Source organism: Streptococcus sp. 27098_8_69 (genome assembly GCF_041432445.1).
Lineage (GTDB): Bacteria > Bacillota > Bacilli > Lactobacillales > Streptococcaceae > Streptococcus.
Genome location: NZ_JAPVZO010000016.1, coordinates 1 through 48,922 on the forward strand (window position 1 = coordinate 1; position 48,922 = coordinate 48,922).

The following is a 48,922-nucleotide window of genomic DNA, read 5'->3' on the forward strand; positions in this document are numbered from 1 at the left end:
TTAGCGGGTGTAGTTTAGTGGTAAAACTACAGCCTTCCAAGCTGTTGTCGCGAGTTCGATTCTCGTCACCCGCTTTGAACATTTAGTTCATTTACCAAGTTTTTTTAACTTGGGCGCGTAGCTCAGGTGGTTAGAGCGCACGCCTGATAAGCGTGAGGTCGGTGGTTCGAGTCCACTCGTGCCCATTGAAATATGGTCCGTTGGTCAAGGGGTTAAGACACCGCCTTTTCACGGCGGTAACACGGGTTCGAATCCCGTACGGACTATTTATTGGAGGATTACCCAAGTCCGGCTGAAGGGAACGGTCTTGAAAACCGTCAGGCGTGTAAAAGCGTGCGTGGGTTCGAATCCCACATCCTCCTTTATTATTAACGCGGGATGGAGCAGCTCGGTAGCTCGTCGGGCTCATAACCCGAAGGTCGTAGGTTCAAATCCTGCTCCCGCAATAAGGCTCGGTAGCTCAGTTGGTAGAGCAATGGATTGAAGCTCCATGTGTCGGCGGTTCGATTCCGTCTCGCGCCATTTAAATATTTTGGAAGGGTAGCGAAGAGGCTAAACGCGGCGGACTGTAAATCCGCTCCTTCGGGTTCGGGGGTTCGAATCCCTCCCCTTCCATAACCTTAACTACGGGCATAGTTTAAAGGTAGAACTAAGGTCTCCAAAACCTTCAGTGTGGGTTCAATTCCTACTGCCCGTGTTTTAAAATTATGGCGGGTGTGGTGAAGTGGTTAACACACCAGATTGTGGCTCTGGCATGCGTGGGTTCGATCCCCATCACTCGCCTATTTTATATTATTGGGGTATAGCCAAGCGGTAAGGCAAGGGACTTTGACTCCCTCATGCGTTGGTTCGAATCCAGCTACCCCAGTTACTATTTGCCGGCGTGGCGGAATTGGCAGACGCGCTGGACTCAAAATCCAGTGTCCGCAAGGACGTGCCGGTTCGACCCCGGCCGCCGGTATAGTAATAACGACAAGGTTTTCGGACCTTGTCTTTTTTGTTGAATAATTTATTAAAATTTCACTAAAAAAGGTCTATACCATTTACAAATCGTTTTGAAAGGTTTATAATGTAATTGACATAATAAATAGTAGATTATTTCTTAAGGAGGTTATCATTATGCCTAAGTATATTAAAGCTGATCAATTTTTCTATCCACATGGTATTCGTCGTGGAGGTTATTTGGAACTTATTGATGGCAAGTTTGGTAAGCATGTTGAAGAGATTTCTGGGGATGCTGAAATTTTAGATTATTCTGGTTATAGCATCGCACCTGGTCTCGTTGATACACACATTCACGGTTTTGGTGGTGTGGATGTCATGGATAATAATATTGAAGGAACTCTTCATACGATGAGTGAAGGTCTTCTTAGCACAGGTGTTACTAGTTTCCTACCAACTACACTAACTTCATCATACGAACAATTGCTGGCTGTTACTGAAAACATTGGTGCACGCTATCAAGAAGCATCTGGTGCTAAGATTCGTGGTATCTATTTTGAAGGGCCATATTTTACTGAGGAATTTAAAGGAGCTCAAAACCCTGCTTACATGAAAGATCCTCGTATGGATGAGTTTCGTGCATGGCAGAAGGCTGCTAATGGTCTTCTTAATAAAATTGCTCTTGCACCTGAACGTGATGGGGTTGAGGACTTTGTACGTACTATTACTGGTGAAGGTGTAACTGTTGCTCTTGGTCACTCTAATGCTACATTTGATGAAGCTAAAAAAGCTGTTGATGCCGGGGCTAGTGTTTGGGTTCATGCCTATAATGGAATGCGTGGTTTAACACACCGCGAACTTGGTATGGTTGGTGCGATGTATGAGTTACCACACACTTATGCAGAATTGATTTGTGATGGTCATCACGTGGATCCTAAGGCTTGCGAAATTCTTCTTAAACAAAAAGGAACTGAAAATATTGCCCTTATCACTGACTGTATGACAGCAGGTGGTTTGCAAGATGGCGATTATATGTTAGGTGAATTTCCAGTTGTAGTTGCAAATGGGACTGCTCGTCTTAAATCTACAGGTAACTTGGCAGGTTCCATTCTCAAACTTAAAGATGGTTTGAAAAATGTTGTTGAGTGGGGAATTGCAAATCCTCATGAAGCAGTCATGATGGCTAGTCTGAACCCAGCTAAATCAGTTCATATCGATGACGTCTGTGGACAAATTCGTGAAGGCTACGATGCAGACTTTATCGTGTTAGATAAAGATTTGGAATTAGTAGCAACTTATCTAGATGGTGAAAAACGTTATCAAGCATAATCTAAAAAGTAGAAACGATTTTCGTTTCTTCTTTTTTAAAATAAATTTGTTATTTCTTTCACAAATTACTTGATTTTTGTATTGGAAAGGCTTACAATTATGATATAAATAACACAAATAAAAAAGCGGAGGATTGCTTATGAAAGCTTATACTTACGTTAAACCAGGCCTTGCGTCATTTGTTGATGTAGACAAACCAGTTATTCGCAAGCCAACAGATGCTATTGTGCGTATCGTTAAGACTACTATTTGTGGTACTGACCTTCATATTATTAAAGGGGATGTTCCCGCTTGTAAGAGTGGAACAATCCTAGGACATGAAGGAATTGGTATTGTAGAGGAAGTTGGAGCAGGAGTTTCAAACTTCAAAAAAGGTGATAAGGTTTTGATTTCTTGCGTTTGTGCATGTGGCAAGTGTTACTATTGTAAAAAAGGAATCTATGCCCACTGTGAAGACGAAGGTGGATGGATTTTTGGACATTTGATTGACGGTATGCAAGCAGAATATCTTCGTGTGCCTCATGCTGATAATACTCTTTATCATACTCCAGCTGATTTGTCTGATGAAGCTTTGGTTATGTTATCTGATATCTTGCCAACTGGCTATGAAATTGGTGTCTTAAAAGGGAAAGTTGAGCCTGGTTGTAGTGTAGCTATCGTTGGTTCAGGGCCAGTTGGATTGGCAGCTCTCTTGACGGCACAATTCTATTCTCCAGCTAAATTGATTATGGTGGACCTAGACGATAATCGCTTGGATACTGCAGTTTCTTTCGGTGCTACTCATAAGATTAATTCTTCAGACCCTGAAAAAGCAATTCAAGAAATTTATGATTTGACAGATGGTCGAGGTGTAGATGTCGCTATTGAGGCGGTAGGAATTCCTGCAACGTTTGATCTCTGTCAAAAGATTATCGGTGTAGACGGAACAGTAGCCAACTGTGGTGTGCATGGTAAACCAGTTCAGTTTGATTTGGACACTCTTTGGATTCGTAACATTAATGTTACTACTGGATTGGTTTCTACCAATACAACTCCTCAGCTTTTGAAAGCCTTAGAAAGTCATAAAATTGAACCTGAAAAATTGGTAACTCATTATTTCAAACTTAGTGAAATAGAAAAGGCCTATGAAGTATTTAGTAAGGCCGCCGATCATCATGCGATTAAAGTGATTATTGAAAACGATATTTCAGAAGGTTAATCTTGTTTTTAAATCTAGTTATTCGTTTTTAAATAGCTGGATTTTTGAAAATGTTATATAATTCGTGAAAATGAGCAAAATTCTTTCATTGTTCTCAAAATTTCGCTATAATATACGGTACAAAGGAAGTTAAACTATGTATCGAGTTATAAAAATGTACGGAGATTTTGAACCGTGGTGGTTTATAGAAGGCTGGGAAGACGACGTCATTGCGAGCAAAAAATTTGATAACTATTATGACGCCTTGAAATATTATAAGTCTTGTTGGTTTGAGTTAGAAAAGGAAATTCCCCTTTACAAAAGTAGAGGAGATTTGATGACTATTTTTTGGGATCCTGAAGATAAACGCTGGTGTGAAGAATGCGATGAATTTCTTCAGCAATATCATTCCTTGGCTTTGTTGGAAGATGGTCAAGTCATTCCTGATGAAAAATTTAGACCTGGTTACGAAAAGCAGACTGGTTTAGAAATCCACCGTACTTGTCGCATAAAAAAAGAAGAAACAACTTTTTAATGAAGTTGTTTCTTCTTTTTTTATATTTTCTTCGAATAATAAGAATGAGGAGGAAGATATGGTACAAACACTTGCACAAGAATTGATTACACTGGCCAAAAAACAGGGAGCTCAGGACATCTATTTTGTTCCTAAAGAAAAGATTTATGAGCTACATATGCGAGTTGGAGATGAGAGACATTTGATTAACACCTATGACTTTGAAAAGTTGGGGGCTGTCATTAGTCATTTTAAGTTTATTGCGGGGATGAACGTTGGAGAAAAACGCCGTAGTCAGCTTGGTTCCTGTGATTATCAGCATGGAGACAAGGTTTCTTCATTACGTTTATCGACGGTGGGAGATTATCGTGGCCATGAGAGTCTAGTTATTCGCCTTTTGCATGATCAAGAACAAGAGTTGCGCTTCTGGTTTCAGGACCTTATAGAACTGGAAAAGGGCTTTAGGCAACGCGGGCTTTATCTTTTTGCAGGCCCCGTAGGAAGTGGCAAAACTACTTTGATGCATGAATTAGCCAAGTCATTGTTTAAGGGACAACAGGTCATGTCCATTGAAGATCCGGTCGAGATTAAGCAAGAAGAAATGCTACAATTACAGCTCAATGAAGCTATCGGACTTAGCTATGAGAACTTGATCAAACTTTCCCTACGACATCGTCCAGATCTTTTAATCATTGGAGAAATTCGAGATAGCGAAACAGCCCGTGCCGTTGTACGAGCTAGTCTGACAGGTGCCACGGTATTCTCGACAATCCATGCCAAGAGTGTTCGTGGGGTTTATGAGCGCCTCTTAGAACTTGGTGTTAGTGAAGATGAACTTGCAGTTGTTTTACAAGGTGTTTGTTACCAGAGACTAATCGGGGGAGGAGGAATTATTGATTTTGCAAACAAAAATTACCAAGAACACCAGGCAGAAAAGTGGAATGGACAAATTGACCAGCTTCTTAAAGACGGACATATCACTGCCCTCCAAGCTGAAACGGAGAAAATTAGCTACCAGTAAGCAGAAGAAAATCATCACTCTCTTTAACAATTTATTTTCTAGTGGTTTTCATCTGGTAGAAATCATTTCCTTTCTAGATAGAAGTCTCTTGTTGGAAAAGGAATATGTATCGCAGATGCGACTAGGACTCTCGCAGGGAAAATCCTTCTCGGAAATGATGGGGACTTTAGGTTTTTCAAGTTCAATTGTCACGCAACTTTCCTTGGCTGAAGTTCATGGGAATCTTCATTTGAGTTTAGGGAAAATTGAAGAGTATCTAGATAATCTTGCTAAGGTCAAGAAAAAGTTAATCGAAGTTGCGACCTATCCAATCATTTTGTTAGCTTTCTTACTGCTCATTATGTTGGGGTTGCGAAATTATCTCTTGCCCCAACTGGATAGTAGTAACATAGCTACCTTAGTGATTAGTAATCTACCACAAATTTTTCTTGGGATTGTTCTAGCGTTAGGTCTAGCATCTTTAACGGGATTGGTCTTCTACAGAAAATCTAGGAAGATACAAGTCTTTTCTTTTCTAGCTAGAATCCCCTTTCTAGGTGTGTTTATTCAATATTATCTGACGGCCTATTATGCTCGGGAATGGGGCAATATGATTGGTCAAGGTCTGGAGCTATCACAGATTTTTCAAATGATGCAGGAGCAAGGAAATCCTCTTTTTAAGGAAATCGGACATGATTTATCCCTGTCCTTGCAAAATGGGCATGAATTTTCTATGGTTGTTCGAACCTATCCTTTCTTTAGAAGAGAGTTGGGTTTAATCATTGAATATGGAGAAGTCAAATCCAAGTTGGGAAGCGAATTGGAAATCTATGCGGAAAAAACTTGGGAATCATTCTTTACCCGAGTCAATCGGACCATGAACCTCGTTCAACCACTGGTCTTTATTTTTGTAGCTCTGCTAATCGTTTTATTGTACGCAGCTATGTTGCTGCCTATGTATCAAAATATGGAGGTAAATTTTTAGATGAAAAAAATGATGATAAAATTAAAAGAAGCTAAGGTAAAAGGGTTCACACTGGTAGAAATGCTAGTCGTATTGCTCATCATTAGTGTCCTACTCTTACTGTTTGTGCCAAACCTAACTAAGCAAAAGGATGCAGTGAATGACAAGGGGAAAGCAGCAGTCGTCAAGGTGGTAGAAAGCCAAGCTGAACTCTATACTCTAGATAAAAATGAGGATGCTAGTCTAAGTAAACTAGAGGCAGATGGACGCATCACTGCTGAGCAAGCAAAAGCCTATAAGGAATACCATGCAAAACAAAAGACAAGTCAAACAGTTGCGGATTAGGGCTTTTACTATGTTAGAAAGTTTATTGGTCTTAGGGATAGTCAGTCTGTTAGCCTTGGGTTTGTCAAGTTCAGTTCAATCAACTTTTGCGGCTGTGGAAGAACAAATTTTCTTTATGGAGTTTGAGGAACTTTATCGGGAAACTCAGAAGCGAAGTCTGGCTAGTCAGCAGAAGATCAACTTGATTTTGGAAGAGAGAAGTATTGGAAATGGCTATCAGAAATTAGCCATTCCAAAAGGAATTCAACTACAGTCCAATCAGTCAATCACCTTTGATAAGGCTGGAGGAAATTCGTCTCTTGCAAGTGTGAGATTTCAAACAAGGAAAGAAGTAGTTCGCTACCAACTATATCTAGGAAATGGAAAGATTAAACGTATTCAAGAAGCAAAAAATTAAGGCGGTTATTTTACTGGAGACAGTGATTTCACTAGCTATTTTTGCCAGTATTGCAACCCTCTTGTTAGGGCAGATTCAAGAAAGTAGACGACAGGAAGCAAGACTATTAGAACAGGAAGAAGTTTTGCGAGTGGCTCGTATGGCTTTGCAGACTGGACAAAAGCAGTTGACTGTCAATGGGCTTACAGTTCATGTTGTCTCGAATGAGCGAGGTTTGGAGGTGTATCATGGAACTGAAAAATTACTGGCGATTCAAGATAAGTAGAGTCAGAGCTTTTACACTTTTAGAATCCCTGGTTGCTCTTATTGTGATTAGTGGGAGTTTACTTCTTTTTCAATCTATGAGCCAACTCTTGGTTTCAGAAGTTCGCTACCAGCAGAAAAGTGAGCAAAAAGAATGGCTTTTATTTGTGGATCAGCTGGAAGCAGAGCTGAATCGAGCCCAATTTGAAAAAGTGGAGAATGATAGACTTTACCTCAAACAGGATGGGAACCCCATTTCCATGGGAAAATCAAAGTCAAATGATTTTAGAAAAACAGATGCCAGTGGACGTGGTTATCAACCCATGGTTTATGGCCTTAAATCAGCACATATTTACCAAAAAGGGCAAAATGTTCATTTCAATTTTCAGTTTGAAAAGGGACTAGAGAGGGAGTTTATCTATCGTGTTGAAAAAGAAAAAAGTTAGAGCTGGAGTTCTCCTTTACGCCGTTACTATTGCTGGAATTTTTAGTCTCGTATTGCAGTTTTATCTGAATCGACAAGTGGCTCATCATCAGGATTATGCCTTAAATAAAGAAAAACTTCTTGCATTTGCAATGGCTAAGAGAGCCTATGAGAAAGCTAATTCTGAAAGTGGAGTCCAGTCATTTGATGTCGGAAAAGCAACTTATCATACTGATGAAAAGAGCTTCATAACAACTGTTAACACTGGGAAAAATCAGTTTGAATTTCACTTTTCTCCTTTGAAAAAGACCGGCCAAAAGTCTGAGAAAACAGAAGACAAGTCCAAAGAAGGAAATGAGGAGAAAAAAGAAGAACAGGTAAAAAAAGAAACTGCAAAGTCTTCTGAAGTTACTCCTTCAAAGAAAGATATAGAATAGCTTGGATTTTTGCTTCAGTTGTGAGATTGAAGGCTAGTAAGTTAGGATAAGGCTTTTGCACGAAATCATGCTATAATAGATACATATGGAGGACAGAATATGTCAAGTGTAAAATTGTATCTAGTGCGTCATGGGAAAACAATGTTTAATACGATTGGGCGTGCTCAAGGCTGGAGTGATACTCCTTTAACAGCTGAAGGTGAGCGAGGTATTCATGAATTGGGAATTGGCTTGCGTGAGTCAGGCTTAAAGTTTGAGCGTGCTTATTCAAGTGACTCAGGACGTACCATCCAGACTATGGGAATTATCCTTGAGGAGCTTGGTTTGACAGGGCAAATTCCTTATCGCATGGATAAGCGAATTCGTGAATGGTGCTTTGGTAGTTTTGATGGTGCTTATGATGGGGACTTATTTATGGGGATTATTCCTCGTATCTTTAATGTCGACCATGTGCATCGTTTGTCCTATGCGGAGCTGGCTGAAGGTCTGGTAGAAGTAGACACAGCAGGTTGGGCTGAGGGCTGGGAAAAACTAAGTGGTCGTATCTGGGAAGGTTTTGAAGCCATTGCCAAGGAAATGGAAACTAATGGGGGAGGAAATGCTCTCGTAGTCAGCCATGGAATGACTATTGGAACCATTGTTTATTTAATTAACGGCATGCATCCACATGGTCTTGATAACGGAAGTGTGACGATTCTTGAGTACCAAGATGGTCAGTTTTCAGTCAAGATTGTTGGGGACCGTAGCTACCGTGAAATTGGACGAGTTAAGCTAGAGGAGCAAGCTAGTTCAGAACAATAAAAATTCTGTTCTCAATTAGAAGATTTTTAAAGGATTGATAGAATGCTAATGTCGTGCTTGCACAAGCTTCTGAGAGCTGAGTGCTTTGACAATAGCATTCTTTTTTGTTAGAATAGTATCAACATGAAAGCATAAGAAGGGACTGACAGGACTGTCGTCCCCTTTTGTCTATCTTATAAGGGGGAAATATGCTGTTTCAGAAAATAAAAACCTATAAATGGCAGGCCCTGGCTTCCTTGGTTATGACAGGTCTAATGGTTACTAGTTCGCTCTTGCAACCACGTTATCTACAGGAAGTTTTAGAGGCACTGCTAACAGGTGATAATGAAGCTATTTATAGTATCGGTTTTTGGTTAATTCTTGTTGCCTTGATTGGTTTGGTTGCAGGTGGGATCAATGTAGTGTTAGCAGCTTACATTGCTCAAGGAGTTTCGTCTGACTTACGTGAAGATGCCTTTCGTAAGATTCAAACTTTTTCATACGCCAATATTGAGAAGTTTAATGCAGGGAACCTCGTTGTGCGTATGACCAACGATATCAATCAAATTCAAAACGTCGTTATGATGACCTTCCAAATCCTCTTTCGACTACCGATTTTATTTATTGGTTCCTTTATATTAGCCGTTGTCACTCTGCCTTCGCTGTGGTGGGTGCTGGTTCTTATGGTCGTTTTGATCGTCGCCATGACAGGTCTTATGATGGGAATGATGGGGCCTCGATTTGCAAAATTCCAGACCTTATTGGAGCGTATCAATGCCATTGCCAAAGAAAATTTACGTGGTGTGCGCGTGGTTAAGTCTTTTGTTCGAGAAAAAGACCAGTTTGCTAAGTTTACGCAGGTATCAGATGAATTGCTGGGTGAAAACCTTTATATCGGCTACGCCTTTTCTATCGTTCAACCTGTAATGATGATGATTTCATACGGGGCTGTCTTTCTTTCAATCTGGCTTGTAGCAGGTATGGCAGAGTCAGATCCGTCAGTAGTTGGTTCCATTGCTTCCTTTGTAAACTACCTGAGTCAGATTATCTTTACCATCGTTATGGTTGGATTTTTGGGGAACTCAGTTACTCGTGCCATGATTTCCCTTCGTCGTATTCGTGAAATCCTTGATACAGAACCAGCTATGACTTTCAATGATGTGGAAGATGAAGAATTGGAAGGAAGTCTCAGTTTTGAAAATGTGACCTTTACCTATCCAAATGATGAAGAACCTATCCTAAAAGATGTATCCTTTAATATCGCAGCTGGTGAAATGGTTGGGGTTGTCGGAGCAACTGGTGCAGGGAAATCAACCTTGGCTCAGTTGATTCCACGATTATTTGATCCTCAGCAAGGTTCGATCAAGATTGGTGGAAAGGACATTCGAACAGTTAGTGAAGGGACGCTTCGTAAGACAGTTTCTATCGTCCTACAAAAAGCCATTCTCTTTAGTGGGACCATCGCAGATAATCTCAGACAAGGTAAGGGAGATGCGACAGTTTCAGAAATGGAACGCGCAGCTCGTATCGCACAAGCTAGTGAATTTATCAGTCGCATGGACTTGGCTTTTGAAAGTCCGGTTGAGGAACGTGGAACTAACTTTTCTGGTGGACAAAAACAAAGAATGTCGATTGCGCGTGGGATTGTCAGCAATCCTAAGATATTGATTTTTGATGATTCAACCTCCGCCCTTGATGCCAAATCAGAACGTTTAGTCCAAGAAGCCCTCAACAAGGATTTAAAGGGGACGACTACGATTATCATCGCGCAAAAGATTAGCTCTGTTGTGCATGCGGATAAAATTTTAGTGCTTGACCAAGGTCGTTTGATTGGTCAAGGTAAGCATGCTGAGTTGGTTGCAACAAACTCAGTCTATCGTGAAATTTACGAAACGCAAAAAGGAAAGGAGGAGTAGGATGAAGACATTTGAATTTTTTTGGAACTATTTTAAGGTTTACAAGATATCCTTTGTCGTTGTTATTGCTATGATTATCATTGCAACGGTAGCACAAGCCCTCTTTCCAGTTTTTGCAGGTCAAACAGTTACAGAACTGGCTAATTTGGTTATAGCCTATCAAAATGGAAATTCAGATATGGTTTGGCAAAGTCTTTTTGGACTCCTGGTCAATCTTGCCTATATTTTGATTGTGCTCGTGGTGTCGAGTCTTATCTATATGGTTTTGATGAGCCGCATTATTGCCGAATCGACAAATGAAATGCGTAAGGGGCTTTTTGGCAAGCTTTCTCGCTTGACCGTTTCCTTCTTTGACCGCCATCAAGATGGTGATATCCTGTCACGTTTTACTAGTGATTTGGATAATATTCTCCAAGCTTTTAATGAAAGCCTTGTGTCTGTCATGACCAATATTGCCCTTTACATTGGCTTGCTGATTGTCATGTTCGCAAAAAATGTGACCTTGGCTTTGATTACGATTGCTAGCACTCCGATAGCTGTCATCATGTTGATTGTCATTTTGAAATTGGCAAGAAAATATACCAACCTCCAACAAAAGGAAGTTGGGAAGCTCAATGCTTATATGGATGAGAGTATCTCTGGACAAAAAGCAGTTATCGTTCAGGGTATTCAAGATGATGTGATCGCAGGTTTTGTTGAGCAAAACGAGCGTGTCCGTAAGGCAACCTTTAAGGGTAGAATGTTTTCAGGGATTCTCTTTCCTGTCATGAACGGGATGAGCTTGGTCAATACAGCTATTGTTATTTTTGTCGGTTCAGCTGTGTTATTGAATGATAAGAACATCGAGACAGCAACTGCTCTGGGTTTGATTGTCATGTTTACCCAGTTTTCTCAGCAATATTACCAGCCCATTATCCAGTTAGCGGCGAGCTGGGGAAGTTTACAACTGGCCTTTACAGGTGCAGACCGTATCCAAGAAATGTTTGATGCCGAAGAAGAAATTCGTCCTCAAGATGCTCCAGTTTTCACAGAATTGCGAGAGGGTGTGGAGATTCAGAACGTAGACTTCTCCTACCTTCCGGGTAAACCGATTCTGAAAGATGTCAGCATTTCAGCTCCAAAAGGGAAAATGATTGCGGTAGTTGGTCCGACAGGTTCAGGGAAAACGACCATCATGAACTTGATCAATCGTTTTTATGATGTGGATGCAGGTGGTATCAGCTTTGATGGAACAGATATTCGCGAGTTTGATTTAGACAGTTTGCGAAGTAAGGTAGGAATTGTTCTACAGGATTCTGTTTTGTTTAGCGGAACTATTCGTGACAATATTCGATTTGGAGTACCAGATGCCAGTCAGGAAATGGTCGAAGCAGCAGCTAAGGCTACGCATATCCATGAATATATCGAAAGTCTACCAGATAAGTACGATACTCTGATTAATGATGATCAGAGCGTATTCTCAACCGGTCAGAAGCAGTTGATTTCCATCGCCCGTACCTTGATGACAGATCCGCAGGTCTTAATTTTGGATGAGGCAACATCAAACGTGGATACTGTAACAGAGAGCAAGATTCAAAATGCCATGGAGGCAATTGTAGCAGGAAGAACTAGTTTTGTGATTGCTCACCGCTTAAAAACCATTCTCAATGCCGATCAGATTATTGTCCTTAAGGATGGTGAGGTTATCGAACAAGGAAATCATCACGAATTACTCAAGCTTGGAGGCTTTTACTCCGAACTGTATCACAATCAATTTGTCTTTGAATAAACAGAAGGTTGTCCTAGACTAGGGCAACTTTTTCTGATAAAAGAAACCTATCACAGTCTTTTAAAATACATATTAGACAGGAAGGAGTTGGAGTGATAAGATAGATTTATCAAAGGAAATTGAAAGGAAAACAGTATGGCAAGAACGGTTGTTGGAGTAGCTGCGAATCTATGTCCTGTGGACGCAGAAGGAAAAAATATTCATTCATCAGTCTCTTGTAAATTTGCTGAGAGTATTCGTCAGGTTGGCGGACTTCCTTTGGTCATTCCGGTTGGTGATGAGTCGGTGGTCCATGACTATGTAGAAATGATTGATAAGCTCATCTTGACTGGGGGACAAAATGTTCATCCTCAGTTTTATGGTGAGGAAAAAACAATTGATAGCGACGACTATAACCTAACTCGCGACGAGTTTGAGCTAGCTCTTCTACAAGAAGCCTTGCGTCAAAACAAGCCAATCTTAGCCATTTGCCGTGGCGTTCAGCTTGTCAACGTTGCCTTTGGTGGAACGCTCAATCAGGATATTGAAGGTCATTGGCAAGGTCTACCTTTTGGGACTTCACATTCTATTGAGACAGTGGATGGCAGTGTAGTGTCTAAATTATTTGGTAAAGAAAGTCAGGTTAATTCAGTGCATCGTCAGAGCATTAAAGATCTGGCACCAAATTTCCGTGTGACAGCTGTGGATCCACGTGATCAAACTGTTGAAGCAATTGAATCCATTGATGAGCACCGTATTATTGGTCTCCAGTGGCATCCAGAATTCTTGGTCAATGAAGAAGATGGCAACTTAGAATTATTTGAGTATTTATTGAATGAATTGTAACGACTAGAAATTTAGTCGTTTTTTTATTCATTGTTTACGAATTTTTATAGAGTTGTATTTTTACGCAAACGTTTGAATTGTGATAAAAATTGGAAATTTTTAGTATAAAAACTTGAAAAAATTGTTAGTAAGCGTTATGATAGAAAAGAAGAAATTTTGGAGGAATACTATGTCACATATTAAATTTGATTATTCAAAAGTATTAGACAAATTTGTTGCACCACATGAAGTGGAATACATGCAAGCACAAGTTACAGCAGCAGACGAATTGATCCGTAAAGGAACTGGTGCTGGGAGCGACTTCTTGGGTTGGTTGGACCTTCCTGAAAACTACGACCGCGAAGAATTTGACCGCATCTTGAAAGCTGCTGAACAAATCAAATCAGACAGCGACGTTTTGGTGGTTATCGGTATCGGTGGATCATACCTTGGAGCGAAAGCTGCGATTGATTTCTTGAACCACCACTTTGCGAACTTGCAAACAAAAGAAGAACGCAAAGCGCCACAAATCCTTTACGCTGGAAACTCAATCTCATCTACTTACCTTGCTGACTTGGTAGAGTACGTTGCAGATAAAGACTTCTCAGTAAACGTGATTTCTAAATCAGGTACAACAACTGAACCAGCCATCGCTTTCCGTGTCTTTAAAGAACTTTTGGTTAAGAAATACGGTCAAGAAGAAGCTAACAAACGTATCTACGCAACTACTGACCGCCAAAAAGGTGCTGTTAAGGTTGAAGCAGATGCTAACGGTTGGGAAACATTTGTGGTTCCAGATGATATCGGTGGACGCTTCTCAGTATTGACAGCAGTTGGATTGCTTCCAATCGCTGCGTCAGGTGCAGACATCAAAGCCCTTATGGAAGGTGCTAATGCTGCTCGTAAAGACTACACTTCAGACAAACTTTCAGAAAACGAAGCTTACCAATATGCTGCAGTGCGTAACATCCTTTACCGTAAAGGCTATGCAACTGAAATCTTGGTAAACTACGAGCCATCACTTCAATACTTCTCAGAATGGTGGAAACAATTGGCTGGTGAGTCAGAAGGGAAAGACCAAAAAGGTATCTACCCAACTTCAGCTAACTTCTCAACAGACTTGCACTCATTGGGTCAATTTATCCAAGAAGGAACTCGTATCATGTTTGAAACAGTTGTCCGTGTTGACAAACCACGTAAGAACGTGATTATCCCTACTTTGGAAGAAGATCTTGACGGACTTGGTTACCTTCAAGGAAAAGACGTTGACTTCGTTAACAAAAAAGCAACTGACGGTGTTCTTCTTGCCCACACTGACGGTGACGTGCCAAACATGTACGTGACTCTTCCTGAGCAAGACGCCTTCACTCTTGGTTACACAATCTACTTCTTCGAATTGGCTATCGCCCTTTCAGGTTACTTGAATGCCATCAACCCATTTGACCAACCAGGTGTTGAAGCCTACAAACGTAATATGTTTGCCCTTCTTGGTAAACCAGGATTTGAAGAATTGAGCAAAGAACTCAACGCTCGTCTATAATAGAGCTGAAAAGAGTGGTTTTACCACTCTTTTTGCTTTTTCTCGAAAAGAGAAATTGGACTCTGGCAAGACTTGTGATATAATATAGAGAGCAAAAAGGCAGACGCCTAGAGACTTTATAGGAGAAGCTATGTCAAAAGATATCCGCGTACGTTACGCACCAAGTCCAACAGGACTACTACACATCGGAAATGCCCGTACAGCATTGTTTAACTACTTGTATGCACGCCATCATGGTGGAACTTTTATTATCCGTATCGAAGATACTGACCGTAAGCGCCACGTCGAAGATGGAGAACGTTCACAGCTTGAAAACCTTCGTTGGTTGGGTATGGATTGGGATGAAAGTCCAGAAACTCATGAAAACTACCGCCAGTCTGAGCGTTTGGAACTCTATCAAAAATACATTGACCAACTCTTAACTGAAGGAAAAGCCTACAAATCTTACGTTACAGAAGAAGAATTAGCAGCAGAACGTGAACGTCAAGAAGCAGCAGGTGAAACGCCTCGCTACATCAACGAATACCTTGGCATGAGCGAAGAAGAAAAAGCAGCTTACGTTGCAGAACGTGAAGCAGCGGGGATTATCCCGACTGTTCGTTTGGCAGTGAATGAGTCTGGTATCTACAAGTGGCATGACATGGTCAAAGGTGATATCGAGTTTGAAGGTGGTAATATCGGTGGGGACTGGGTTATCCAAAAGAAAGATGGTTACCCAACATACAACTTTGCCGTTGTCATTGATGACCACGATATGCAAATCTCTCACGTTATCCGTGGAGATGACCACATTGCCAACACACCAAAACAGCTCATGGTTTATGAAGCGCTTGGTTGGGAAGCTCCAGAGTTCGGTCACATGACTTTGATTATTAACTCTGAAACTGGTAAGAAGTTGTCTAAACGTGACACCAATACACTTCAGTTCATCGAAGATTACCGTAAGAAGGGCTACCTTCCAGAAGCAGTCTTTAACTTTATCGCTCTTCTTGGCTGGAACCCTGGCGGGGAAGATGAAATCTTCTCTCGTGAAGAACTCATCAAGCTCTTTGATGAAAACCGCCTCAGCAAATCTCCAGCGGCTTTCGACCAGAAGAAACTAGACTGGATGAGTAATGACTACATCAAGAGAGCTGACTTGGCAACTATCTTTGAAATGGCCAAACCATTCCTTGAAGAAGCAGGACGATTGACTGATAAGGCTGAGAAATTAGTAGAACTCTACAAACCACAAATGAAGTCAGTGGACGAAATCGTTCCATTGACAGACCTTTTCTTCTCAGACTTCCCAGAATTGACAGAAGCTGAACGAGAAGTGATGGCTGGTGAAACGGTTCCGACTGTACTTGAGGCCTTTAAGGCGAAACTTGAGTCTATGTCAGACGACGAGTTTGTGGTGGAAAACATCTTCCCACAAATCAAAGCAGTTCAAAAAGAAACAGGTATCAAAGGGAAGAACCTCTTCATGCCAATCCGTATCGCCGTTTCAGGTGAGATGCATGGGCCAGAACTACCAGAAACCATCTACTTGCTTGGCCGCGAAAAATCAATCCAACATATCGAAAAAATGTTGGCAGAGATTGCAAAATAAGCTAAGTTTCGACTACTTTTGGCTCTAGTAATTGTAGGACTTAGTTCAGAGAGAATCACATGGTTCTCTCTTTTTTGTTGCCAAAGTAGAATCATATTCAATTAATACTCTTCGAAAATCTCTTCAAACCACGTCAGCTTTATCTGCAACCTCAAAGCCATGCTTTGAGCAACCTGCGGCTAGCTTCCTAGTTTGCTCTTTGATTTTCATTGAGTATAAATTTTTAAGTGACGCTTTAAAAAGAGTTCTTTTTATATGTACTTATTTGAAAATGCAAAAGTTTTAGTGTATAATACTAAGTGACAGGGCAAGGGAAAGAAGTCAGTGATATGGTAAAATTCTTTACAAACAGACTCGAATTAGCCCAGACATCGTCTATGTTGTTTGTTGAGTCGACTTATTTTTTCTTTGCGTTTTGCTGGACACAGGAAGAAATTCATGAGTTCATGCAACTATCACCCATAACGATGCCTTCGTTTTCGATTCGAAGTTTATATGCGAGACTTTAGATTTAGACGTATATCTTACTAGAGGTGCATATTTTTCTCTTTCTTCTCCCAAAAATAGAAAGAAATCGACCTTGCTCTGTTCACCTTGCGTTAAGCAAGGTTTTTTTGTGGAATAGTACTAGGCGATTTACGATTTTTCTATCAAGTGGTATAATATTAACTATCCTGATGAATTGAGGAACTCAAATGAAAGAATTTAACAAATCAATCAAATTGGAGCATGTGGCTTATGATATTCGTGGACCAGTCCTTGAGGAAGCCATGCGTATGCGAGCAAATGGGGAAAAAATCCTCCGCTTGAATACAGGGAACCCAGCTGAGTTTGGTTTTACCGCACCAGATGAGGTTATCCATGATTTGATTATGAATGCGCGTGATAGTGAAGGTTATTCAGATTCAAAAGGTATCTTTTCAGCCCGCAAAGCTATTATGCAGTACTGTCAGCTCAAAAAATTCCCAAATGTAGGTATTGATGATATCTATCTTGGAAATGGTGTTAGTGAGTTAATTGTTATGTCCATGCAAGGTCTCTTGGATAATGGCGATGAAGTCTTGGTTCCAATGCCTGACTACCCACTTTGGACAGCTGCAGTTAGCTTGGCTGGAGGAAATGCCGTTCACTACGTCTGTGATGAAGAAGCTGAATGGTATCCAGACCTAGATGACATTAAGTCTAAGATTAGTTCAAATACTAAGGCTATCGTTTTAATCAATCCAAATAATCCAACGGGAGCCCTCTATCCCAAAGAACTCTTGTTAGATATTATCGAGATTGCTCGTCAAAATGACTTGATTATCTTTGCGGATGAAATCTACGACCGTATGGTTATGGATGGCAATGTCCACACACCAGTAGCTAGTTTGGCTCCAGACCTTTTCTGTGTTAGCATGAATGGTCTGTCTAAATCTCACCGTATCGCTGGTTTCCGTGTGGGTTGGATGGTCTTGTCTGGACCTAAACATCATGTAAAAGGCTATATTGAAGGTCTCAACATGCTTTCAAACATGCGCCTTTGTTCCAACGTCTTGGCTCAACAGGTTGTTCAAACTTCACTAGGTGGTCACCAATCGGTGGACGAATTGCTCTTGCCAGGTGGTCGTATCTACGAGCAAAGAAACTTCATTTATAATGCCATTCAAGATATTCCTGGTTTGTCAGCAGTTAAACCTAAAGCGGGTCTTTATATCTTCCCTAAAATTGATCGCAATATGTATCGTATCGATGATGATGAACAGTTTGTCCTTGATTTCTTGAAGCAAGAGAAGGTGCTTTTGGTCCATGGACGAGGCTTTAACTGGAAAGAACCAGATCACTTCCGTATCGTTTATCTGCCACGCGTAGATGAGTTAGCCCAAATCCAAGAAAAGATGACTCGTTTCTTGAAGCAGTATCGTAGATAAGAACGAACTAGGTTTCGAGTACAATCAGCAAATTTTATCTCAGAGAAATCAAATGTTTTGATGATTTTAACATTGTTTCTCTGAGTTTTTTCATGTTTAAAAAAATGTATTGATTATCTGCAATATCCTGAGAAGTTTGAATTTGTTGATTTAGATAATGAAGTATCTGCGATTGAACTTCTTTAATGTTGTGCATATAAATAAAAATGAGCAAGAGTGTAAAATTGAATGGGATAGGGTAGACGAATAAAATGTTAACTACGAAAAAGATTATTGCAGAATTTGATAAAAGTTCTAATGATATTAAATTCCTTGAATTTAACAAAAAACTAACGGATAGTATAGAAAGACCACAAGAACTGAAGTTTATCTTAGAACATTTTTCTTATGTAACTGTGAATGGTTATTTAAAAATTTTGGGGAATGATTCAGAGAATGGCCTCAGTTACTGTAATAAATTGTTTTCAAAATGTTATAATTCGAATCGTTGTTTGATAGCTTATGATATCTTGTGTGGTCTATTTGCAATAAATATTGAAAAATTAAATGTAATAGAATATTTCGCTCCCGATACATTAGAATGGGAGGATTTGGAGATAGATTATAAGGACTTTTTGTATTGGGTGACGACAAATCAGTTAGACACATTTTATCAAGAACTGATAGTACCAGATTTGTTCACATTAGATTTATCGCTTGAAAAAAATGAAGTTGTTTTGACCTATCCTTTTATTTGGTCAATGGAGTACACTCCATCAGGTGCAGTTAGAAAAATAGTCCCTTTTAAAGAATTGTTAGAAATGAATGCTGATTTTTATAGACAGTTAAGGATGTGATAAATAAAGGGTACAATGCATGAAAAAGATATTTGAAATTAGTACGCACAGTAAAATAGTATTAAATGGGAAATAATCATTAATGTAAACTGTTATTATTAAAGGATTCCAAAGCAAAAAGCTTTTTTGTATAAATGTGTATTACGAATGTGTGACTGATAGACAAACATTAAAATATATGATAAACAAAAATAGAAAAAAATTAAAAGGAGAATCCTTTTGTCAGCAATTTCATCAGCAGGCCTCACATATTGGTTGGCAAAAGAAAAAGTCAAATAGTGTAGATAATAAATCTCACAATGAAATAAGGTCGGGCAAAAAGTCTTTAAAATAAAAGAAAAGCATATTATTAGATGTTTAAAAACCTTGATTTAACGCGATTCTTGAATTTTAAAATTTCGATGTATTGCAATAAAAATTAACCGAAAAACTACATTCTTTGTGAAATAAATTAGATGTTCGGATATATAGAGAAACGCTCTAGACAATATGACTAGAGCGTTTTTATCTTGTTTTGAAATTACATATTAATTTTATCAACTTGTCATTTATTTGATCAATGTACATTTTGGCAGAAGAAAAGAATACAGGACAAACAAATTCCTGTATTCTTAAAATAACTTAGAACAGATATGATAATGAAACGAATAATAAGATTATAGTGCAAATTATTTTTACGATTTTTACATATTGTTGTTTGAACAATTTATCAGAGAAAAGACTCAATCCAAGCACAATAAAAAACAAAGTAGTTCTTAAAATAAAAATAGTCATGGCTCATACTCCTTTCGTTATTTTATAAATCCAATAATTGATTTAAATAGTCATTATTTAAACTGCAAATATGTTTACCTTTTCTGAAAACTCCTTTGGTCATTGATCGGTATCTCTATCTCTATCTATCTTTATTATAGTACAAATAACATTATTAAACAATTATATTTATCCTTTATAAACTAACATTTGGCCATTTGACAAGGATGGATACCTGCTCCGAACTTGCTTCTAAAAGGTAGCAGGTTCAACTCTCGCTGCCTTTTCTCTCCTCCTATTTTTGAGAGCGCTTGAAATATGTTATAATAGTTCTAGATTATTTTTTTGGAGGCAAACCGTGGGAAATTTTATTGAGCTAGTCTTTCATCGTTTCTTTTTGGGGATGATTGCAACGGCTTATTTTTGGTTATTGACACTAGCAGGAGGTGTGGTTTTTGGTATAGCACCAGCTAGTGCGACTATCATGAGTTTATTCGCAGAACATGGTTATTCTTACCGTGCCTATGGTTTTAAAGAGGCTTGGACTCTTTATAAGAGCAATTTTGTAAAAAGCAATCTCAGTTTCTACACCTTTATGGGACTTGACTTGATCTTGATTTATGGTTTGTATCTCATGATCCAATTGCCGCATCAGACCATTATCCACTTGGCAGCAACCTTTCTAAATATCTTTTTGGTAGCCTTGGTATTTTTGGCTTATACAGTTTCTCTAAAATTACAAGTTTATTTTGACTTATCCTATCAAAATACCTTAAAGCTTGCCTTTATCGGAATTTTTATGAGCTTATCAGCAGTGGCTAAAGTTCTTCTTGGTAGCGTCTTGTTAGCCATTATTGGGTTTTATATGCCTGCCCTCATTATTTTTGTAGGGATTGGTATGTGGCATTTCTTTATTAGTGATTTATTGGAGCCTGTTTATGAAAGCATTCATGAAAAATTGGCGTCCAAATAGAATGAAACAATTTTGGCTTCATTCACTCCTTCGAACCTATACTTGGGTGATGATTGTCATCATTGCTAGTTTTGCCCTGTTGATTTCCTATGTGAACTGGGATAGTCGAGAAAAAGAAGCAAGACAGGTTTCCCAGCGGGTTTTGACTCGGACAGTGAGTGAGGTTGAGTATTATTATCGAGAATCAGCGCGTTCAGCCCAAAGTTTAGTAGAGAATCAAGCGCGAATCGAGGGAATTTATAAGTATTTTAGCCTCAGTACACCAGATTATTTCTATTGGCAACTGGAGCGTAAAGCATCGCCCTATATATCTGTATCCATTTATGAAAATATCGATGACCTTTATGTGCGCAATGATTTTGTAACGGGCGTAGCCATTGTCTTGCAAGACTCGACAGAAGTTTATGTTTCGAAGAGGGACAATCGTAGTGGTTACAAGGTTTCTGCAGATGCCTTTAAGCCAGATGCCAATAGTTTCGCCATTCCCGTATCCGATCCAGTATCGGATCAAGCTCTTGGTGTTATTTATGTCTCTGTATCTTCCGATGTTTTTTATAAGGCTATTGACAATACCAGAGGAAATATCCCAATTGCTGTGAGCATCACCTCTCCTTTTGAAACGGATATGTTTCACCAAGGTGAAAAAAGTAATCGAGAGGAATGGTTGCAAGATGAGACAGCTCATGGTTATCAGGTTCAGGTTGCAGTTCCGAGGGATTATGTCCTTAGTGGGAGTATCTCTAGTTCGGTTTTTATTCTTGCTTTGAGTCTCCTCTTTATCGTTATTTTATATGTAACCTTGAAAAAAACATTTTCGAAGTATCAAACCCAGGTTGTTGACCTAGTGGAAACAATCCATGATATTGCGCAAGGGGAGCAAGGTAAAAGAATTGATCTCACGAAAAAAGACCAGGAATTGCTTGTAATCGCTGAGACAACAAATGATATGTTGGATCGATTGGAGAGAAATATCCATGATATTTACCAACTTGAACTGAGTCAAAAAGATGCCAATATGCGCGCCCTACAAGCTCAGATAAATCCACATTTTATGTACAATACTCTGGAGTTTTTACGGATGTACGCGGTCATGGAAAATCAAAATGAACTAGCGGATATTATCTATGAGTTCAGTAGTCTCCTGCGCAACAACATCTCTGATGAGCGAGAAACAACATTGAAGCAAGAAGTGGAATTTTGTCGGAAGTACAGTTATCTCTGTATGGTGCGTTATCCAAAATCCATTGCTTACGGATTTAAAATCGACCCTGGATTGGAAGAAATGCGCATTCCAAAATTTACCCTCCAACCCTTGGTGGAGAATTATTTTGCCCACGGAGTTGATCATCGACGTACAGATAATGTGATTAGTATCAAGGCCTTGAAAAAAGAAGGATATGTCGAAATCTTGGTAACCGATAATGGGCGTGGAATGCCTGCTGATAAGCTAGCAGAGATCCAGGATAAATTAGCTCAAAGAACTTTTGAACATACGGTGGATTATAGTGGGAAACGCCAGTCCATTGGGATTGTCAATGTGCACGAACGCTTTGTACTCTACTTTGGCGACCGCTATGACATCAGTGTAGAATCAGTTGAAAAAGAAGGTGTTCGATATCGAATCACCATTCAAAATGAAGAGAAAGGATAAAGATGTATAAAGTACTTTTAGTTGACGATGAGTACATGATTACAGAAGGACTCAAACGTTTGATTCCTTTTGACAAATGGGATATGGAAGTAGTTGCAACAGCCAATCATGCTGACGACGCTCTGGACTACGTTCGAGAACATCCCGTAGATATTGTCATTTCTGATGTCAATATGCCTGACAAGACAGGGCTTGAGATGATTGGGGAGATGAAGGAGTTGTTGCCAAATGCTTACTATATCCTCCTTTCAGGCTATCAAGAATTTGACTATGTAAAAAAAGCCATGAATCTCAATGTCGTTGATTATCTGGTCAAACCAGTCGATAAGGTTGAGCTTGAACGCTTGCTTGAAAAAATTGCCAGTCAGCTTGGTGAACAATCTCATGAGCCAGAAATATTGAGTCAGCAACTAGATGAAGAAGCATTCAAGGCTCATCTCAGCCAAAAAGAAAATTGGTGGATCGGACTTTCCAAGGAAAAACAAGGGAATTTTGTCATTCCTTACTACGTTCTGGGGCAAGATTGGCAAATTATCCTTGCAGATCAGGAATTTGAGGGCTTGTTGCTCATGCCTTTTGAAGCCCTTTATCAAGCCAACTTTGAAAAATGGAAGCGTGATGTTGAAAAGACACTCTTTTATGGTTCGGTCAATTTAGATCAGTCTGAAAGTCTCTTTTCTTACTACGAACCCATTTATCGAGTGATCATCCAGGGAAATCTTCAGCAGATTATTGATGAATTGACCTTGCTTGAGAAGATTGTCCTTGAAAATACACCAAGGGTATCCATTACCAAGCAGCTCTTTACCCAGTTTGTCATGGATGTTTTCCATCTTTTTGAACATCTGAAAGCAGACGACATGACAGATATTGTCAAGAACATTCATGCTATTACAACTTTTGAGGATTTAGTCGCTTATACCAAGGAGACCTTGACATCCTTCTTTGGTCAATACCGCATGAATGAAAATGTAGTTAGTGTGCTTGAAGTCATTGGTAGAGACTACAAAAAAGAACTTTCCCTCAAGGATATCAGTAAGGATCTCTTTATCAATCCCGTTTATTTGGGACAGCTAATCAAGAAGGAAACCAATTCCACCTTTGCTGAGCTTCTCAATAAGCAACGCATTAAGGCTGCCCAGCAGCTCTTGCTATCTACTAATGATAGTATCGAGGATATTTGCTATACGGTTGGTTACAGTAATGTTGGTTATTTCTATAAGGTCTTTCGAAAGCTGTGTGGGAAGTCTCCTAAAGCCTACCGTAAACAGGTGGAAGCAAACTTATAAGATTTGTTTTGCTTGTTAAAATATGCTATAATAAACTAAAAAACATAAGGGGGTTGCTTTGATGAAAAAGAAACCAATCTATCTATGGGTATTACTGATTTTTTCAGCCTTACTCTCAGCAATGTCACTATTTGGAATCATATCTCCAGTACCTACTGCGGAGGGTATGAGCAATCTAGAAACATCAGCATCAGGTGTTAATGCTACTTATGCTAAGGAGCTCGTTGATTACACCATTAAGGTATCGGAGCATGGCCATTCTGTCTTCAGCATTCTCTTGGTTGTCTTATCTGTTATTCTAGTTGTTGTGGCTTTGGTTTTCCTTATTCGTAAAAACCTTCAATTGGCTAACTACACTTATCTTGGTTATATCTTCGTTGCCATCGTTGGTTCTATCTACAACTTTATCGGCGTTCAGGATGCGGTTTCACTTTTTACAGATCCTAACATCCGTATGGGAGCGGAGCTTGGTGCCAAAGGTTCAGCCATTTTTGGGATCGTACTCAATGTTATCTTCCTAGCAATCGTCTTCTATAAAATGTGGCGTCAGCAAAAAGAATTAACAGAAGCTCAAGAAGAGGAAGAACTGGCCTAAGAGTTGACAAAGGATAACTATCAAGATACAATCTTGGTAGTTATTTTTTTGAATTCAAAAAAGAAGGAGGAGAGCATGAAAAAAATTTCCTTAGTCTATATCAGTCTGAGTGGGAATACCGAAAGTTTCGTCACACGTCTGAAGGCATACCTTTTAGAACAGTATGGGAACATTGAAGTGGAAAAGATCCATATTAAAGATTTGGTCAAGGAGGGAGAGAATTTCTTTGAGATGACCAATCCATATGTCGCTTTTCTACCAACTTATCTAGAAGGTGGCAATGGAGTTGACAATGGTGATGTGGAGATTTTGACCACTCCAGTAGGCGACTTTATCGCTTACGGTGACAATGCCAGCAAGTGTTTTGGTGTCGTAGGATCAGGCAATCGGAACTTTAACAACCAGTACTGTTTGACGGCTAAACAATACAGCCAACGCTTTGGTTTCCCTGTTCTAGCTGACTTTGAGATGCGTGGAATGCTGGGAGATATTAAAAAGGTTGCAGGAATTATCGCGGAACTCTATGAATTAGAAGTTTTGTAAGAGGCTAGATTTTCTGAGGAAGAGTTTTATTCCATGAATAAAGGATTTACTTAAAAAGGGGACAATCGAAATGAGTAAACTACAGAAATCATTTTTAAAGTATATAAAACGCAAACCAAGCTTCAAGGATATTATGCTTTGCAGTGCTTTGCTACTCTTAGCGATTGCTCTGCTACTGTTCTCTGAGAAAATTTTTGATGAAGATGCAGCACCATTTGGAACCATGGTATCCTTAGGGATTGTTATCCTGGTAGAAATCTTAGCTGTCAGAAATAAATAAAAAGACTCGAGAAATGCATCTCGAATCCTTTTTTTATTTTCTGATGTCTTCAACAATTTCTTTTGAAATCATAATTCCCAAACGATATCCTTTATTGATGTAGTCGATGACATCGTTGATGTTTTCTGTTGTTTGAATCTTTTCCTTGATAGTAGCGCGAAAAGATTCATCCTTTAACAGCTGTTCTTGTAGAAGTCTTTGTAGTTTTTCCTTTTCGTATTTGTTGATGAGAAAAAGAGCGACAAGACTGATGACAACTAAAATATAAGCATATTGGCTCATAAAATCTCTCCCTAAGTGATAAAGAAATTAATAGCAAGAGAAAAGCGAAAAAGATTTTTCGCTTTTCAAGTAATGACAATATAGAAATTAGGCAAGTGATCGCTAATCTAAAATAGTAGATGTAATGCACTCCGCCCCTAGTACCAAATAAAAGTCCGTAGAGGTTTAGGATTGGTTGCTTAGAACGCTCTGCAATCCAGTAACTTTAAGATTGCGACATGAACCTAACCAAATCGATGTTATTGTTTAGATAAATTAGTAAAGCGTTTAGGCAATTCGCCTCATTTACGACGTCATGGTCTCTAAATCGATTATATTTAGGGACCATGACTAGTGAAGCAGTTAGCTAGTCCGCATAAAAGCGGCTAGCGTCTAACAATTAGGAACTTTAGTTCCAATAACTTCAAGATTACGACGTTTTAGGACATAAATCGATAATATTTAGAGGTCATGACTAGTGAGGCGCCTAGCCAAAGTCCGAATAGGATTTGGCGTTGGTTACTTAGATTGCTTTGCAATCAAGTAACTTTGGCGAATTACATCTTCTCTGGTGCTTCTACGCCCAGCAGACGAAGGGCTTCTTTGAGGACAACTGCAGTTGCATAGCTGAGGGCTAAACGACTGTCGCGTTCTGGACTTTCATCCAAGATACGAGTGTGAGCGTAATATTTATTAAAGGCTTGGGCTAAGCTAATTGCAAATTTAGCAATGATAGAAGGTTCAAAGTTATCCGCCGCACGGTTGATAATACGTGGGAAATCTTGGATGAGTTTAATAATTTCCCAGCTTTCAGGATCATTCAAGCTATAGTTGGCACCTGTTTCTGGTTTGAAATCGGCTTTACGCAAGATGGATTGGATACGAGCATAGGCGTATTGAACATAAGGACCAGTCTCGCCTTCAAAGGATACCATAGCTTCAAGGTCGAAGTCGTATCCATTTGTACGGTCAGTTTTAAGGTCATAGAATTTAATGGCTCCAACTCCAACAGCATGAGCAACCTGGTCTTTATTTTCAAGTTCCGGATTTTTGGCTTCAATTTGCGCTTTGGCACGGCTGATGGCTTCTGCGACAGTAGGCTCTAGTAAGATAACATTCCCTTTACGAGTAGAGAGTTTCTTGCCTTCTTTTGTTACCAATCCAAAAGGAACATGGACAATATCTTGACTCCAATCGTAACCCATCTCTTGCAAGACAGCCTTGAGTTGTTTAAAGTGAGCAGATTGTTCTTGACCAACGACATAGATAGATTTAGCAAATTGATATTCGTTTTTACGGTAAAGGGCTGCAGCCAAGTCACGTGTGATGTAGAGAGTTGCACCGTCAGATTTCTTGATAAGAGCTGGGTGTTCAATTCCATATTTTTCAAGATTAACAACTTGGGCACCTTCTGATTCGACCAAAAGTCCTTTTTCAGAAAGGATATCTACAACTGCATCCATCTTGTCATTGTAAAAGGCTTCCCCGTTGTAGCTGTCGAATTCAACCTTCAATTCATCGTAAAGGCGGTTAAATTCCACCAAACTTTCATCACGGAACCATTGCCAAAGTGCGAGAGCTTCCTCATCTCCATTTTCAAGTTTACGGAACCATTCGCGTGCTTCTTCATCCAAGCTAGGGTCATTTTCAGCTTCAGCATTGATGCGAACGTAGAGTTTAAGAAGTTCATCAATCGGATGAGCTTTTACAGCTTCTTCGTCGCCCCATTTTTTGTAGGCAACGATCAGCATCCCAAACTGTTTACCCCAGTCTCCCAAATGGTTGACCTTGACTGTTTGATAACCGATTTTTTGGAAAATATGTGACAAGCTATCTCCGATAACAGTTGAGCGCAGGTGACCAATAGAGAATGGTTTAGCAATATTGGGACTAGACATGTCGATAACAACATTTTCTTGTTTACCAATATTTTGGTCAGCATAGTGTTCTTTTTCAGTGATAACAGCTTGTAATACTTGAGCAGAAATGGCATTTTTATCAAGGAAGAAGTTAACATAAGGTCCAGTAGCGACGACTTTTTCAAAGGCTTGGCTATTGATTTTTTCAGCGATATCTGCTGCAATCATTTGTGGAGCTTTTCTCTCAACTTTTGCTAGAGTAAAGGCAGGGAAGGCGATGTCTCCCATATCAGAGTTTTTGGGTTGTTCTAGTAAATTTAAAATAGCCTCTTGATCCAGGCTCTCAATGACGCTAGCCAATTCGCTAGCAATCAATTGTTTTGTATTCATTATAAACTCCTTTGGACTTTTCTTCTATTTTATCACAATTTTGAGGAATGATAAGAATTTTTTTGAAATATTCGGTTTTTTTGGTATAATGTTCTTATTAAATAGTTGAAAATGTTATAAATATTCACTCGAGAGGATGTTATGAGAAAAAGAGAACGCCATCAGTTAATCAAACAAATGATCACTGAGGAAAAATTAGGAACTCAAAAAGAGATCCAGGATCGGTTGGAAGCACGCAATGTTTTTGTGACGCAAACGACCTTGTCGCGTGACCTTCGCGAACTGGGCTTGACCAAGGTTAAGAAAAATGATAAGGTCTACTACGTACTAGCAAATGAGACAGAGAAGATTGACCTGGTTGAGTTTTTATCCCATCATTTGGAAGGTGTAGCAAGAGCTGAGTTTACCTTAGTTTTGCACACTAAATTGGGTGAAGCCGCAGTTTTAGCCAATGTTGTCGATGCCAACAAGGATGAATGGATTTTAGGAACAGTTGCGGGTGCCAATACTCTCTTGGTCATCTGCCGAGATCAGCATGTTGCTAAACTCATGGAAGATCGTTTGTTAGATTTGATGAAGGATAGATAAGGAGGTTGGGACAAAAGTCCTAGCCTCTCAATTGTCTTTGGATTGTCGAGCAAGACGCAGTGGTTGAGTGGGCTCTACTACGCTGATTTCATCAGCTTTTACAGCCCTACTCAACTGTGCGGAGGTGGGACGACGAAATCGAATTCTAACGAATTACCGATTTCTGTCCCACTCTCTATTTTTAACAAGGAGAGAATGGATGATGACAGAAAAATTATCACCTGGCATGCAACAGTATGTGGATATCAAAAAACAATATCCAGATGCTTTTTTGCTCTTTCGTATGGGTGATTTTTATGAGTTATTTTACGAAGATGCAGTCAATGCTGCACAGATACTAGAAATTTCACTAACCAGTCGCAATAAGAATGCTGACAATCCTATTCCCATGGCTGGAGTTCCCTATCATTCTGCCCAACAGTATATCGATGTTTTAGTGGAGCGTGGTTACAAGGTTGCCATCGCTGAACAGATGGAAGATCCTAAGCAGGCTGTTGGTGTTGTGAAACGCGAGGTTGTCCAGGTGATTACACCTGGCACAGTCGTCGATAGTAGTAAGCCAGATAGTCAAAACAACTTTTTGGTGGCTATTGACCGTGACGGTCAGCAATTTGGCTTGGCATACATGGACTTAGTGACGGGTGATTTCTATGTGACAGGCTTATTGGATTTTACTCTGGTATGTGGTGAAATTCGGAACCTCAAGGCCAGAGAAGTCGTCATCGGCTATGCCTTAACTGAAGAGGAAGAACAGATTCTCAGCCGTCAAATGAATTTGGTACTTTCTTATGAGCAAGAATCATTTGAAGACATCCATCTGCTGGATCCACGATTGGCACCTGTTGAACAGACTGCCAGCAGTAAGCTTCTCCAGTATGTCCATCGGACTCAGATGAGAGAACTCAACCACTTGAAGCCAGTTGTTCGCTATGAAATAAAGGATTTCTTGCAGATGGATTATGCGACCAAGGCTAGTTTAGATCTAGTAGAAAATGCTCGTTCTGGCAAGAAACAAGGGAGTCTTTTCTGGTTGTTAGATGAAACTAAGACTGCCATGGGAATGCGTCTTTTGCGCTCTTGGATTCACCGTCCCTTGATTGACAAGGATCGTATCCTTGAACGTCAGGAGGTTGTGCAAGTCTTTCTGGACTATTTCTTTGAGCGTAGCGATCTAACGGAAAGCCTCAAGGGAGTCTACGATATCGAGCGTCTGGCCAGTCGCGTTTCTTTCGGGAAAAGCAATCCTAAAGACCTCTTGCAATTAGCGACTACCTTGGCCAGTGTTCCAAGGATTCGCGCAATTTTAGAAGGAATGGAGCAACCAGCTCTTGCCTATCTAATTGAACAACTTGATGCTATCCCTGAGTTGGAAAATCTCATTAGCGCAGCCATTGCTCCTGAGGCTCCTCACGTGGTTACCGAAGGTGGTATTATTCGGACGGGCTTTGATGAGACCTTGGACAAGTATCGTCGGGTACTGAGAGAAGGAACCAGCTGGATTGCTGAAATTGAGGCTAAGGAAAGAGAAAACTCTGGCATCAGTACTCTCAAGATTGATTATAATAAAAAAGATGGCTACTATTTCCATGTAACCAACTCGCAGCTAGGAAATGTACCAGCCCACTTTTTCCGTAAGGCTACGCTTAAAAACTCGGAGCGTTTTGGGACAGAGGAGTTGGCGCGTATCGAGGGAGAAATGCTAGAGGCGCGTGAGAAGTCAGCCAGCCTTGAATATGAGATCTTTATGCGTATCCGTGAAGAAGTTGGTAAGTATATCCAACGTCTACAAGCCCTGGCCCAAGGAATCGCTACTGTCGATGTCTTACAAGGACTAGCGGTAGTAGCAGAAAATCAGCACTTGATCCGTCCAGAGTTTGGTCAGGATTCGCGAATTGACATTCAAAAAGGTCGTCACGCTGTCGTTGAGAAGGTCATGGGAGCCCAAACCTATATTCCCAATAGTATCCAAATGGGTGAAGAGACTAGCATCCAGCTGATTACAGGGCCTAATATGAGCGGGAAGTCAACCTATATGCGTCAGCTAGCTATGACAGCGGTCATGGCCCAGATAGGGTCTTATGTGCCAGCAGAAAGTGCTCACTTGCCAATTTTTGATGCAATTTTTACCCGTATCGGGGCAGCAGATGACTTGGTGTCTGGTCAGTCCACCTTTATGGTCGAGATGATGGAAGCCAATAATGCCATTGCGCATGCGACTGAGAAATCTCTCATTCTCTTTGATGAGCTTGGGCGCGGAACGGCAACTTATGATGGCATGGCCTTGGCTCAGGCCATCATCGAGTACATCCATGAGCATATTGGAGCCAAGACTCTTTTTGCGACTCACTATCATGAATTAACCAGCCTAGAGGCTAGTCTTGAACATCTGGTAAATGTTCATGTTGCGACGCTAGAGCAAAATGGACAGGTTACCTTCCTTCACAAGATAGAACCAGGACCGGCAGATAAATCATACGGGATTCACGTTGCTAAGATTGCTGGTCTACCGGCAGACTTACTAGCAAGGGCAGATGCAATTTTAACTCAATTAGAGAGCCAGGGAACAGAGAGTCCTGCTCCAATGAAACAAACAAAAACAGTCTCTGAACAAATTTCCCTATTTGACTCGGCGGAAGAAAATCCTATTCTAGCAGAATTGGCTAAAGTAGATGTGTACAATATGACACCGATGCAGGCTATGAATCTCTTGTTAGAGCTGAAGCAAAAATTATAAGTCAAAACCCACTCAAAAGACTGAGTGGGTTTCTTGTATATTAGTGTTTATGGGATAAAAGTTTATTGATATGGGCTACCTTCTTGGCTTCTCTCTTGTAGAGAACAACCCAGATGATGAGGTAGACGATGGCGAACTCTGGAATGAGTTGAAGCAAGAAAGTCCAGCGAAGTGGAAACCAACCTGCCAGAATTGCAAGAGGAACAAAACCTAGCAACATAAGGAAGAAGTGAGTGACAGTAGCTCGAAGGAGGCTCCAGTCTTGGGCAAAGAGACGACCTCCAAAACTAAAGAGAACACCAATAGCTGCCCAGATGATAGAACAGTAGAGCAAAACTAGAGCGCCATGCACCTGATGTTGGGTCATGAATTGACCAATCAAAGAGTTGGGGCTAAGAGGTGCGTAGTTACTTGGTGAATAGATAAAAGAAAAGATAATGGATAGGATGAGGCCGATGAGGATACCTGTTGTGGCATCGTGAAATACTTGTTTTTTCATAGTTCTAATTTCTCCTTAATAGCTTTGAGGTAACGGCGAGATGAGTAGGTAAAACTGTCGTTTTTTAGATAGATTTCAATCAAGCCGTTAGAGGTTAGTTTTAGATGACTGATAGCATCGATGTTGACAATTTCCGATTGGGAAATTTGGATAAAGGAAGCAGGTAGAATTTCACTTGCTTGGTAAAGACGAATGTCGAGCGCATAGGTTTGGCTATCCGTTTCAGCTAAGACTTTGCGATTTTCAATATATATACGTTGAATCTTACTAATCTGAATCAAGTAGACCTGATCTTGAAATTTTCCTTTAAGAGTTTCTTTTTGATCCAGTGATTGAACAAAGTCTTGAACTTTTTGAACTCTAGGGGACAAAGATGGTGCTTCTATGATAATTTGTTCTTCTGCATATTGTTGATCAATGTCAAGTCTGACTTTCATATTTTCTCCTTTGTAAAGTTGTAATAGAGATCTCTTGCTTACAAATCTATTAAACACCATTTTCTTGACAAATACAAGAAGCTTTGTCTATGTGGTCGGTTGAAGAGTCTATCTGGCAGGTGACCGTTTTCATAGAATTTTTAGAGTAAAGAAGTCAAAAAATAAGTAGAAATATATTGACAAAAATAGAAAAAACGTGGTACAATAATAGACGGTACTTTTTACTTTTGGTCTCTCAAGAGTGTACAGGGACGTGCTGACAAATGTTGCAAAAGTACACACAGATGATAGCTGTCACCAAGTGTATCATCACCAAAAATAAAAAAACACAGGAGAATGTAGATGCCTACAATTAACCAATTGGTTCGCAAACCGCGTAAATCAAAAGTAGAAAAATCTAAATCACCAGCTTTGAACGTTGGTTACAACAGTCATAAAAAAGTTCAAACAAACGTTTCTTCACCACAAAAACGTGGTGTTGCAACTCGTGTTGGAACAATGACACCTAAAAAACCTAACTCTGCCCTTCGTAAATTTGCTCGTGTACGTTTGAGCAACCTTATTGAAGTTACTGCCTACATCCCAGGTATCGGACACAACTTGCAAGAGCACAGTGTGGTGCTTCTTCGCGGTGGACGTGTAAAAGACCTTCCAGGGGTACGTTACCATATCGTCCGTGGTGCACTTGATACTGCAGGTGTTAACGATCGTAAACAAGGCCGTTCTAAATACGGTACTAAACGTCCGAAAAAAGCATAAGGAAAGGGGATAAAGAGAAATGAGTCGTAAAAATAGAGCTCCAAAACGTGACGTATTGCCAGATCCGCTTTACAATTCACAATTAGTTACTCGTCTTATCAACCGCGTTATGCTTGACGGTAAACGTGGTACAGCTGCTTCAATCGTTTACGGTGCTTTTGAACAAATCAAAGAAGTTACTGGTAACGATGCACTTGAAGTATTTGAAACAGCTATGGAAAACATCATGCCTGTACTTGAAGTACGTGCACGTCGTGTTGGTGGTTCTAACTACCAAGTCCCAGTTGAAGTTCGTCCAGAACGTCGTACAACACTTGGACTTCGTTGGTTGGTAACAATCGCTCGCCTTCGTGGTGAACACACAATGCAAGACCGTCTTGCAAAAGAAATCTTGGATGCTGCTAACAACACTGGTGCAGCAGTTAAGAAACGTGAAGACACTCACCGTATGGCTGAAGCTAACCGTGCCTTCGCACACTTCCGTTGGTAATAAAATGATACCAAGAGCGGCAAAGGCCCAAGGCAAAAATAGGAAACTGATGCAGTGTTCCGTGAACACAAAGCAGTTTATCTTTTTTGCACCGGGCCTCGCTCGGGTTCAAATTAGTTAACTTGAGCTTTTAGCCCGAGTACAATTCAACTTACCATTTCGCAAGTTGAAACCAACATTAACAGGAAAACATTGAGAACGGGTAGGTCCTGCCTATCCGTTTTTATTAAATCGTGTTATAATAGAATAGAAATAAAAAATATAGGAGAAACAAACCTCATGGCACGCGAATTTTCACTTGAAAAAACTCGTAATATCGGTATCATGGCTCACGTCGATGCTGGTAAAACAACTACAACTGAGCGTATCCTTTACTACACTGGTAAAATCCACAAAATCGGTGAAACTCACGAAGGTGCGTCACAAATGGACTGGATGGAGCAAGAGCAAGAACGTGGTATCACTATCACATCTGCTGCGACAACAGCTCAATGGAACAACCACCGCGTAAACATCATTGACACACCAGGACACGTGGACTTCACAATCGAAGTACAACGTTCTCTTCGTGTATTGGACGGTGCGGTTACAGTTCTTGACTCACAATCAGGTGTTGAGCCTCAAACTGAAACAGTTTGGCGTCAAGCAACTGAGTACGGAGTTCCACGTATCGTATTTGCAAACAAAATGGACAAAATCGGTGCTGACTTCCTTTACTCAGTAAGCACACTTCACGATCGTCTTCAAGCAAATGCACACCCAATTCAATTGCCAATCGGTGCTGAAGATGACTTCCGTGGGATCATCGACTTGATCAAGATGAAAGCTGAAATCTATACTAACGACCTTGGTACAGATATCCTTGAAGAAGATATTCCAGCTGAATACCTTGACCAAGCTCAAGAATACCGTGAAAAATTGATCGAAGCAGTTGCTGAAACTGACGAAGAATTGATGATGAAATACCTCGAAGGTGAAGAAATCACTAACGAAGAATTGAAAGCTGGTATCCGTAAAGCAACTATCAACGTTGAATTCTTCCCAGTATTGTGTGGTTCTGCCTTCAAGAACAAAGGTGTTCAATTGATGCTTGATGCGGTTATCGACTACCTTCCAAGCCCACTTGACATCCCAGCGATCAAAGGTATCAACCCAGATACAGATGAAGAAGAAACTCGTCCAGCATCTGATGAAGAGCCATTTGCAGCTCTTGCCTTCAAGATCATGACTGACCCATTCGTAGGTCGTTTGACATTCTTCCGTGTTTACTCAGGTGTTCTTCAATCAGGTTCTTACGTATTGAACACTTCTAAAGGTAAACGTGAACGTATCGGACGTATCCTTCAAATGCACGCTAACAGCCGTCAAGAAATCGACACTGTTTACTCAGGTGATATCGCTGCTGCCGTTGGTTTGAAAGATACTACAACTGGTGACTCATTGACAGATGAAAAAGCTAAAATCATCCTTGAGTCAATTAACGTTCCAGAACCAGTTATCCAATTGATGGTTGAGCCTAAATCTAAAGCAGACCAAGACAAGATGGGTATCGCCCTTCAAAAATTGGCTGAAGAAGATCCAACATTCCGCGTTGAAACTAACGTTGAAACTGGTGAAACAGTTATCTCTGGTATGGGTGAGCTTCACCTTGACGTCCTTGTTGACCGTATGCGTCGTGAGTTCAAAGTTGAAGCGAACGTAGGTGCTCCTCAAGTATCTTACCGTGAAACATTCCGCGCTTCTACTCAAGCACGTGGATTCTTCAAACGTCAGTCTGGTGGTAAAGGTCAGTTCGGTGATGTATGGATTGAATTTACTCCAAACGAAGAAGGAAAAGGATTCGAATTCGAAAACGCAATCGTCGGTGGTGTGGTTCCTCGTGAATTTATCCCAGCGGTTGAAAAAGGTTTGGTAGAATCTATGGCTAACGGTGTTCTTGCAGGTTACCCAATGGTTGACGTTAAAGCTAAGCTTTACGATGGTTCATACCACGATGTCGACTCATCTGAAACTGCCTTCAAGATCGCTGCATCTCTTGCACTTAAAGAAGCTGCTAAGACTGCACAACCAGCTATCCTTGAACCAATGATGCTTGTAACAATCACTGTTCCAGAAGAAAACCTTGGTGATGTTATGGGTCACGTAACTGCTCGTCGTGGACGCGTAGATGGTATGGAAGCACACGGTAACAGCCAAATCGTTCGTGCTTACGTTCCACTTGCTGAAATGTTCGGTTACGCAACAGTTCTTCGTTCTGCATCACAAGGACGTGGTACATTCATGATGGTATTCGACCACTACGAAGATGTACCTAAGTCAGTACAAGAAGAAATCATTAAGAAAAACAAAGGTGAAGAATAATTCACCGTCACTTTAAAAGAAGTCACTTTGTGGCTTCTTTTTCTGTTTGGTAGAAATAGGAAAAAGTGCCTCAAATATGGTAAAATAGAAAGAGTATATTGTGAGGAAAATGGATGTCAACCACTTTTGAAATTTTAATGAATCAGTTGGGAATCCCCGCTGAAATGAGAAATCATGAGGCCTTCTCTCAGGCTGAAATAGAACAAGTTATTGTTCATAAACGAAGCAAAGTTTGGGAGTTTCATTTTGTTTTTGAAAATATCTTGCCTTTTGAACTTTTTCTAGAGTTAAAAAGAGGCTTGAAAGAAGAATTCTCAAAAACAGGAAATCAGGCTAGTTTTGAGATAAAAACGCGAAATCAGGAATTTTCTAGAGAACTTTTACAAGCCTACTATCGAGAGGCTTTTTCGGATGGTCCTTGCGCTAGTCAAGGTTTTCGTTCTATATATCAGAATTTTCAGGTTCGCTTTGAAAATGACCAGTTAATCATTGAAGCTTCTGAAGCGGCAGATACAGAGCATTTTAGAAAAAATCATCTGCCAAATCTTAGCAAACAGTTGGAACACTTTGGTTTTCCTAAATTATCCTGCATTTTAGAAAAAAATGAAGAACTCACGAGGGAAGAGCAAGAGGCCTTTCAGACGGAAAATAAAATGATTATCCAAGCTGCCAATGAAGAAACACTTCGGGCTATGGAACAATTGGAACAGATGGCGCCACCACCTCCAGTAGAGGATAAGCCTGTCTTTGATTTCCAAGCCAAGAAAGCAGCTGCCAAGCCAAAACTAGACAAGGCAGAGATTACTCCTATGATTGAGGTTAATACTGAGGAAAATCGTCTGGTTTTTGAAGGAGTTGTCTTTGATGTCGAGCAGAAGGTGACTAGAACAGGTCGTGTCCTAATTAATTTCAAGATGACGGACTATACATCTAGCTTCTCCATGCAAAAATGGGTTAAAAATGAAGAAGAAGCCCAAAAATTTGACATGATCAAGAAAAACTCTTGGCTTCGTGTTCGTGGGAATGTTGAAATGAATAATTTCACGCGAGACTTGACCATGAATGTGCAAGATGTCCAGGAAGTTGTCCACTATGAGCGTAAGGATCTGATGCCAGAGGGAGAACGTCGGGTTGAGTTCCATGCACATACCAATATGTCGACTATGGATGCTCTACCTGAAGTTGAAGAACTCGTTGCGAAAGCAGCCAAATGGGGACACAAGGCAGTAGCAATCACGGATCACGGGAATGTTCAATCCTTCCCTCATGGCTATAAGGCAGCTAAGAAAGCTGGCATCCAGCTAATCTATGGGATGGAAGCCAATATCGTTGAAGACCGTGTTCCTATCGTTTATAACGAAGTGGAGATGGACCTTTCTGAAGCTACTTATGTAGTCTTTGACGTGGAAACGACAGGACTTTCAGCTATCTATAATGACTTGATTCAAGTTGCGGCTTCCAAGATGTATAAGGGGAATATCGTCGCTGAATTTGATGAATTTATCAATCCAGGGCATCCTTTGTCAGCCTTTACTACGGAATTGACTGGAATTACGGATGACCATGTAAAAAATGCCAAACCCTTGGTTCAAGTTTTAAAAGAGTTCCAAGAATTTTGTAAGGATACCGTTCTTGTCGCCCACAATGCCACCTTTGACGTTGGCTTTATGAATGCCAATTATGAACGTCATGGGCTACCAAAAATCACTCAGCCTGTCATTGATACGCTAGAGTTCGCAAGAAATCTCTATCCTGAATACAAGCGCCACGGTCTAGGACCTTTGACTAAGCGTTTTGGTGTTGCCCTAGAACACCACCACATGGCCAACTATGACGCGGAAGCAACTGGTCGTCTGCTCTTTATCTTTATTAAAGAAGTGGCAGAAAAACACGGTGTGACAGATTTGGCAAGATTAAACCTTGATTTAATCAGTCCAGATTCTTATAAAAAAGCTCGAGTCAAGCATGCGACCATCTATGTGAAAAATCAAGTGGGCTTGAAAAATATCTTTAAGCTGGTTTCTCTGTCAAATACCCAGTATTTTGAAGGAGTTCCACGGATTCCACGTACAGTACTAGATGCCCATCGAGAAGGTTTAATCTTGGGTTCTGCTTGTACAGAAGGGGAAGTCTTTGATGCAGTCGTATCACAAGGTGTTGATGCAGCGGTCGAAGTTGCTAAATACTATGACTTTATCGAGGTAATGCCTCCGGCAATCTATGCACCTCTGATTGCCAAAGAACAGGTCAAGGACATGGAAGAACTCCAAACTATTATCAAGAGTTTGATAGAGGTTGGAGATCGCCTCGGCAAGCCGGTTCTTGCGACAGGAAATGTCCACTATCTCGAACCCGAGGATGAAATTTATCGAGAAATCATCGTCCGCAGTCTGGGTCAGGGAGCAATGATTAACCGAACGATCGGTCACGGAGAAGCTGCCCAACCAGCTCCGCTACCAAAGGCACATTTTAGAACGACTAATGAAATGTTGGATGAATTTGCCTTTCTAGGAGAAGATTTGGCTCGTAAGATTGTTATTGAAAATACCAATTCTTTAGCAGAAATCTTTGAGCCTGTTGAGGTTGTAAAGGGTGATTTGTATACACCTTTCATTGACCAAGCCGAAGAAACCGTTGCCGAATTAACCTATAAAAAAGCTTTTGAAATTTATGGAAATCCACTACCAGATATCGTTGATTTGCGGATTGAAAAGGAATTGACTTCTATCCTAGGGAATGGTTTCGCCGTGATTTATCTGGCTTCACAGATGCTAGTGCAGCGCTCCAACGAACGAGGTTACTTGGTTGGTTCTCGTGGGTCTGTTGGATCTAGTTTCGTCGCGACCATGATTGGGATTACAGAGGTTAATCCTCTCTCTCCTCACTATGTCTGTGGTCAGTGTCAGTACAGTGAGTTTATCACGGATGGTTCTTACGGTTCAGGGTTTGATATGCCAAATAAAGACTGTCCAAACTGTGGCAATAAGCTTAGCAAGAATGGACAGGACATTCCTTTCGAGACCTTCCTTGGTTTTGATGGGGACAAGGTACCCGATATCGATTTGAACTTCTCAGGGGAGGACCAGCCGAGTGCCCACTTGGATGTTCGTGATATCTTTGGGGAAGAGTATGCCTTCCGTGCAGGAACGGTTGGTACGGTGGCTGCTAAAACAGCCTATGGATTTGTCAAGGGTTACGAGCGTGACTATGGCAAGTTCTACCGTGAAGCCGAAGTAGAGCGCCTAGCCCAAGGAGCTGCAGGTGTTAAACGGACGACCGGTCAGCACCCAGGGGGAATCGTTGTTATTCCTAACTATATGGATGTCTATGACTTTACTCCAGTGCAATACCCTGCAGATGATGTGACCGCTGAATGGCAGACTACTCACTTTAACTTCCACGATATCGACGAGAACGTCCTCAAGCTCGATGTCCTTGGTCATGATGATCCGACCATGATTCGCAAGCTTCAGGACTTATCAGGTATTGATCCAAATGATATTCCAATGGATGATCCAGGTGTCATGGCCCTCTTCTCAGGTACGGATATCCTAGGAGTGACACCTGAACAAATCGGCACTTCGACCGGTATGCTTGGAATTCCAGAGTTTGGGACCAACTTTGTTCGCGGAATGGTGGATGAAACCCATCCGACTACTTTTGCAGAGTTGCTTCAGCTTTCTGGTCTGTCTCACGGTACCGACGTTTGGTTGGGAAATGCCCAAGACTTGATTAAGGCTGGAATTGCGGACCTATCAACCGTTATCGGTTGTCGGGATGACATCATGGTTTACCTCATGCATGCAGGTTTAGAACCTAAGATGGCCTTTACTATCATGGAGCGAGTGCGTAAGGGATTGTGGCTTAAAATCTCAGAAGAAGAGCGCAATGGATATATCGAAGCCATGAAGGCCAACAATGTTCCTGAATGGTATATCGAATCTTGTGGAAAAATCAAGTACATGTTCCCTAAAGCTCATGCGGCAGCCTACGTTATGATGGCCCTTCGCGTGGCCTACTTCAAGGTTCACCATCCGATTTATTATTACTGTGCTTACTTCTCAATCCGTGCCAAGGCTTTTGATATCAAGACCATGGGGGCAGGTTTGGATGCGATTAAACGCAAGATGCAAGAAATTTCTGAAAAACGCAAGAACAATGAAGCTTCTAACGTAGAAATTGACCTCTATACAACACTTGAAATCGTCAATGAGATGTGGGAACGTGGCTTCAAATTTGGGAAGTTGGACCTCTATCGCAGTGATGCGACTGAATTCATCATAGACGGAGATACCCTCATCCCACCGTTTGTCGCTATGGATGGTCTAGGAGAGAACGTTGCTAAGCAATTGGTACGAGCTCGTCAAGAAGGAGAATTCCTCTCTAAAACAGAACTCCGCAAGCGTGGTGGGCTCTCATCAACCTTAGTTGAAAAGATGGATGAAATGGGAATTCTCGGCAATATGCCAGAGGACAACCAGTTGAGTCTGTTTGATGATTTGTTTTAAATAAAAATTAACAGACGGACAAATATTGTCCATCTGTTTTGTTATACTTATACCATAAAAAGAAAGAGGTTTAAATGATGGTTAATACAGGATTAGATAACAAATATCAATTTGAAAATTTTATAGAAAAAGATGGTAATGCTTTGGCAAAGAAAGGATCCTTAGCAGTAATAGAGAACTTAGGATTAAAATATAATCCCCAATATAATCCTCTTTATATTTATGGGGAATCAGGTTCAGGTAAAACACACCTCCTGCAAGCTATTGGTAATAAGGTTCTTGAGAACAATCCAGAAAAGCGAGTAAAATATATTTCTGCCGAAAACTTATTAGAAAATGAGCTAGAAATCCAAAAAGTTAGAAGTGAGCAGTTTGATCTCCTAATAGTAGATGATATTCAGATATTAGGGGAAAAGGATATTCTTATTCAAGAAAAATTTTTTAATCTTTTTAATTCTCTACATGCTAAGGATAAACAAATGGTTTTCTCTAGTGACACTGAACCAGATCAATTGAAAAATGTTCAATCTCGTTTGATTGTGCGTTTTAAGTGGGGAATGACAGTGTGTCTAACATCAATTGAAGTATAAAAAGGACTGTAGATGAATGATCAAGAAAGACTACTAACGATTTTTTTACGATTACAGTTTGGGACTCCGTTAGGAAAAAAGCAATTAGCTCAAGAATTTATGGTTAGTGAAAAGACGATACAGAGAGATTTTTCGCTACTCCGTGATATTTTATCTAGTAACACCAGTTATAGTGGAGATTTGCTTTATAACCGTAAGACGAATAAGTATTGTTTAGCAAGTAAGGCAGTTTTTAATAAAAAGGATATACTCGTTATTTCAAAGATTTTATTGGAAAATCGAGCACTGAATAGACCAGAAATTGATAGCTTACTAAAAAATTTACTGATTTTAGTTCCTCGTGATGACCAGAAAGAAATTGAGAAGATTATTGGTAGTGAAAAGCTTAATTATGCTCCCTTAACGGATCAGCAAAATAGAATAGAGAAAATATGGAATTTATCAGAAGCTATTTTGCATGAACAGGTTCTAGATATTGTCTATCAAAACCCGTATTCTGAGTCTTCTAAGAGGCAGACTGTTTTACCAGTCTCTCTTTACTATGATAGTCATTATTTCTATCTGGTTGTTTACCAGTTGAAACATGCTACTTATATTACTTTAAGAATAGACCGTATCCAGTCCTGGTCTCTTAGTGATATAGAGAAACCTTCTATTTCTTATCGAGATAAATTTAGAGATGGAGACATTCGTAACGAGAGAGTGGACGCTTTTATCGGGAAGAAAATCAGTATTGAAATCGAGTATTTGTACGATCCGACGATTGTGATGGATCAATTTCCAAATGCAAAAATAGTTGGGAAAAATGGTAGCTGGACTCATTTTCAGTTTGAAAGTCAGCATACACCGGGGCTTAAACGCTGGTTGCTGGGACAAGGGGAAGCAGTTACTGTTTTGTCTCCTCGGATTTTAGTAGAGGATATGAAGCAAACAGTTCAAGAGATGATAGATAAATATAGATGAGGATAAAATGACTATTCAATTTACTTCTAAAAAGGTTGGAGAACTATTGAAAAAAGGGAATTTGCGGATTCCTTCTTATCAAAGACCATATAAATGGAACAGAAAACATATCCGTAATCTTTTTTATGATTTACGAGATGCTATGGGAAAAAAGGAATATCAGATTGGTTCCGTTATCTTGCATGAAAATGAAAGATACTTAGATATTGTCGATGGACAGCAACGGCTAATTTCTATTTCCTTGTTTCTTCATTTATTAGATGATTTAGAGAATTATAAGGGTGCTAATCAACTGCTGAGTGCTGAATTTGGAGAGCTATCTTGCTATCATGCGAGTGAAAATTATAATGAGTGGGAAAATTTGACTCAATTGGTTGGCGAAAATCAGGCAAAAGATATTTGCAATTTTTTATTGAAAAATTGTTCTGTCTCCGTGATTACTATGCCACAGGAACGATTATCAGAGGCCTTTCAGCTATTTGATTCTCAGAATAATCGTGGAAAATCTTTAGAACCTCATGATTTGCTCAAAGCCTACCATCTTCGCAAGCAAGATTCAGAAGATGAAAAGATTGTTGAAAAATGGGAGCAATTTGTAGAAGATAAAGATTTAAGTCTCAAAGAGTTGTTTGATAAACATCTTTTTCGTATGAGACGTTGGTCTCGAGGAGAGACAGGATTGACAAACAAACGTTATGGATCTTATCTACGTTTTACAGAGGATTTTATTGACGATTTTAAAGGCGTTGATTTGAATCAGAACTTTCCATATCTAGAATTGTATCGTCATATTGAAAATCTCCCCATGTCCATTACTATGCCAATCATTGATGGAAGTAAATTTTTTGAGTATATTGAATCTGCTCATGAAACTATTAAAGAGCATAAAGATTTTTTAAATGAAAAGTTAGGATTTTCTGATGAGCCTGAAGGGGAAGAAAAAAATTTAGCTTACCCAAAAGATATGTTAAACATTTACAATAGTTCCAAAGGACGCTACCTCAAGTGTCACAATATATTCCTAAATATTTGCTCGCTTTTTGCAGATAGATTTGGGAAAGATGAGCTATCAAAGGATATAGTAGAGACCTTGTTTATTTGGTCTTATTACCCTCGAGTTAAGTCTAAAGCTATATATGATGCAACTGTAGGAAACTATGTTGCTGGTGGAAGGTTTAGACAAAAAGAGGTTCAAAAGCTATTTCAACTTTTATCTCATGCTGTCACTCCGAATGATTTCATGGTCAAGATAGATAGAGAGTTATTTGAAAATTATACTGTGGAAAAGATTATAGAAGAGGAAAAAGATAAATGGTAGAAACACATACAAGTTTGTCAGTGAATCGTTTGTTAAATGAAGATACCTATGCTATTCCTCTTTATCAGAGAAATTTTGCCTGGACTTATGATGAAATTGAACAGTTATTGAACGACGTAGCAGATGCTTTTCAAGAAAATAGAGACAATTACTACTATATTGGAACATTAGTCGTTAATAAAGAGAATGGCATTTTCAAAATCATAGATGGGCAACAACGGACAACAGCCCTTAATTTGATTGCCTTGGCTTTGAAGCATGAGTTTGGTTTTGATAGATTGAAAGCTGTCAATCTTACCTTTCCAGCTAGGAAGAAATCAAATAAGAATATTCAAGATTTATTTGCCAAGCAAGAAATTTCAGAGGACGATGAGAATGAGCTGACTAGAGGTTACGGATATGCTAAAGACGCATTGAAAAAAGTGCTAGAGGAGCGGCAATTTGAATCTGAATCTTTCTTTAATTATCTATTTGATAATGTCATTATTTTTCGTAGTATTCTTCCCAATGATTTAGATTTGAATTTATATTTCGAACGTTTCAACTCTCGAGGAGAGCAACTGGAGGCTCATGAAATTCTTAAAGCACAAATGATGGCTAAGTTTGGTACAGACCAAGAAATGGCGCAAAAGTTTGCAAGAATTTGGGATGCCTGTGCAGAGTTTGATAAGCCGGTCTCAAGTCAATTTAAGATGCGACGGAAGAGAGCAGATGATTTTCAAGAACGCGAACGTATTTTTGGATGGCATTTTACAAATTACTCATTTCATAATATTTATGATGATATTGATTTTTATCAAAGTGAAAGAAGAAAGTTATCAGATATATTAGGAAAAACGATAAGTGAAAAAAATACAGAAGTAGAAAAAGATTTTGGTGATTATACCCAAGTTATCGATTTTCCAACCTTCCTACTCCATGTATTGGCAATTTGGGAAGGTAAGAATATCAATGAGGTTCAGTTAGACGATAAGAAACTTTTAGCTCTATTTGATATAAAAAATAAGAATAAGACTTGGATTATTGAATTCAGTGAATTTCTTCTTAGAATAAAACATATTTTTGATAATTACATCGTTAGAAATTCAAATATGGATTCTTCAAGCAGAAATAAGGATGAATGGTTTTTGCAGAAGGGAACTTATTATGAATATCAACCTAATGGAAAAGCTAAAGAGCATTACATAGTTGAAGAACGCTTTACTAAGAATACATTTTCAGATTCGGAAATTAACCAAAACATCATTCTTCTCCAATCCATGTTTGCTGTGACTTTTACTGCTAATCGTGATAGTCGTTGGTTATATGAGATTTTACAATTTCTCTACAGACATATTGAAGAACTAAATGATCAAGACTTCGGTGTTCATTTTAAGGAATTTCTTGAAAAAATGGCAGTGACGTATGCAGAACAAAGATTGTTTACTGAGAATAGAAGAATTAAGAAATACGGGGATATTCCTGTTTATGCTTTTAACTTTGTAGATTATGTTTTATGGAAAAATCGTGAAGAATTAAAGAAAGCATACGATGTTAAGTTTGAAGATTTCAAATTTGCATATCGTCGTTCTATAGAGCATTGGTTTCCACAACATCCAAATAGTGATGAAAGAGTTGAAAAAATTGATGATAAATTTTTGCACTCCTTTGGGAATCTCTGTATCATTACAGATAGTCAAAATTCGAAGTTTGGAAATTTAGTTCCAAGTGCAAAATATAAACAGTGGGAAGGAATTTTCAATCGCCAGAGTTTAAAATTACAGATGATGGCAGATGTAACGGTAAAGAATGATAAATGGGGTATTTGTGAGATTCAATCTATGGAAAAAGAAGTGGAAAGATATGTACACGACTTTTGTGATAGTTAAATAAAAACAAGCTTTATTAGGCTTGTTTTTAAATTTACATCATATGTGATATACTAGTAACGGGGGACATTTCATGAAACTAAGAATTTTCGCGGAAGACAAGCCTGCTCAAAAGGTGTTTGAATATCAATTAGAGCTTGCTGATCAGACAATTCTTCTATCGACAGCACTCTTGTCAGGTGCTATTGCTGTGGCAGGATTATTTTCAGCTTTGAAAGAAAAATAAAAATAGAAAAGAGAAAACAGAATGGTTTTACCAAATTTTAAAGAAAATCTAGAAAAATATGCTAAGTTATTGGTTGCGAACGGAGTTAACGTGCAACCTGGTCATACCTTGGCCCTCTCTATCGATGTGGAGCAACGCGAGTTGGCTCACTTAATCGTCAAAGAAGCTTATGCACTTGGTGCACATGAAGTTATCGTTCAATGGGCAGATGACTTTGTAAACCGTGAGAAATTCCTTCACGCGCCGATGGAGCGTTTGGACAATGTGCCAGAATACAAGATTGCTGAGATGAACTACCTTCTTGAAAACAAAGCAAGTCGTCTCGGTGTTCGTTCTTCTGACCCAAGTGCCTTGAACGGAGTGGACGCTGAAAAGCTTTCAGCTTCTGCTAAAGCTATGGGAATTGCTATGAAGCCAATGCGTATCGCAACTCAATCTAACAAGGTTAGTTGGACTGTAGCAGCTGCAGCTGGACTCGAGTGGGCTAAGAAGGTCTTTCCAAATGCTGCGAGTGACGAAGAAGCAGTGGACCTCCTTTGGGACCAAATCTTCAAGACTTGCCGTATCTACGAAGAAGATCCAGTTAAGGCTTGGGAACAACATGCAGCTATCCTGAAGAGCAAGGCAGAAATGCTCAATAAAGAACAATTCTCAGCTCTTCACTACACAGCTCCCGGAACTGATTTGACACTTGGCTTGCCTAAGAACCACGTTTGGGAATCAGCCGGAGCTATCAATGCCCAAGGTGAAGGATTCTTGCCAAACATGCCAACAGAAGAAGTCTTTACAGCTCCTGACTTCCGTCGCGCAGATGGTTATGTGACTTCAACAAAACCTCTTAGTTACAATGGAAATATTATCGAAGGTATCAAGGTGACCTTTGAAAATGGTCAAATCGTTGATATTACTGCTGAGAAGGGTGATCAGGTTATGAAGGACCTTGTCTTTAAGAATGCTGGTGCGCGTGCCTTGGGTGAATGTGCCTTGGTACCAGATCCAAGCCCAATTTCTCAGTCAGGGATTACCTTCTTTAACACCCTTTTTGATGAAAATGCTTCTAACCACTTGGCTATTGGTGCAGCTTACGCAACTAGCGTTGTTGGTGGAGCAGAGATGAGCGAAGAAGAGCTTGAAGCTGCAGGACTTAATCGTTCAGATGTTCATGTTGACTTTATGATTGGTTCCAACCAAATGGATATCGATGGTATCCGTGAGGATGGGACACGCGTACCACTCTTCCGCAATGGAGATTGGGCAATTTAAGGAGAATCTATGCTTGGAAGTATGTTTGTCGGCCTTTTAATCGGACTACTAGCAGGAGCTATCACCAATCGTGGAGAACGTATGGGATGCTTCGGAAAAATGTTCCTGGGCTGGATTGGTGCCTTTTTAGGACAATTACTCTTTGGTTCTTGGGGACCAAGCCTAAACGGTACAGCCATTATCCCATCAGTTCTCGGTGCCATGATTTTGCTAGCCATTTTCTGGGAAAGAGGAAGCTAAGTTTCGATTTAGAAGGCAGATTAACTCTAAAGAATAAGAGAGAGGCTGGGACAAAAGTCCTAGCCTCTCAATTGTCTTTGGATTGTCGATCAAGACGCAGTGGTTGAGTGGGCTCTACTACGCTTATTTCATCAGCTTTTACAGCCCTACTCAACTGTGCGGAGGTGGGACGACGAAATCGAATTCTAACGAATTACCGATTTCTGTCCCACTCTCTCTTTTTAGGTCGCTATATAAAGTCCTTTGAAAGCATTCATCTGGACTTTGCCACAGCCCTTTCAGTGACTGGTTCTTTTTATATTGCCTCAAGTATGGTACAATAAAAGCATGAGAATTCAACAATTACACTATATTATCAAAATCGTAGAGACTGGTTCGATGAATGAGGCTGCCAAGCAACTTTTCATTACTCAACCTAGTCTGTCAAATGCCGTTCGTGACCTAGAAAATGAGATGGGAATTGAGATTTTTATTCGAAATCCCAAGGGAATCACCCTCACACGTGATGGGATGGAATTTTTATCCTATGCCCGTCAGGTTGTCGAGCAAACCCAACTTCTAGAAGAACGCTATAAGAATCCCATCGCTCATCGCGAGCTTTTTAGTGTGTCTTCGCAACACTATGCTTTTGTGGTCAATGCTTTTGTTTCCTTGCTCAAAAAGAGCGATATGGAAAAGTACGAGCTTTTTTTGCGTGAAACCAGAACCTGGGAAATCATTGATGACGTCAAGAACTTCCGCAGTGAAGTCGGAGTCCTCTTTTTAAATAGCTATAACCGAGATGTCCTTTCGAAGATGTTGGATGACAATCATCTGGTTGCCCATCATCTCTTTACAGCACAACCCCATATCTTTGTCAGCAAGTCCAACCCACTTGCCCAAAAAGACAAGGTGCAGTTGGCGGACCTAGAAGACTTCCCATACTTGAGCTATGACCAAGGGACCCATAATTCCTTCTACTTCTCAGAAGAGATTTTGTCACAGGAACACCACAAGAAATCCATCGTGGTTAGTGACCGTGCGACCTTGTTCAATCTCTTGATTGGTTTAGACGGTTATACCATCGCGACTGGTATCCTCAATAGTAATCTTAACGGAGACAACATCGTTTCGATTCCACTTGATATTGATGATCCCATCGAGCTGGTTTATATCCAGCATGAGAAAACAAGCTTGTCTAAGATGGGTGAACGCTTCATCGAGTATTTGCTTGAAGAAGTTCGTTTTGATAGCTAATCATAAGTACATTAGAAAAGAAAAGGAAATATGACACCAATGAATACCAATGATTTTGATTTTCACTTGCCAGAGGAGCTAATTGCTCAAACTCCTTTGGAAAAGCGCGATGCTTCTAAGCTTTTGATGGTCAATCGCAAAACAGGAGAATTTCAAGATCGCCATTTTCACTCCATTATCGAGATGCTAGAGCCAGGTGATGCTCTGGTTATGAATGATACACGCGTTCTGCCAGCTCGACTTCATGGTCAGAAGGAAGAAACAGGTGGACACGTTGAACTCTTGCTCTTGAAAAATACGGCAGGAGACGAATGGGAAGTGTTGGCGAAGCCAGCCAAACGTCTCAAGGTCGGTGCCCGAGTTGTCTTTGGTGATGGTCGCCTAAGCGCAGTCGTGACCGAGGAATTAACCCATGGAGGCCGTATTGTCCGTTTTGAGTATGAAGGGATTTTCCTAGAAGTGCTTGAAAGCCTGGGAGAAATGCCGCTTCCTCCTTATATCCACGAAAAGTTGGATGACCGCGAACGTTACCAAACAGTCTATGCCAAGGAAAGTGGTTCAGCTGCTGCTCCAACTGCAGGTCTGCATTTTACCAAGGAATTACTAGAAGAAATCCAGCAAAAAGGAGTTCACCTAGTCTACTTGACCTTGCATGTTGGGCTTGGAACCTTTAGACCTGTTTCAGTGGACAATCTGGATGAACATGAGATGCACTCAGAATTTTATCAATTGTCTGAGGAAGCTGCTGCGACCTTGCATCAGGTCAAAGAAAATGGTGGCCGCGTGATTGCCGTGGGGACAACCTCAATCCGTACGCTAGAAACCATCGGAAGCAAGTTTGACGGTCAAATCCAAGCAGACTCTGGTTGGACCAATATCTTTATCAAGCCAGGTTATGACTGGAAGGTTGTGGATGCTTTTTCTACTAATTTCCATTTGCCTAAGTCTACCTTGGTCATGCTTGTTTCTGCCTTTGCAGGACGTGAATTGGTCCTCGAAGCCTACCAGCATGCTATTGATGAAAAATATCGTTTCTTTAGTTTTGGTGATGCCATGTTTATCTATTAAAAATAGAAGGGCTAATTCCTGATTGGATTAGCTTTTTTGATGTCAAATAGCTATTGAATTATATGGAAATAAATGATACACTGAAAACTACAGGCTAGCTATTTTAGATGCATATGAAACTGTATCATCATTTTAAAAGGAGATTATCATGAAAAAAACATTGCGCTACACCGAGCCCACTGAAAAAGTAACTCTCTTACTTTTAATAAAATGAAAACCGAGGAACCACTCATCAATTTGAGCGAATTCCTCGGTTATTTTTT

Annotated in this window: 43 protein-coding genes and 11 tRNA genes; 50 read left to right on the top strand and 4 right to left on the bottom strand. The window is 40.0% G+C overall.

Annotated elements, in window-relative coordinates:
• The first annotated feature begins 3 nt into the window (after nucleotides 1–3).
• The 35 genes from O3658_RS06620 (at nucleotide 4) to O3658_RS06790 (ending at nucleotide 25,001) form a co-directional block, all read left to right on the top strand.
• A tRNA-Gly gene (locus O3658_RS06620) sits at nucleotides 4–74 on the top strand.
• Between the two features lie 37 nt (nucleotides 75–111).
• Nucleotides 112–185, top strand: a tRNA-Ile gene (locus O3658_RS06625).
• 9 nt (nucleotides 186–194) lie between these two features.
• Nucleotides 195–266: transfer RNA gene (locus tag O3658_RS06630), tRNA-Glu, on the top strand.
• A 6-nt stretch (nucleotides 267–272) separates the two neighbouring features.
• Nucleotides 273–362 (top strand) — tRNA-Ser (locus O3658_RS06635).
• Between the two features lie 10 nt (nucleotides 363–372).
• Nucleotides 373–446, top strand: a tRNA-Met gene (locus O3658_RS06640).
• Between the two features lie 3 nt (nucleotides 447–449).
• Nucleotides 450–522, top strand: a tRNA-Phe gene (locus tag O3658_RS06645).
• A 12-nt stretch (nucleotides 523–534) separates the two neighbouring features.
• Nucleotides 535–615: transfer RNA gene (locus O3658_RS06650), tRNA-Tyr, on the top strand.
• An 11-nt stretch (nucleotides 616–626) separates the two neighbouring features.
• Nucleotides 627–697, top strand: a tRNA-Trp gene (locus O3658_RS06655).
• Between the two features lie 13 nt (nucleotides 698–710).
• Nucleotides 711–783, top strand: a tRNA-His gene (locus O3658_RS06660).
• 13 nt (nucleotides 784–796) lie between these two features.
• A tRNA-Gln gene (locus tag O3658_RS06665) sits at nucleotides 797–868 on the top strand.
• A 9-nt stretch (nucleotides 869–877) separates the two neighbouring features.
• Nucleotides 878–961 (top strand) — tRNA-Leu (locus O3658_RS06670).
• Nucleotides 962–1,119: 158 nt separating this feature from the next.
• Nucleotides 1,120–2,271 (top strand): N-acetylglucosamine-6-phosphate deacetylase, encoded by a 1,152-nt coding sequence (nagA, locus tag O3658_RS06675; protein WP_049509183.1) that lies wholly within the window; start codon nucleotides 1,120–1,122, stop codon nucleotides 2,269–2,271.
• Nucleotides 2,272–2,410: 139 nt separating this feature from the next.
• Nucleotides 2,411–3,469: a zinc-dependent alcohol dehydrogenase family protein gene (locus O3658_RS06680; protein ID WP_000649456.1), complete on the top strand. Its 1,059-nt coding sequence runs from the start codon at nucleotides 2,411–2,413 to the stop codon at nucleotides 3,467–3,469.
• A gap of 136 nt (nucleotides 3,470–3,605) precedes the next feature.
• A complete protein-coding gene (locus O3658_RS06685; protein ID WP_007555701.1) occupies nucleotides 3,606–3,983 on the top strand; it encodes a DUF1033 family protein in 378 nt (125 codons plus the stop codon).
• Between the two features lie 58 nt (nucleotides 3,984–4,041).
• Entirely contained in the window at nucleotides 4,042–4,983 is a 942-nt protein-coding gene (gene comGA, locus O3658_RS06690) for a competence type IV pilus ATPase ComGA (protein ID WP_371560225.1), read from the top strand.
• Entirely contained in the window at nucleotides 4,904–5,947 is a 1,044-nt protein-coding gene (comGB, locus tag O3658_RS06695) for a competence type IV pilus assembly protein ComGB (RefSeq protein ID WP_371560227.1), read from the top strand. Before comGA ends, comGB begins: the two co-directional genes overlap by 80 nt.
• A complete protein-coding gene (gene comGC / locus O3658_RS06700) occupies nucleotides 5,948–6,271 on the top strand; it encodes a competence type IV pilus major pilin ComGC (RefSeq protein ID WP_000738601.1) in 324 nt (107 codons plus the stop codon).
• Entirely contained in the window at nucleotides 6,234–6,668 is a 435-nt protein-coding gene (gene comGD / locus O3658_RS06705) for a competence type IV pilus minor pilin ComGD (protein WP_033586838.1), read from the top strand. The genes comGC and comGD overlap by 38 nt, the downstream gene beginning before the upstream one ends.
• Nucleotides 6,631–6,933, top strand: coding sequence for a competence type IV pilus minor pilin ComGE (comGE, locus tag O3658_RS06710; protein ID WP_371560230.1), 303 nt, complete (start codon nucleotides 6,631–6,633; stop codon nucleotides 6,931–6,933). Before comGD ends, comGE begins: the two co-directional genes overlap by 38 nt.
• Nucleotides 6,896–7,357: a competence type IV pilus minor pilin ComGF gene (gene comGF / locus O3658_RS06715; RefSeq protein WP_371560232.1), complete on the top strand. Its 462-nt coding sequence runs from the start codon at nucleotides 6,896–6,898 to the stop codon at nucleotides 7,355–7,357. The genes comGE and comGF overlap by 38 nt, the downstream gene beginning before the upstream one ends.
• Complete coding sequence (comGG, locus tag O3658_RS06720) at nucleotides 7,335–7,772, top strand: competence type IV pilus minor pilin ComGG (RefSeq protein WP_371560234.1); 438 nt, start codon at nucleotides 7,335–7,337, stop codon at nucleotides 7,770–7,772. Before comGF ends, comGG begins: the two co-directional genes overlap by 23 nt.
• A gap of 99 nt (nucleotides 7,773–7,871) precedes the next feature.
• A complete protein-coding gene (locus O3658_RS06725) occupies nucleotides 7,872–8,573 on the top strand; it encodes a histidine phosphatase family protein (protein WP_371560236.1) in 702 nt (233 codons plus the stop codon).
• Nucleotides 8,574–8,761: 188 nt separating this feature from the next.
• The gene (locus O3658_RS06730; RefSeq protein ID WP_371560238.1) at nucleotides 8,762–10,468 is read left to right on the top strand and encodes an ABC transporter ATP-binding protein; all 1,707 of its coding nucleotides are present in this window, start codon (nucleotides 8,762–8,764) and stop codon (nucleotides 10,466–10,468) included.
• A 1-nt stretch (nucleotide 10,469) separates the two neighbouring features.
• Complete coding sequence (locus O3658_RS06735; RefSeq protein ID WP_371560240.1) at nucleotides 10,470–12,236, top strand: ABC transporter ATP-binding protein; 1,767 nt, start codon at nucleotides 10,470–10,472, stop codon at nucleotides 12,234–12,236.
• 135 nt (nucleotides 12,237–12,371) lie between these two features.
• Entirely contained in the window at nucleotides 12,372–13,061 is a 690-nt protein-coding gene (locus O3658_RS06740) for a gamma-glutamyl-gamma-aminobutyrate hydrolase family protein (protein ID WP_004251575.1), read from the top strand.
• 169 nt (nucleotides 13,062–13,230) lie between these two features.
• Entirely contained in the window at nucleotides 13,231–14,580 is a 1,350-nt protein-coding gene (locus O3658_RS06745; RefSeq protein ID WP_000018248.1) for a glucose-6-phosphate isomerase, read from the top strand.
• A gap of 130 nt (nucleotides 14,581–14,710) precedes the next feature.
• Complete coding sequence (gene gltX / locus O3658_RS06750) at nucleotides 14,711–16,171, top strand: glutamate--tRNA ligase (RefSeq protein WP_371560243.1); 1,461 nt, start codon at nucleotides 14,711–14,713, stop codon at nucleotides 16,169–16,171.
• 695 nt (nucleotides 16,172–16,866) lie between these two features.
• Nucleotides 16,867–18,081, top strand: coding sequence for a pyridoxal phosphate-dependent aminotransferase (locus O3658_RS06755; RefSeq protein ID WP_045762715.1), 1,215 nt, complete (start codon nucleotides 16,867–16,869; stop codon nucleotides 18,079–18,081).
• A 251-nt stretch (nucleotides 18,082–18,332) separates the two neighbouring features.
• Nucleotides 18,333–18,917, top strand: a complete 585-nt coding sequence (locus O3658_RS06760) for a DUF2625 family protein (RefSeq protein ID WP_371560246.1) — start codon at nucleotides 18,333–18,335, stop codon at nucleotides 18,915–18,917.
• A gap of 1,111 nt (nucleotides 18,918–20,028) precedes the next feature.
• Nucleotides 20,029–20,643, top strand: coding sequence for a YesL family protein (locus O3658_RS06765; protein WP_045763088.1), 615 nt, complete (start codon nucleotides 20,029–20,031; stop codon nucleotides 20,641–20,643).
• Nucleotides 20,621–22,294, top strand: a complete 1,674-nt coding sequence (locus tag O3658_RS06770; RefSeq protein ID WP_371560249.1) for a sensor histidine kinase — start codon at nucleotides 20,621–20,623, stop codon at nucleotides 22,292–22,294. The genes O3658_RS06765 and O3658_RS06770 overlap by 23 nt, the downstream gene beginning before the upstream one ends.
• A 2-nt stretch (nucleotides 22,295–22,296) precedes the next feature.
• Entirely contained in the window at nucleotides 22,297–23,583 is a 1,287-nt protein-coding gene (locus tag O3658_RS06775; protein WP_371560251.1) for a response regulator, read from the top strand.
• A 61-nt stretch (nucleotides 23,584–23,644) separates the two neighbouring features.
• Nucleotides 23,645–24,178: an ABC transporter permease gene (locus O3658_RS06780; RefSeq protein WP_371560253.1), complete on the top strand. Its 534-nt coding sequence runs from the start codon at nucleotides 23,645–23,647 to the stop codon at nucleotides 24,176–24,178.
• A 75-nt stretch (nucleotides 24,179–24,253) separates the two neighbouring features.
• On the top strand, nucleotides 24,254–24,721 hold the full coding sequence (gene nrdI, locus O3658_RS06785) for a class Ib ribonucleoside-diphosphate reductase assembly flavoprotein NrdI (RefSeq protein WP_371560255.1): 468 nt from the start codon (nucleotides 24,254–24,256) through the stop codon (nucleotides 24,719–24,721).
• Between the two features lie 70 nt (nucleotides 24,722–24,791).
• Nucleotides 24,792–25,001 carry a hypothetical protein gene (locus O3658_RS06790; protein WP_000040887.1) on the top strand — a complete coding sequence of 70 codons (210 nt, stop codon included), beginning with the start codon at nucleotides 24,792–24,794 and terminating at the stop codon, nucleotides 24,999–25,001.
• A 33-nt stretch (nucleotides 25,002–25,034) separates the two neighbouring features.
• Here O3658_RS06790 and O3658_RS06795 read toward each other — a convergent pair whose 3' ends face one another.
• Complete coding sequence (locus O3658_RS06795; RefSeq protein WP_000084856.1) at nucleotides 25,035–25,283, bottom strand: hypothetical protein; 249 nt, start codon at nucleotides 25,281–25,283, stop codon at nucleotides 25,035–25,037.
• Nucleotides 25,284–25,819: 536 nt separating this feature from the next.
• Nucleotides 25,820–27,511: an arginine--tRNA ligase gene (gene argS / locus O3658_RS06800; protein WP_371560258.1), complete on the bottom strand. Its 1,692-nt coding sequence runs from the start codon at nucleotides 27,509–27,511 to the stop codon at nucleotides 25,820–25,822.
• Between the two features lie 141 nt (nucleotides 27,512–27,652).
• Between argS and argR the strand changes: the two genes are divergently transcribed.
• Both argR and mutS read left to right on the top strand, forming a co-directional pair.
• A complete protein-coding gene (argR, locus tag O3658_RS06805) occupies nucleotides 27,653–28,099 on the top strand; it encodes an arginine repressor (RefSeq protein ID WP_001231485.1) in 447 nt (148 codons plus the stop codon).
• Nucleotides 28,100–28,298: 199 nt separating this feature from the next.
• On the top strand, nucleotides 28,299–30,833 hold the full coding sequence (mutS, locus tag O3658_RS06810) for a DNA mismatch repair protein MutS (RefSeq protein ID WP_371560261.1): 2,535 nt from the start codon (nucleotides 28,299–28,301) through the stop codon (nucleotides 30,831–30,833).
• 40 nt (nucleotides 30,834–30,873) lie between these two features.
• Here the strand turns inward: mutS and O3658_RS06815 are convergent, their stop codons facing one another.
• Nucleotides 30,874–31,332, bottom strand: a complete 459-nt coding sequence (locus tag O3658_RS06815) for a DUF3021 domain-containing protein (protein WP_371560263.1) — start codon at nucleotides 31,330–31,332, stop codon at nucleotides 30,874–30,876.
• Entirely contained in the window at nucleotides 31,329–31,769 is a 441-nt protein-coding gene (locus O3658_RS06820) for a LytTR family DNA-binding domain-containing protein (RefSeq protein ID WP_371560265.1), read from the bottom strand. Before O3658_RS06820 ends, O3658_RS06815 begins: the two co-directional genes overlap by 4 nt.
• Before the next feature lie 342 nt (nucleotides 31,770–32,111).
• Between O3658_RS06820 and rpsL the strand changes: the two genes are divergently transcribed.
• From rpsL to queA, 13 genes are all read left to right on the top strand, one after another.
• The gene (rpsL, locus tag O3658_RS06825; RefSeq protein ID WP_001142333.1) at nucleotides 32,112–32,528 is read left to right on the top strand and encodes a 30S ribosomal protein S12; all 417 of its coding nucleotides are present in this window, start codon (nucleotides 32,112–32,114) and stop codon (nucleotides 32,526–32,528) included.
• Between the two features lie 19 nt (nucleotides 32,529–32,547).
• Nucleotides 32,548–33,018: a 30S ribosomal protein S7 gene (gene rpsG / locus O3658_RS06830; protein WP_000087876.1), complete on the top strand. Its 471-nt coding sequence runs from the start codon at nucleotides 32,548–32,550 to the stop codon at nucleotides 33,016–33,018.
• Nucleotides 33,019–33,297: 279 nt separating this feature from the next.
• Entirely contained in the window at nucleotides 33,298–35,379 is a 2,082-nt protein-coding gene (fusA, locus tag O3658_RS06835; protein WP_000090332.1) for an elongation factor G, read from the top strand.
• Nucleotides 35,380–35,492: 113 nt separating this feature from the next.
• Nucleotides 35,493–39,887 carry a PolC-type DNA polymerase III gene (locus O3658_RS06840; RefSeq protein WP_371560268.1) on the top strand — a complete coding sequence of 1,465 codons (4,395 nt, stop codon included), beginning with the start codon at nucleotides 35,493–35,495 and terminating at the stop codon, nucleotides 39,885–39,887.
• Nucleotides 39,888–39,961: 74 nt separating this feature from the next.
• Nucleotides 39,962–40,477 (top strand): DnaA ATPase domain-containing protein, encoded by a 516-nt coding sequence (locus tag O3658_RS06845; protein ID WP_371560270.1) that lies wholly within the window; start codon nucleotides 39,962–39,964, stop codon nucleotides 40,475–40,477.
• A 12-nt stretch (nucleotides 40,478–40,489) separates the two neighbouring features.
• Nucleotides 40,490–41,440 (top strand): helix-turn-helix transcriptional regulator, encoded by a 951-nt coding sequence (locus tag O3658_RS06850; RefSeq protein ID WP_371560272.1) that lies wholly within the window; start codon nucleotides 40,490–40,492, stop codon nucleotides 41,438–41,440.
• A 7-nt stretch (nucleotides 41,441–41,447) separates the two neighbouring features.
• Nucleotides 41,448–42,758, top strand: a complete 1,311-nt coding sequence (locus tag O3658_RS06855) for a DUF262 domain-containing protein (RefSeq protein WP_371560274.1) — start codon at nucleotides 41,448–41,450, stop codon at nucleotides 42,756–42,758.
• On the top strand, nucleotides 42,752–44,626 hold the full coding sequence (locus tag O3658_RS06860) for a DUF262 domain-containing protein (RefSeq protein ID WP_371560276.1): 1,875 nt from the start codon (nucleotides 42,752–42,754) through the stop codon (nucleotides 44,624–44,626). The genes O3658_RS06855 and O3658_RS06860 overlap by 7 nt, the downstream gene beginning before the upstream one ends.
• 73 nt (nucleotides 44,627–44,699) lie before the next feature.
• The gene (locus O3658_RS06865) at nucleotides 44,700–44,852 is read left to right on the top strand and encodes a hypothetical protein (protein ID WP_371560278.1); all 153 of its coding nucleotides are present in this window, start codon (nucleotides 44,700–44,702) and stop codon (nucleotides 44,850–44,852) included.
• Between the two features lie 21 nt (nucleotides 44,853–44,873).
• Entirely contained in the window at nucleotides 44,874–46,115 is a 1,242-nt protein-coding gene (locus tag O3658_RS06870; protein WP_371560280.1) for an aminopeptidase, read from the top strand.
• 9 nt (nucleotides 46,116–46,124) lie between these two features.
• The gene (locus O3658_RS06875) at nucleotides 46,125–46,355 is read left to right on the top strand and encodes a GlsB/YeaQ/YmgE family stress response membrane protein (protein WP_223140522.1); all 231 of its coding nucleotides are present in this window, start codon (nucleotides 46,125–46,127) and stop codon (nucleotides 46,353–46,355) included.
• A gap of 327 nt (nucleotides 46,356–46,682) precedes the next feature.
• Nucleotides 46,683–47,591: a LysR family transcriptional regulator gene (locus O3658_RS06880; protein WP_045763101.1), complete on the top strand. Its 909-nt coding sequence runs from the start codon at nucleotides 46,683–46,685 to the stop codon at nucleotides 47,589–47,591.
• Between the two features lie 39 nt (nucleotides 47,592–47,630).
• On the top strand, nucleotides 47,631–48,659 hold the full coding sequence (queA, locus tag O3658_RS06885; RefSeq protein WP_371560283.1) for a tRNA preQ1(34) S-adenosylmethionine ribosyltransferase-isomerase QueA: 1,029 nt from the start codon (nucleotides 47,631–47,633) through the stop codon (nucleotides 48,657–48,659).
• Nucleotides 48,660–48,922: the final 263 nt, after the last annotated feature.

Coding starts and splice junctions, on each gene's coding strand:
- nagA (WP_049509183.1), top strand. CDS start 1,120: ATGCCTAAGTATATTAAAGCTGATCAATTTTTCTATCCACATGGTATT.
- O3658_RS06680 (WP_000649456.1), top strand. CDS start 2,411: ATGAAAGCTTATACTTACGTTAAACCAGGCCTTGCGTCATTTGTTGAT.
- O3658_RS06685 (WP_007555701.1), top strand. CDS start 3,606: ATGTATCGAGTTATAAAAATGTACGGAGATTTTGAACCGTGGTGGTTT.
- comGA (WP_371560225.1), top strand. CDS start 4,042: ATGGTACAAACACTTGCACAAGAATTGATTACACTGGCCAAAAAACAG.
- comGB (WP_371560227.1), top strand. CDS start 4,904: ATGGACAAATTGACCAGCTTCTTAAAGACGGACATATCACTGCCCTCC.
- comGC (WP_000738601.1), top strand. CDS start 5,948: ATGAAAAAAATGATGATAAAATTAAAAGAAGCTAAGGTAAAAGGGTTC.
- comGD (WP_033586838.1), top strand. CDS start 6,234: ATGCAAAACAAAAGACAAGTCAAACAGTTGCGGATTAGGGCTTTTACT.
- comGE (WP_371560230.1), top strand. CDS start 6,631: ATGGAAAGATTAAACGTATTCAAGAAGCAAAAAATTAAGGCGGTTATT.
- comGF (WP_371560232.1), top strand. CDS start 6,896: ATGGAACTGAAAAATTACTGGCGATTCAAGATAAGTAGAGTCAGAGCT.
- O3658_RS06725 (WP_371560236.1), top strand. CDS start 7,872: ATGTCAAGTGTAAAATTGTATCTAGTGCGTCATGGGAAAACAATGTTT.
- O3658_RS06730 (WP_371560238.1), top strand. CDS start 8,762: ATGCTGTTTCAGAAAATAAAAACCTATAAATGGCAGGCCCTGGCTTCC.
- O3658_RS06735 (WP_371560240.1), top strand. CDS start 10,470: ATGAAGACATTTGAATTTTTTTGGAACTATTTTAAGGTTTACAAGATA.
- O3658_RS06740 (WP_004251575.1), top strand. CDS start 12,372: ATGGCAAGAACGGTTGTTGGAGTAGCTGCGAATCTATGTCCTGTGGAC.
- O3658_RS06745 (WP_000018248.1), top strand. CDS start 13,231: ATGTCACATATTAAATTTGATTATTCAAAAGTATTAGACAAATTTGTT.
- gltX (WP_371560243.1), top strand. CDS start 14,711: ATGTCAAAAGATATCCGCGTACGTTACGCACCAAGTCCAACAGGACTA.
- O3658_RS06755 (WP_045762715.1), top strand. CDS start 16,867: ATGAAAGAATTTAACAAATCAATCAAATTGGAGCATGTGGCTTATGAT.
- O3658_RS06760 (WP_371560246.1), top strand. CDS start 18,333: ATGTTAACTACGAAAAAGATTATTGCAGAATTTGATAAAAGTTCTAAT.
- O3658_RS06770 (WP_371560249.1), top strand. CDS start 20,621: ATGAAAAATTGGCGTCCAAATAGAATGAAACAATTTTGGCTTCATTCA.
- O3658_RS06775 (WP_371560251.1), top strand. CDS start 22,297: ATGTATAAAGTACTTTTAGTTGACGATGAGTACATGATTACAGAAGGA.
- O3658_RS06780 (WP_371560253.1), top strand. CDS start 23,645: ATGAAAAAGAAACCAATCTATCTATGGGTATTACTGATTTTTTCAGCC.
- nrdI (WP_371560255.1), top strand. CDS start 24,254: ATGAAAAAAATTTCCTTAGTCTATATCAGTCTGAGTGGGAATACCGAA.
- O3658_RS06790 (WP_000040887.1), top strand. CDS start 24,792: ATGAGTAAACTACAGAAATCATTTTTAAAGTATATAAAACGCAAACCA.
- O3658_RS06795 (WP_000084856.1), bottom strand. CDS start 25,283: ATGAGCCAATATGCTTATATTTTAGTTGTCATCAGTCTTGTCGCTCTT.
- argS (WP_371560258.1), bottom strand. CDS start 27,511: ATGAATACAAAACAATTGATTGCTAGCGAATTGGCTAGCGTCATTGAG.
- argR (WP_001231485.1), top strand. CDS start 27,653: ATGAGAAAAAGAGAACGCCATCAGTTAATCAAACAAATGATCACTGAG.
- mutS (WP_371560261.1), top strand. CDS start 28,299: ATGATGACAGAAAAATTATCACCTGGCATGCAACAGTATGTGGATATC.
- O3658_RS06815 (WP_371560263.1), bottom strand. CDS start 31,332: ATGAAAAAACAAGTATTTCACGATGCCACAACAGGTATCCTCATCGGC.
- O3658_RS06820 (WP_371560265.1), bottom strand. CDS start 31,769: ATGAAAGTCAGACTTGACATTGATCAACAATATGCAGAAGAACAAATT.
- rpsL (WP_001142333.1), top strand. CDS start 32,112: ATGCCTACAATTAACCAATTGGTTCGCAAACCGCGTAAATCAAAAGTA.
- rpsG (WP_000087876.1), top strand. CDS start 32,548: ATGAGTCGTAAAAATAGAGCTCCAAAACGTGACGTATTGCCAGATCCG.
- fusA (WP_000090332.1), top strand. CDS start 33,298: ATGGCACGCGAATTTTCACTTGAAAAAACTCGTAATATCGGTATCATG.
- O3658_RS06840 (WP_371560268.1), top strand. CDS start 35,493: ATGTCAACCACTTTTGAAATTTTAATGAATCAGTTGGGAATCCCCGCT.
- O3658_RS06845 (WP_371560270.1), top strand. CDS start 39,962: ATGATGGTTAATACAGGATTAGATAACAAATATCAATTTGAAAATTTT.
- O3658_RS06850 (WP_371560272.1), top strand. CDS start 40,490: ATGAATGATCAAGAAAGACTACTAACGATTTTTTTACGATTACAGTTT.
- O3658_RS06855 (WP_371560274.1), top strand. CDS start 41,448: ATGACTATTCAATTTACTTCTAAAAAGGTTGGAGAACTATTGAAAAAA.
- O3658_RS06860 (WP_371560276.1), top strand. CDS start 42,752: ATGGTAGAAACACATACAAGTTTGTCAGTGAATCGTTTGTTAAATGAA.
- O3658_RS06865 (WP_371560278.1), top strand. CDS start 44,700: ATGAAACTAAGAATTTTCGCGGAAGACAAGCCTGCTCAAAAGGTGTTT.
- O3658_RS06870 (WP_371560280.1), top strand. CDS start 44,874: ATGGTTTTACCAAATTTTAAAGAAAATCTAGAAAAATATGCTAAGTTA.
- O3658_RS06875 (WP_223140522.1), top strand. CDS start 46,125: ATGCTTGGAAGTATGTTTGTCGGCCTTTTAATCGGACTACTAGCAGGA.
- O3658_RS06880 (WP_045763101.1), top strand. CDS start 46,683: ATGAGAATTCAACAATTACACTATATTATCAAAATCGTAGAGACTGGT.
- queA (WP_371560283.1), top strand. CDS start 47,631: ATGAATACCAATGATTTTGATTTTCACTTGCCAGAGGAGCTAATTGCT.